We start from the raw sequence: 56,756 nt of genomic DNA on the forward strand, positions 1-56,756 counted from the left end.
TCGAATGGTAAAGTGTGGCAAAAGATCATCTTCTTTCTAATCACTATTAAAGCGTGCTTAAATCGATCTGATTATTTAATAACCACTTTTCTTTTAGAAATTAAAAAGTAAGTCAAGTTGGAATGCTGTTGTATGAGATAAGTTGTTGTGAACAGTCGTGGAGCAATTATTTTGACTCAATTCGGACCTTGGTTTTTTCTTCCTTTTGGTATTGGTTTTATTAGTATATTTTTGTGATATTAAAAGAAACAGCATATTGTGAAGGGAAAAAATATTTTCACTATACAAAGTTTTAAGTCGATAATTATGCTGATAACGGATTTTTATCATGCTTAAGAATTGAGCAAACGCATTTGTGTACGTTGAAAAAGCTAATGTTCTTCTTTGTCCCAACTTAGATTTTATTCTTCCATTAATGGCGGTGATTGTCCAATCATCCAGTAAATCTTTCTCTAGACGAAGCACATAATAGCGTTTGTCTTTCTCAAAGCGTGCCTCATGGTAGACTTCTTTGTAGGTAAAATCCAAATAGTGTAACCAGGGTAAAGTAATAAACCAGAGCGTCATTTAGAAAATAGCCAAATTAGCAATGCGTTTTAGGCGATCAGGATTGTCTTCAACATAAATTGCGGTAGTCACAATGTTAGCATGACCTGCAAGACGTGAGACTGCTTTAATATCCGCGCCTTGTTCAATTAATCGGGTAATGAAAGTACGTCGACCAGAATGGGAGCTTGCCCCAATGATTCCTGCTTTATCATAAAGTGACTTGAACCATTTTTGCAAACTATTGGGTGTAAAGCGACTTTTACGTTGGGTCTGAAATAAGGGTTTGTCTCGTGCAACATGTTTTAGGGTATCGAGATGTGCTTGGAGTGCTTTGCGGATTTTTTCATTGGCAAGATAAGCGTAACGTTGCTTTTCACCTTTGGTCATTGAGCGCTTCAAACAAATCTCTTCAAGTAATTGATAGTTGTAATCGGCTACATCTGCAATAGTGAGAGAGGCGATTTCTTTCACTCGCAATCCAAGACCAAAAGAACAATACACAAGGGCGCTATTTCTTATAGCGAATTGCCCATCTTTGGCAACAATAAGCAGTCGCTTAAACTCCGCTTCACTTAAGACTCTGGCCTTTCCTTCTTTTGGCATAAAAGACTCAATATTTTCCTGTTATAATGGTATTCTAAATAAATCAGGCTGTCTTGGCAAAAGCAAAAATAAAATTGTGGTTTATAGTAGAACTTTAGTATGAATACACTCATCGATGCAGCAATAAAATATCTTTCGAATCATTATTGCAGTGAAATAGAACTCATAAGGCAATTGGAGAGGGATTTTTCGCATGTGCCCGAGTTAGATGCTCAGATTCATGCAACCCTAGCTCGCCTTCGGGAATTACATTTAATTAATGATAATCGTTTGGCTGAATCATTAAGTGCCCGTTATATCCATAAAGGAAACCGTTTTATTCAAGAAATATTAAAACAGAAGGGCGTTAAAGAAGAAGTGATTGAGCAAGTCTTAGAACATATTGAACTGGAAGATGTTCGCGCCCTGGATGAAGCTCGGAAAAAAATGCGTGGATTTAAGAATGAGACAGATGAGGCAATAAATACAAAATTGGCTCGTTTCTTAAGTGGTCGAGGTTTTTCTCATGCCACGATAAAAACTGTACTTAAACAGTTAAGTGAAGAACAGACTACTTAACGTTTTAGATAGTGTAGCGGATGAATACAACAATCATTTGCATCTATAAGAAAAGAAAACTGTAAATTAAACTCTGAATGAAATGATAAAGTTACAACGTATCATGATTATTGGTAGACCAGGAAGTGGCAAGTCCACTTTTTCTGTTATGTTGCAAAAGAGTCTAAATATTCCATTGTTCCATTTAGATAAATATTTTTTTATTGCCGATTGGGTGCCACGAGAATATGAGAATTTTTTGTCACTCCAAAAAGAATTAGCTGCTAAGCCTTGCTGGATTATTGATGGTAATTCCAGCAAATCATTTGAGATACGTTATCGCGAAGCCGATATGTGCTTGTACTTTAATTTACCCAAGTGGCTATGTTATTGGCGGGTATTTAAGCGCTTGTTTTATAAGGCTTCAGAAATTGATGATAGAGCCGCTGGTTGCAATGAAACGGTCCGATGGTCGCTATTAAGTTATATGTGGAACTATGAACAACGGATTAACCCTTTATTAAATGTCTTAAAGAACCAATATCCAAAAGTGAAATTCATTGAACTCCGTAGCCCATATGATGTGGCGCACTTGATGCGTGTGCTTAAACATAAAGAAGAGTAAAGTATTGTGACAGGATTTTAATAAATGATGCCGACGAATATGATAATACTCTTGATGGGTATTGCAGGTACCGGTAAAAAAACCATAGGCGAGGCAATTACAACGCTGGCCCCTCAGTTTCGATTAGCGCATCACCATGCTTGGATCGATCCGGTTCTAAAACTTTTAGGTAACGATGCTCAAGTATTTTGGTCTCTTGATGATAAAGGATGGGCAGCGCTTAACAAAGCTCGTGATGTGATTTTTGATACGATGACTGCGGTTTGCTCTAAAGAAGCGAGCTTTGTTATTACCTATGAGCTCTTAGCGAATAATTCTTGGCATCAGGAATTTTTTAATCAAGTACAAACCGTTGCTCAAAAACGGGGAGCTGTGTTTGTTCCTATCCGACTGATTTGTAATGGTGCAGAGCTTGTTAAACGCTTAAAAGACTCAGATAGAAAAGGCTATTTTAAAACACAAGATGAGGCGCTTATTACAAAAAGATTGTTTGAAGAAGACGTTTATTTTAGCAAAGAGCCGTATGAAATGACTCTAGATGTGAGCCTCCTTTCAGCAGAGGAGTCAGCGCGTTGTATTTTGGATTGGACTTCCTTAGTTTATGGGAGTAAAAATCAGAATCTGGAATTTAAACCATTGAGTCAAAAAGATTTGAACTTAATGACCCAATGGTTTGCAGAGCCTACAGTGAAACAAGGGTATGCACGAAATCAACAGTTTTCTTTGGAAGATATTAGGGCAAAGTACTTACCCCGCATTGAAGGCATGGATCCAGTCCCGAGTTTTATTATTTATTTGGATCAAAAACCAATTGGTTTTATTCAATATTACTGTCTTGCCGACCATTTACCCGAAGGAATTTCAGGACATAATGCTTCCTTGTTTGACAAGGCTACACCTGAACAATTGGCTGGTATCGACCTTTTTATTGCAGAGCCATCGTGTCGTGGAGTAGGGTTGGGTAGACAAATTATAAGGCATTTTATTGCAAAACAACTCTACAGATTTAAAGCCGTTGTCGTTGATCCTCAAATTGGAAACGAACAAGCCATAGCGTGCTATCAAAAGGCTGGTTTTGTTCCCACGCAATACAGTGAAGATCCCAATTACCTACTCATGATAAACATGCTTACTTATAGAGGGTCCCATGAATATTCTTGAAACTCCCCGTCTGATTTTACGAACATGGCAGGAAGCTGATCTTGATCCTATGGCACTTATTGATCAAGACAAAAAAGTATGCCAATTTTTACCAGGAATAGGGAGTAAGAGTGCTACAAAAGCAGGCATTGAGCGGATTATTGCACATTATAAAGAGAAGGGATTTTCTTTGTATGCTGTTGAACTGAAAAGTACAGGGGAAATGATAGGATTTTTAGGGTTAATGACCCCTTCTTTTGAAGCGGACTTTACTCCCTCTGTTGAAATCGGCTGGAGACTTTCCTCAACACATTGGAATCAGGGTTATGCTACGGAAGGAGCAAAAGCAGTTTTGCATTATGCCTTTACCTCTTTAAATATTCCCGAAGTAGTTTCATTTACAACAGTGAATAATCTAGCTTCAAGACGTGTTATGGAAAAAATTGGTTTACATCACAATACCAAGGATGATTTTGACCATCCCAAATTGGAGCCTAATAGTCCCTTGAGACGACATGTGCTTTATCGATTATCCAGGGCTGATTATCTAAACAACAAAGGTATTCAAGCATGATTTGGGAGATCACGTTAAAAAAAATTACGGATACAACAGCGAACCATGCGGCGCAAAAATGGGTAAAAAACCCTACCCATCTTAAGCTTATCAATAATCAAATTAACTGTGTTTATCGATTTGAATCTAATGGACAAGGATTTTACCTACGCATGACGCATGAAAAAATACGAAAAGCTCGCGAACTTTTGAGTGCCATTGATTTTCAGAAGTATTTATTTTTGTGTGGTACGCCTATTTGTGAACCGGTGGTATCTCAAGAAGGAAATGATGTTGAAACTGTGCACCAAGAGGATTTGGAATTTTTTGTTCATGTTTGCCGGGAGGTACCAGGGCAAATCATGCATTTTGATTATTCAGATAAAAAAGCTTATCTAACATGGGGAAGGGCTCTAGGGCTATTGCATCAAGCCTCGCAAAGTTATGTTGCAGAGAAACATCACTTTTTAACTTGGGAAGATTTGTGGCGTGAGACTTTGGATTATGCGCGTCAAGAAGAGTCCTTGATTCAGGATTTATATGAAACGATTACGACACGCTTCAAAACTTTTTCAATCGACTCATCTAATTTTGGCCTAACCCATGGGGACCATCGTCCTGGAAATGTGCTTTATGATGGTGAGAGCGTTCATCTGATTGATTTTGATGAGCCAGTATATCATTGGTATCTTGCCGATATTGCCAAACCTTTTTTGGACTTATGCAATAAACCATGGCCTCTCTGGCAACCACTGTTTGAATGGTTTATAGAAGGATATAGGCAAATCCGGCCATTGAGCTCAGAAGAATTAAAAGAAGTGAATCATTTTTCGCAAATGAAAAGCTTAGATATCTACCTCTGGTGTAAATACAACTGGTTTGAAGAAACAGCTCCAGGAGGAAAGCCAGGGGATGAATGGCTTCATGACTTAAAAACTATGGCATTAACCCCTTTGTTTTATGTGCCATAACCGATTAAGGGAACTCCTATTGAGGTGGGTAATGAATAATATCATGGATGCGCGATAGCTCATTGGTTGGATTTCGGTAGCCATGCGGTTGATTGGCATTAAAACGCAGTCCTTCTCCTTTGGAAAGTGATTTCCAGAACCTACCTAACAAAATTTCAATGGTTCCATCCACAACAATGACATGCTCAATGACTCCATGTTTATGAGGAGGTGAAAGATGTTCGCATCCGGGCAATAACTCAATAACAAACAATTCAAAATGTAGCTGTTCATCAAAAGGAAACAGAGGAAGTACTCGTATTTTTTCATCATCTGGATGCAAAGTTTCAGCATGCCCTGTTCTATAAATAGGATTGGTTGAATCATCCAGACTGTCTTCAATAAACGATGAAAAGGAGGTTTGAAAGCCGCTCGCAATTTTCCATAGGGTAGAAATCGTTGGGCTTGACTCTTCGCGTTCAATTTGCCCAAGCATCGCTTTAGAAACGCCCGTTTCAAGCGCTGTTTTATCTAAGCTCCAACCTCGATCTTGTCTTAATGATTTTAGTATTTTTGCAATGCGGTTTGAAATTTCTTGCATTATGTCCCTTATTAAAAAAAGCTTGTGCGTTTTAGCGCACAAGTATATACTGGTTTATTATGCGTTATAACGCACGAATTGTGAAGTAGATTGTGGAGGATTGTATGGTTGAACACCCTTTTAAAAACAAACTGGTTGCAGTGCTTAACAAACGTATCGAGCCTGGCAAAGTAATGAATGCACTTGCTCATATGTGTATTGGTTTAGGCGCTGTGATTGGTACAGAAGAACTGCGTTTAACCGATTATCGAGATGCAGACGGAGGCTCTCACCCGTATATTTCAGAAATCCCTTTTATAATTCTTTGTGAGAATTCCAACAAAATTAGAACATTACGCCAGAATGCTTTAGCAAAAAATGTTCTCTTTAATGATTTTACCGATACGATGACTGTTGGGTCCTATCAAGAGCAAATTGAAAGAACGGCACAGGTTAAAGAGAACGATCTGATTTATTATGGCATTGTCTTGTTTGGGGATTGGGACGTAGTGACAGAGCTCACTAGAAAGTGTTCTTTGTGGCGATGATGGGATGGTGATAAGCGATGAATAAAGAGAAAAAGTTAAGTAAACGCGCGCAAATCATACAAGATTTTTTATCTCAAAAAGGGATATCGTGTGAGGTCAAAGAACTTGATTCGAGCACTCGCACGGCAAAAGATGCTGCTGATACTTTAAGATGTGGTGTTGCTCAAATTGTGAAGTCATTACTATTTTGCACAGAAAAAACCAACAAGCCAGTATTAGTATTAGCAAGTGGTGTTAATCGTGTGAATGAGAGCTTGATTGTTAGTCTCATCAATGAACCTATTGGGAAAGCTGATGCAGATTTTACACGAGAAATCACTGGTTTTGCGATTGGTGGAGTTCCTCCCGTTGGCCATAAAAACGTTATTGATACGGTTCTTATTGATGAAGATTTGTTATGCCATGAAGTTCTTTGGGCTGCAGCAGGAACGCCCAATGCAGTGTTTTCATTATCTCCTGAAACATTGAAACAGCTAACAAATGGGATGGTGGTAAAGATTAGAGAGTAAGTCATGCAAAAAATATTCTGGGATAATCCCTATCAACGCCAATTAATGACTAAAGTGGTGTCAGTCAATGAGAATCGACTACTTTTTGCAGAGACTATTGGTTTTTCGTTTTCCGGTGGTCAGGAAAGTGATACAGTCCGCGTGAACGGCCTGATAGTCACTCATTCTGAAATAGAAGATCACTTGATTTATTATACATTACCTGCGGAGCATGGACTTTCTAAAGGCGATGTTGTCCTTATGGAAATTGACTTTGTTCGTCGTTATAAATTGATGCGCCTTCATTTTGCTGCTGAATTAATCTTAGAGCTTGTCCAAAGAATGCTGCCCGTTGAAAAAATAGGTGCTCATATTGCTGAGCATAAGGCTAGAATTGATTTTAGCTATCAGCACAATATTTCGGATATCTTTGACTCTCTTTTGTTTGAATACAATCAAATTATTGCAAAAGATATGCTTATTCACACTGGATTTTCTGATGAGAAGAGTCAAATGCGTTATTGGGAAATCGAAGGATTTTCTAAGGTTTCTTGTGGTGGAACACATGTAAAATCAACCGCTGAAGTGGGTTATATTACGTTAAAAAGGTCGAATGTGGGTAAAGGTAAAGAACGAATTGAAATTTATCTGGTACAATAAATTCAGCTTAAACATAAAGTGTCTTAATCAAAAAAGTAGCTTAATACTACGGGAGTTATGAGTGAATGCAGAAGAAATTACAGTTTTAAATGATTTAAAAAACGATATAAATCAATTGCTGGGATTTCATGAAGAAACACCAAGGATTAATTATGGTCCTTGTGGCGCGTTTGCTAAATTATTTTTTGATGCTTGGAATGACCGCTTTCAGGATAAAGTGCATATTGTTTTTGTGATGATGAAATCCCATGAAGAGTGCTGGCACATTGCATTGCGCATGCCTTCAGGAGAACTTTATGATGGAGGAGTTGGCCTTCATTGTGAAGAAACTTATGGAGAAGATTACTTGTTTGAAGACATGATCGAATATGATCATGAACGTTTGGAAAAATGGTCTTATGGTCTTGAACGTGATTATCCACGTTTTTGTCCTGATTTTAATAAACAAGTGGTGAATTCATTGATTATTCATCATCTAGATCGATTGCGATCTCAAGAAAGTTGACTTAATGCGTTATTTACCTCAATAAGCAATTCAAAAATTAAGTAAAGAGCATTACTCAAAACCGCGTTTTGTTTTTTTGGACTGGCTCTGTTTCTCGATGGTGAATAACACAAGCCCAGATATTTGATGAGGATATCGCTATGAAACAAGAACACCAACTGATTTATGAGCTAGAGACTTCTCTTTTAAATCCGAAAACGAGAAAATCGATTACCCAACTGAAGCTACTGATTGCTGATAAATTTATCGAGTATGGGGCCTCTGGTTCAATTTACAATAAGAACGACCTACTTGATTCTCTTCCAGAAGAAGAGTCACGAAGTTATATGGTTAATGACTTTTCAGTATTAGAGGTGTCGCCCGAAGTCATGTTGGCAACTTATAAGGTTACTGTTGCCTCAAAAAGTTCCTTACGTTCTTCGCTCTGGCAATACAAACACAACCGTTGGCAAATGGTGTTTCATCAAGGCACGCCTTGCCAAGAGGAATAATTCATTTTTACAGGTATTAAGATGATAACGATAGCCTATCTAAAACATCACTCCGATTGCATTCCAGAGCTTGCTAAGATTTGGCATGAAGTATTAGGAAAAATTTGGGTTCCTGATGTGCCCACTTCGCGTGTAGAAGAAAATTTACGAAATCATTTAAACATCGAGCAGTTACCGCTCACTGTTGTTGCTTTTGATGAAGATAAACCTGTTGGGATGTGCTCTTTACGCGTGAATGATGGGATCCGTCCTGAACTAACTCCCTGGCTAGGCTCGTTAGTGGTAGCGCCAGGCCATCAAAAACAAGGTATTGCAAGACAGCTTATTCTTCGAGTAAAAGAAGAAGCCCAAACATTAGGGTTTAAAAATCTTTATCTTTTTGCTTTTGATCCTACCATTCCAGAATATTACAGTCGTCTTGGTTGGCGCACGATTGGCATGGATGAATTTAAAGGACATCCTGTCACCGTCATGGAGATAATATTGTGAAGATTAGACAATTGTTTGATGCGGATTGGAATATATGGAAAGAAATACGTTTAGAGGCTCTGGCCAACTCACCAGAAAGCTTTGGCTCTTCTTATGACGAGGAAGCGTTAATGTCCGATACTGATTTTCAAAATGGATTAAGTAAAGGATACGTATTAGGTGCCTTTGTTGATGATTTATTAGTGTCTTGTGCTGGATTCTATAAGCTTAATTCACTTAAAACCAAACACCGTGGTGTACTTTGGGGTATGTATACTCGTCTTGAATACAGAGGGAAAGGTATTGCAACAGCATTAATTCAGACCCTGATACAACATGCAAAAACCTGCGTTACTCAATTGCACTTAACCTGTGTTACGAGCAATTTTGTGGCCCGCGCTTTTTATCAAAAGCAAGGGTTTCGAATTTATGGTACTGAACCTAAAGCACTTAAAATTAATGATACCTTCTATGATGAATATTTAATGGTATTGGATTTTAAAGAGGAACCCATGAAAAAACTAGATACCTATCAGAGCCTGTGTACTGAAGTATATGATTTAAGTAAACCCAATGTGCCACAAGATGCGTACTCTTTTTACCGAAGCTATGCTGTAGAGGCTAAAGGCACCATTTTAGAGCCTATGTGTGGTACGGGTCGATTTTTATTGCCTTTGGCTGAAGAAGGATTTGATGTTCAGGGCTTTGATGCAAGTCAACCGATGCTTGAGCGACTGCATGCAAAAGCAAGGAGCAAAAATCTTAATCCAAAAGTCTGGTATGGTTTTATTGAAGATTTAAATCAATCTGAGAAGTACTCTTTGATTTTTATACCCAGTGGTTCATTTTGTCTCATTACTGAAAAGGCGGATATCCAAAAAGCCTTAAAAATCATTTATGAGCACCTAGAAGATAAAGGACTTTTTGTATTTGAAGTAGAAACACGCTATGCAGTTCCTAATGAATTAGGTATATGGAGAGGCTCAAGATGGCCCAAAGAAGATGGAACTCTCATCGTATTAAGTCAATTAGCCATGCTCAATGAAGAGGTTTGTTACTCTATCGGCAAATACGAGTTGATTGAAAACAACCGTGTGATTCAAACAGAGGTAGAGGAATATAAAATTCGCATTTATCAAAACTCTTCTTTCTTGCACAATTTGCTTACTGAGGTTGGTTTTAGCAATGTACGGATGGTTAAAGGATTTGACCGAAACGCGCCACCTGATGAAAAAGACGAAAGTATTGTTTTTGAATGCAGAAAATAATTGAGGTAATAAATGAAGATTCTATGTCCAGCACCACTGCAAAAAGGAGATATCGTAGGGCTTATTTCACCGTCGAGCCCTATTATGGAACAGGATATAGAAGCGGGAGTTCATTTATTAAAGTTGAATGGATTTAAGGTAAAGTATGCAAAGCATATGTTTGCATCAGAACGATTTTTAGCGGGAAAAGACAGTGAACGTGCCAATGATGTGATGGATTTCTTTAAAGATTCTGAAGTGAAAGCAATTATTGCAACCCGAGGCGGACAAGGTTCACAACGTATTTTACCTTTTTTAGACTATGAATTAATTAAGAGAAACCCAAAACAATTATTCGGGTTTAGTGATACCACCGCGTTGCAATTAGGCCTATTTAAAAACAGTGGCTTAGTAAGTTATACAGGATTTACTTTGACTATTCATTTGAGTACCCAGGTTAAAAAAACATTACTTTCTTCTTTATTAGGCCAAGAATACATAATTTCCAAAGGAATAAAGGTTCATGCAGGTGTTAGTCGAGGCCCTTTACTTGGTGGAAATTTAACTCTGATGACTAATTTAATGGGCACACCTTATCTGCCTAGTTTTAAAGAAAGTATTTTGTTGGTAGAAGACGTTGGTGTCGAGCCCTATAATATTGATGGCATGCTCTCCCAACTAGATTTAGCAGGAATTTTTGATGAAGTTTCTGGCGTTATTTTTGGTACATTTGAACACTGTAAAAGTAAGAACTCGCATCAGCATGATGGTACGGTAGAAGATGTAATCAATGAATGGGCTTCAAAATTAAAAGTACCTTGCATTAAAGAGTTTCCCTATGGGCACGGTAAGCAAAATTGCATTCTTCCAATTGGCAAAGTGGTTACTTTAGATGCAGATAATGCTTGCGTTACAATTCAAATTTAAAAAAAGAAATAACCACTACTGATGAGAACATTGTTTTAATAGAGGCATAAATGAATACACAAGAAATACCCAAAGAGTATCAACATATCTCTCCAGCAGGTGCTGAAGTTCGATTGCTGATGAATAATCATTTAGGTGGAATGGCTCACTGTACTTTGAAAGCAGGAACAATTTCCAAAGCAGTTCGTCATAAAACTGTATCTGAATTTTGGCATGTCCTTTCTGGTGACGGTGCAATTTGGCGTAAATTGAACGATGAAGAGAGTATTACGCCTTTAACACCTGGAGTCAGCATCGATATTCCCTTGGGAACACATTTTCAATATCGAAGTGATGCAGCAGATTTAGTGTTTATTTGCGTTACTATGCCACCTTGGTCAGGCAGTGATGAGGCAAGTTATGTGGAGCATGGTGCCTGGTCTCCTACAGTGGGATAAATTAAATGACTTTAAAGTTATCGTTTTTAGAAAATCCAAACCCTGATGATGTTCAAATATTAACAAATGGGATTAAGGCGTATGCCAAACAACAAAGAGGCTTCGAATCTTTAGATTTCTTTGCATGCTTTATTCGTGATGCAGACAATAGCATTGTGGGTGGTTGTAGTGGCGGAACACTCTATGGAGGTCTTCATGTCGATAATCTTTGGGTGAGTGAATCCATCAGACATCAAGGATGGGGAACAAAACTCATGCAAAAGGCATTGAAGTATGGTAGTGAGAAAGGCTGCGCTTTTGCAACAGTTAACACTATGGATTGGGAGGCAATAGAATTTTATAAAAAATTAGGGTTCAAACTTGAATTTGAGCGGCATGGATTTCAAAAAAATTCTATTTTTTATTTTTTGCGTAAAGAATTTCAAGAAACAACAGACATCGGGCTCTTAAATGGTGATTCAGTCTCCGGCTTAAGTCAAAGCCTAAAATCGCATGTATTAGAATCTGTAGTGAGAGAAGAGGCTGTCTCAATAAACAATGCACTCCATTTTAAATGGGGACAAGGTTGCGATGGATGGTGGTTAAAAAATGAGGGGCAGTTTAGTGTTATTTATGAAACGATGCCTGCTGGAAGTTGTGAGATAAAGCATTATCATCAGAAAACAGAACAATTTTTTTATTGTTTACAAGGACAATTGGTTATTGAGTTTGAAAATTATGAACAGGTGTTGCAGGAACAGGAAGGAATAACTATTAAAGCATGGGCAGCTCATAAAGTGAAAAACAGTTCCGGAAATTTGGTTTCTTTTTTGGTGATTTCATCTCCTAATCTATCCGGGGATAGAGTGAATCTGGAGTCCTAAAATGTCTGTTGAATTGATTATCCGCAAAGCAGTAATTGATGATGCTCAACATCTTCACCCTTTAATGGAGCAATTGGGCTATCCGCAATCGCCTGATGAGTTGCAAAGAAGACTTGAGCTATTTACTAATGAACTGCATTACGGTGTTCTTCTTGCGGAAATTGCTGGAAAAGTTGTTGGTTGGATTGCTTGGTCTAAGAGCTATCTTTTTGTTTCAGAAACAACAAGATTTCATATTGAAGGCCTTGTGGTCGACCAAGGATATCGTAATCAAGGAATAGGTAAAAAGCTTATGATTACTGTTGAGGAATTTGCCAGGCAGTTTAGTCCCTGTATCATTGATTTGACATCGGGACTTAGGCGAGCCAAAGAGGGCTCTCATGATTTTTACAAATCGCTTGGTTATCAGAATGAAGGTCATATGGCAAAACTGTATTTAAGGAAAGTGCTGTGAACATCAAAGAATTACAATCTGCTTTAAAAATTGAGACAGCAACATTAGATGATTATCCTATCATCCAAAATATGGCACGATTTTATGTATATGAACTCTCTCGTGACTGCGGTTTTATTTCAGAGGATTGGGCTTTGCCTCCCGATGGCCTTTATGAAAGCTTCGATTTTAAAAAATACTTTGAAGAGCCGACAAGAAAAGCCTTTCTGATTAAAGTAGGTAATGAATTAGCAGGTTTTGCCCTATTAAATCAAGAAGGAATTTACCCAGATACTATGTGGAATATGGGCGAGTTTTTCATTACTGCAAAGTTTCAAGGCAAAGGTTTAGGTTTTTTGGTTTCCTCTGAACTTTGGAACATGCATCCAGGCTTATGGGAAATTTCTGTGATTCCGGAAAATAAGCCAGCGCTTAACTTTTGGCGCAAAACTATTGCAAAAATTACAATGGGTAATTTCCAGGAAGAAATTAAAACAGTCAATTATGATCCACATCAGCCTCAGCGAGTTATTTTTCGTTTTGATAGTAATGTACAGAATGTAGGGGAACCTTTAGAAAGCAAGAAAGAATATCAAATCCAATTTGTTGATGAGCTTGATGAGACAACAGAAAACCGAATGACAAAGGGATTTGTTGCCTATGAGGCTCAGCATGGTATCGACGTCAATTATCGATGTTTTTCAGTGACTATTTCTTCTGCCCAAGGAGAAGTTTTTGGGGTGATTAATGCCTATACAGCATTTTCTGAAATTTATGTGGATGATATTTGGGTAGATAGCGCTTATCGTGGTAAAGGGTATGGTAAGCAGTTATTGCTTGCTCTAGAACATCATTTCAAAGGTCAGGGCTTTAATAATATCAATTTAGTGACTAGTGCATTTCAAGCGCCAGAATTTTATAAGAAATGCGGTTTTACAGCAGAATTTACGAGAATCAATAAAAAAAATCCCAAGTTAAGCAAAACATTTTTTGTTAAATTTTTTAATGAAGAGTTAGAAACACAAGGCATTCTTAAGGCGGTTCATAGTGAATAGAAGTCAGCTAGAAACAATCTGTAAAAAATTAAAGATAAACCAACCTTGTGACTTGCCTCAAAGAGTCTATGGCGGTCTTTTACATAAAATGTGGTATCTGGAGTGCAATGGCTCGCAGTTTGCTGTAAAACAACTCAATAGCAGGATCCAATTGACTGAAGAAGTTAAATCCCAATATGAATTGACAGAAGAGATAGCCTTCCTATTTTCCAAGCATACGATACCTGCAATCCATGCTCTAAAAATAGAAAATAATTATTTAATCCTTTCGGAAGATGAAGCTTTTCTTGTTTATCCTTGGATAGCAGCAAAAGCATTAAATAAAGACGCTATATCTGAGGTGCATGCACTTAAAATAGCTGCCTTTTTGGCAAAAATTCATTGTATTAATCTTAATGTCCCTGAACTAAGCACTCAAGAATTTGATATTCATACCAATGAAAAAATTAGTGTGTTAATAGACCAGTCAGCAAGCCAAAATTTGGTGTTTAAAGAGCAATTAAAAAGTAATCAACGAATTATAATTGAGCTTAATGAGCTCTATCAAAAAGTAATACCTATTTTACAAAGTAGTAGTGTAGTAACCCATGGCGATCTGGATCAAAAAAATGTTTTATGGGATAAAAATGATACTCCATTTCTCATCGATTGGGAGTCTGCGCGAAAACTTAATCCTACCTATGAAATAGTCAATTGTGCTCTTGATTGGAGTGGAATTACTACCCCATTTTTTCATAAATCTTTATTTATAAAAATGCTAAAAATATATGCATCATCTGGATTAACTATAAATCAGGATCATTTAGAGGCCGCCTTTTATGGTGTTCTTGGTAATTGGATCAATTGGCTGGTGTATAATATAGAGCGTTCTTTTAGCTCTGATAGCGAGCAGCAGAATATTGGTGTTGAACAGGTTCTTCAGGTTTTGCCTACTATTATTCAAGTCAAGGCGAGTATTACAGAATTAACTCAATTAGTAACACGTGAATTAAGAATAAACTGTTAACTTTATTCAACTTTGATTACCATATCGCACGAAATTAACTTAAGTTTCAAGGAATGCTTCATGATGAATACTAAAGCGCTATTTCCTCGTTTTGTTCCCATTCAATCGGATTTTACCCGCAATAGTGATATTGAACAGGTTGCAAAAATTATTAATGAATCTGATATACCGCTTCATCTTTTAGTTCATAATGCAGGAATGAAAAGCCCTCCACGTCCGTTAACTGAATATGATTGTGACAGTATTGACGCAGTGTTCCAGGTTAATTTATTAGCTCCCATGAAACTAACAGCACTTCTCGCGGTAGGGATGCCTGAGAAGTCTCGGATTTTATTTGTTACATCAAGGGCAGCCACTTTGAAACTTAAAGAAAGTTCAACATACTGTGCCAGTAAAGCAGGTTTGGATGAAGTAACGGCTATTGTGAGAAAAGAGTTAGCCGAGAAAAATATCGGTGTGTTTTGTGTTATTCCAGGGGAAGTGGATACAAGAATTCAAAAAATTTTAAGAGAAACAACTTCATTTCATTTGCATAAAATGTTTGATGAGGCTTATCAGTCCGGTCACTTAATAAGTCCAGAAACTTGCGGGGAATTCCTTAAATGGATTCTTTGCGGCTTATCTTTTGATGAATTTAAGCAAAGCAATATGCCAGTTTCTATCTATGAAGAATGGCATCATCCATTCTGGCTTAGAGATAAGAGTCAGCTACCTCCCTTTCCTTTCTAATTCATTTATGAATTTTTACGATCAGTTCCAATAAAAGATCAACTTCGGAAAATAGATGCTTCGTTTGTTCTGTTCTTTTTCAAGGTATATTTCTTTTATGGGGGATATGCCTTTACTCTTTCTTCAATTGTTTTCTCAAATAGATCCGATCATGTCCTTCTAGGTATTTGTTAATTGTTCCTAAATGCTGATAGCCTTGTTTTAAATAAAACCCTTCTGCCTGAAAAGAAAAAGTATCTAATGTTGATGCTGGAATCCCTCGTTTAATTGCTTCGACTTCAACGTTGCGTAATATCTCAGCACCAATACCAAGACCACGGTATTCTTCATTAACCCAGAGGACATCAACGTATATTGAGCTTTTATGAGCATATACAATAGCACCGCCAATAATAGTACCTTCGTTATCTTTCACATAGATTGAGTAACGCTCTGGTTTGGTTCCCGTAAAAGGAGCATTAAAATTTACTATCCCATCACGAATAATTTTATCTTGCTGTTCTAGTAGCTTGGGGTCTATAACAAGCTCTAGTTGGTAATTTGCGGCTTGATTCATGAGTTATATCTTCTAAAATTAGTTTGAATACAATAAATCATCGATAACTTCCATAGTAATTTCGGGTAGTTTTTGCGTTTGATCAATACTCTCTTGAATGGTTATAAGCGCTTTTTTAATGTCATCAGGTAACATCTCAGATGGTGCATTGTCGCCTGGCCAAGAAGCATCTCGAGTCGCTTTATCTGGCCAACGAGAATAGGCAAGCCACATACCATCGTTAGTTTTATGCAGGCAAGAACCTAACGCTCCGCGATATTGCACAAAATAGGAAGCGACCTGATGCCAGGCCTTTTGATACTCCATCTCAAGCCCAGGCTTAATAAAGGCTCGGTAAATAACAGCAAAACATTTTTTTGAAAGTCGTTTAAATTGTTCTAGTGCTTCTTCAGGTGTTAAATCTTGGTTCCCTAAAACCTCTTCTGCTTTGAATATGTTTATCCTTTTGGGAATTGAAAACTGGGAAGTAAAGTACATCTGATCAAGGCCTATTCCAAAAGCACAATGCTTATAACCGAGAACACGAAAGTAATTAATTGGTTGCTGGTTCTTATTAGCTAAGACGTAGTTTCTGAATTTGGGATTATAAAACCCATAAGTCATGTAATAATGAATACCTTGGCTTTCAAGATAGTGAACGATGTGAACCAAATTTTGGTGCAGTTTTTCAGGTGAATAAAGTTCAGTATACATCCCAGCTTTTTCAAACGTTGAGTGCTCATTCTCTGGATAAGGAGGATTCAGCGCCACAAAATCACCAGGTGTCGCGATCGAAATCACGTCCATAAAATCACCACTTCTGAATGAAACTTGATTTACATTAAGAAGGTTAGATACTCGGTCAATCTCACACAAGAACATTTCCAACGACAAATTTGCATGTTCAAGAAATCGATTGGCGTTTTTTCCTTCAAATAATTCACCTTCGCGATAGATAATATTCAGTTCTTTATCATAAAAAAGAATTCCTCCCCATGAATGATTGATGATAAAGGGGAGCAATAATGGTTTTTCCTCATCAGTTGTCTGGTTGTAATTCTCAATCACTTTAAGGAAAAAATCTTTCTTCGATAGGGAAACATCATATTTTTCTATTAACGCAGCATAAGAGGTTTTAACAAGCGTAGGATTGTCTCTAATTAATTGAAGTATATTAATCAGAACTTTATTGCTGTCATTGACAATATATTCTTCTGCAAGGCCAACCTCCATTGCAGCCAAGCTCCAAGAAGCAGAACCTGAAAAAGGCTCAATAGCTTTCTTGTATTTTTGGCCTTTATTATTCGCCAATAATACAGAGAAATGTTCATTCAACCAGCTGGTATCAGGGGACATATGTCCTGTTAAATCTGGAAGAGTGAGGTACCTATTTCCGAGGTAGTGGAGTGGTCCCCCATGATTTTGATTTAATTGAATAGTATTTGGGCTCATAATAACCACTATGCAGTAAATATAACTATGAAGCGGCACATCTTAACATGAAACAAACAATTTTTTTATTCTCTTGAATAAAATGACTATTGACCCTCACGTTGCGTGATAGCTTAGAATCATCAATTAAGGAGATGATGCTTATGAAATATTATCAAATTAAAGAAATCAGCCAAATGACCTCTCTTTCAATTCGGTCATTGCAATACTATGATGAAGTAGGTTTGTTAAAACCAACAAAGCGCTCTGATTCTGGCTATCGTTTGTATTCTGAAACTGATTTACTTATTTTACAACAAATTATCACCTTAAAATTCCTTGGATTCTCTTTATCTACTATTAAAGAAATCCTTGCGAATCCAAACTTTAATCTGGCCGCATCAATGAGCCTTCAAGCCCGCGAATTGAGTGAAAAGGCTAATAAAATAAATGAAGCAGCCTCTTTGTTAACGTATATTGCCAGTCAACTGGAAATAAACCAGCCAATCAATTGGCAAAGTAGTGCAAAAATTATTGAAATATTGGAGTTAAATACTATGAGCGATGCTGTATTAAAAAAATATCAATCCGTTAATGAATCAGAGTTAGGTAAAAAATCAGACTATGATTCCACCTATAATCCCAATCGACTCTATCCTATTCCCAGAGCAGGTAAGCGACAAGAAATTGGCATTGATCCTGCCCCCATCCTCCTTTTGTGGGTTTTGACTGCTGGAATCATTATGAAGTCTCTTGGCTCAACGAAAAAGGTAAACCGATGGTTGGGATTGGTGAAATTTTTTATGATTGTAACTCGCCCAAACTCATCGAATCCAAGTCATTAAAACTTTATTTTAATTCATTCAATAATACCAAAATAAAAAGTATTAGTGAGTTAGAAAATACAATAAAAAATGATTTAGAAGCACGTATAGAAGCTCCAGTTTCAGTTAAAATTTATCTTTTGGAACAAGCAAAACACTACGCTGTATCACAAATACCGAAAGGTGAGTGCATTGACCATCTCGATGTTGAATGCTCTGTCTATTTGGTTGAGCCATCATTTCTTAGTGTTCAAAACGAGTTAGTGGAAGAAAGATTGTATTCTAACCTATTAAAATCAAATTGCTTGGTGACTAATCAACCCGATTGGGGAAGCATACAAATTGCGTATAAAGGAAAAAAGATTAATCAAGAAGGCTTATTAAAATACCTTGTTTCCTTTAGAAATCATAACGAGTTTCATGAACAATGTATTGAACGGATTTTTGTGGATATTATGAACTGTTGCAAACCGGAAATATTATCAATCTATGGACGTTATACTCGGCGAGGAGGATTGGATATTAACCCCTATCGCTCCACAGAAAATAGTCCTTTTGGTAGAGAAAATATCCGGTTGGTCCGTCAATAATAGCGCTTTATTGTTCTATCCAAGCTCTTAATTTTCCAGCAAATCGGCCTTGTCGACACAGTGTTATTGATGCGATGGGGTCGATGCTTTTAATTAGGCGATACTCGCCCAACACCGCATGTATAGCCCAACATTGTTCAATAATTGCAATGATCTCAAGCAAATGCGCAGAGGACTCTATCGAGAGCCAGTTTTTAAAACAATCCTCCTGTAATTTCTTATATTGACTGCTTGGTAGTTTTAAATGTTCTGTTGCACGATACAAACAATTAACGAATGAGAAAAAAGGATGAGTAATAACAACTTCCCCTAAATCAATCAGCGTGGTTTGATGAGTATTGAGATTCACTAAGATATTTTTATCATGAAAATCGGCATGGCCAAAAGTATCAGGCACTTTGAAACTGGCTAATTGGTCACAAAGAATTTGTAATTTACTCTCTAAATTTTTTAATTGTTTTAATTCTTTTTGAGTTAATCCATCGCCAATTAATAACTCTTCTTCATTCATTAATTGGTTATAAAGTCTTGGCAATTGTTGCAGGCGCCAATCAGGGACGCCTAAATCAAGAAGGAGGTTTATTTTATCTGCTGAGTCTATCTGCAGCTTTGTGTAATGATGAATGGCATCAATTAAAAGGTTAGGTCTAAATTCCTGTTTAAAGACATCATGTAAAGGAATGCCAGCATCTTGCATTAAAAAACAGTTTAGTTCCTGATTATGAGCCAAGATTTGCGGAACAGGAGCATTGAATTGTTGCTGCAATAGCTGAATGACGTTGGTTTCTAATGACAATGCAGAAGGAACCTTCTTCAAATAAACCAATCCAAAGTTCGTTTGAAAGCGACACACTTCTGACCAAGCTGTATCGAGAATTATTTCGGGCTTGGTGGGTTCAATTTGAAATCCTAAATTGTTTAAGGCACTAAGTGCCCATTCTATGTGAGGATTCTTCATGATAGTTTCCTATGATCCTCGATCACTTCATGAATTGTGCGCAATGCTCTTTTTGCTTCAAAATTCATCTCTGTTTGTTGATTCACAAGGTACATCATTGATTTCCATAAAGCCCAGGCACGTCCTCGTTCCCAAGTCTTTGAGTCAAGTTCTAGTGTTTCTAAAAAAATGCTCCGACTTTTTCCTTCAAATAGTGTCCAGGCAATAGCAAGATCGCAAGCAGGATCGCCGATTGCGAGTTGGCCAAAATCGATAACCGCACTTAATTTTCCTTGAGAAAGCAATAAATTGCCAACACTCACATCACCATGGACCCATACTGGTGGATTTTGCCATGAGGTGGAGAGTGCTTTTTCCCAAACTTGTGTTGCAGAATGAAAATCTATATTGTCCTTCAAATTTTCGATGGCTTTGTGTGTCTCTGAATCATAAACTGCTAAATCACCACCACGATAAAAACTCTGGGGCCCAGCAAGAGGACCGCCTATTGAATTGATGCTCTGGAGCGCTTTAAGAAATAGAGCTAAATCATGTGCAAATTCAGGTAAATCATTAATGGGAGTAACCGCTGCTGTTTCTCCAGGAAGCCAATGATTAATGGACCACTTCCAAGGATACAGGGTACTGGGTTTTCCCATCGCAAGCGGTGCGGGTATCGGAAGAGGAAGATGTGGGGCCAATTGGGGTAACCATGCTTGCTCTTTTTCCACTTGTCCTGCGTATTCGGCGCTGCTTGGCATACGAATGAGCATTTCTGTACCTAGGTGAAAGGTTCTATTGTCCCAACCGCTATTGTTTACAGCTTGAATAGGCAGATGACTCCACTGTGGAAATTGCTGAGCAATGAGCTCGCGCACTAAGCTTTCAGTAATATTCATGGGTTGTGTATTTGTCATTGGTACACCATAAAATCGATATTCTACTTCATCAAGCAACTTGCCTGATTCACTTGTTTTGATGTATTCATCTTGAATGATGCCACCCATTTTTTCGGCAAGTTTGCGACTTGGGATATTATGTCTTACAACTGGATATTTTAGATAATCATAAACAAGATTAGTTTCAGCCCATGTTTTTAATAAATTAATTGTTTCAAAACCATAGTGAAATCCATGAGCACTTTTCTTTAACCAAATACCTAATTCGGGTGTTTTCGTATTCGCTTGGTGCAGGCAGGCATATCCTAAAAAAGCTTGGTTTTCTTCGTTTAAAATGACTAATGCGATTTCAGTGCCTTCCTGCATTTTGATTTGTTGTTCAGAAATATGCTGGTTAATTTCTTCTTGAGTTTTCGGAGCACTTGGCCACATATGTTCTGTAATTTCAGCGGTAAATTCTTTGCACAACTCTTCGGCATAGTTTAGTGAAATAGGGATTAACTGAAGTCGTTCGGATTTCAGGGCGAGATGCAGATAGTTGGGCATAGAATATTTACTCATAGAAATTGTTAGCAATGTTTTGCTTGTTATCTTATCAATCAGTGTACTCTCAAGTGAATGCTTGGAAGAAAAAAATACTGCTATTTTTCCCAAAATTAATTTTTCTGTTAGATTAGAATAATAATCCTATACTCAATACTCACGTAGTTCTACGTATTGATGCATCTTATGGTCTATTTGTATAATTATTACATCATTTAGTTTTAGGAGATAGTAAGAATGAATCAACCTCAACGAATTTTTATTGTTGGTCATCATGGTGCGGGTAAAGGATTATTAGCAAAGTCTGTGTCTCAATCATTAGGGTGGCGATTTGTCGATGCGGATTTGGGGTTAGAGTTCCATGTTGGACGACATGTGTGGGAAATACTTGGAGGCCCTGGGAGTGATGCTTTTTATGAATGTCAGTTTGATATATTAACTTCCCTTTGCACCCAAGAGCATATCATTGTGACAACGGATTCCAGCGTTGTTTTGTCATTAAAAAATCGTCAGTTATTGCACGATGAAATGACTGTATTTTTGGATGTGAGTACTCCGGTCCAAATCGATCGTACTGCACGCAATACTACAAGTTTATTGCCTATACCAAGTTTGAGCGATTTTTTTGAGCAACTACATGATGAGCGAGATAATTTATATAAAGAGGTTGCTACACTCACTATGCATGGTGATGATGGGAAATTAGAGGAGCATACACGTTGTATTGTGACGGCTGTGGTGGGGAATGAAGAAATGTTACCCCAAAAAAACCTAACATCAATTTTGGAGAAAAAAGATTTTACTTTATACCATAAGGAATTTCACACGAAAGTTGAGCTAACTGAACAACAAGCCATATACCTGAAGTTGTTGGCACAAGGAAAAACAGCTAAAGAAATTGCGCGTGAAACTCATGTTTCTTACAGAACAGTTGAAGGAATGATTGCTAAATTGATGGAGTCCTTAGGATGTTCTTCCAGTAAAGAACTAATTGCTTTATTTCATGAACAACCATGATTCTAAATGCATTCGATTGGCTTAGCTAATAAATAACTTTTTCGCGTTATTGGCATCAATCGTTCAATGGCGTAGCGCAGCATGGTTCTTGGCATTCGATAAGCATGGCTATCTAAAAATTCGATGAGGATAGCTTGGTTACGTTTTCCTACTTCTCGTAACATCCAGCCTACGGCCTTATGAATTAAATCATGATCGTCGCATAGCAGTTTTTCTGCAAGTTTAAGAGTGCAATCAAAATGATTATTTCGAATAAAATACCAAGTGGCGACAATGGCGATACGTTTTTCCCAAAGGTTAGTGCTTTCTGCAAGGGTGAAGAGGAGTGTTTTGTCCTTATCTAATAAATGCGCCCCAACAATCCAATGGGCTGAAGCGTCAACCAAATTCCAGTTATTAATCTGATTGATATGAGTTAAATAAAATTGAAAAATCGTTTGCTTGAGGTCTATATCTCCTTTTTGATAATGAGTTACTAACATTAATAGCGCTAATAAGCGTTCTTCATTAATAGATGAATACAACAACTCTTGTAACAAAGAAAAGGGTAATACGGTTTGATAACGTTTGGCGACTTTTCTTAATTCAGGGACGCTTACACCTATAAATTGGTCATGCTCTGCATAATCTCCCGGCCCCGTTTTATAATAGATTGTTTTTGGCTGCGAATAAGGCTTTTTAAGTAACTCGAGCTCGCTTCTAAGTGTTTTGAGTGACTCCATCATTTCGGTTTTATTTAGAGTTGTTGTCATAGTTAATATCTTATGTTAGTTATTTTATGCCTATGTATACTGCACTTTCATGAGGCGTTTTATAGAGCTCAAAATCAGTGAGGTAGATTCTTTCGTATTTTGGCTTTTCATTAAAATAGCTCCAAATAGTTTGCCAGGCATTAATGATTGCTGAGGGATTAGGCCCAATTGCTTTAAAAACCAGATAGTTGCCCGCGTTTATAGTGACTCTATCCAAGTGCGTAGCTTTGGATTCATTCACAATTCCTATCCCAGCAGTAACTGTATAGTACCCTGATGAGTCGGACTCATAATGGTGATACACGCCATAAACGGGGCTATCTTGTTGTGTTTTGATTTTTGAATCAAGAAATTGCTCCCAAAGATGAGGTATTCGTGCAGTTTTGGGATTAAAATCCTCTTCATTTTTTGTTCTTACACTCATTCCAGTTACTTTAAATTCTTGAATCTGGGTCAATTGGGGTATAATAACAGTCATATAAGGCTCCAAAGTAGAAGTTTTTAATTAATATAAGCCTGCATGGCATTGGCAATGATGCGTTTATCCGCTTCACTGATTTTTAATAGGCCAAAACGAAATGGGTATCCCCAATTCTTGGTATTTTTTGTCAATTCGAGCGATTCAATAAGCGTGTGTATCGAAACATCAATCTTTTTATTGGCCCAAAGTACATTTCGTCGAAATGGATGAAAACCATTACCCATATCCACTTGATAGGGCTCACCTGGTAGAACGATTCTAATTGCCGTAAATGCTTGCAGTTTTTCAATGCCTTTAAAGTGCAGCGTCGGCGAGTAATAAATGATGCAATCGTCCGCTTTTATTCTCTTTAGAGGTGCAAGTTTACCGTAGCAAACTTGCATAAACCCTCCTTCCACTCCAATTTGCACGTGGGACGCGCAGGCGACAGCCAGCCAGTTTTGGTTCATGATCCGTTCTTTGAAAAAAAGCGAATTCGATGACCATCTGGGTCGCAGGTTACAAACGTATAACCAAAATCCATCGGTGTTGGTTCTTGTATCATTTTAAAATTCTTAGTTTGATAATTTCTAAAAAGTTCATCAACGGCTTGCTCATCGGGAACCAAAATAGCGAGTTCGCTACCGCCACCTAATGCAGTTGGTGCAGGTAACGCAGAATTTTGAGACCATAATCCCAATCGCAAACCGGATTTTAATAAAAACATGGCGTAATCAGGCTCAGTGTGGATAGGCTGAGCATTGAGCAATTCTGAGTAAAAATGAGTACTGTTTTCTATATTGCTCACATAAAATAGAACTAAATTGGGGTCGAATGTCATGATTTTTCCTGTTTTTTATTTCGCTAAATTCATTGGAGAATATAAAACATACGGATGACAGTTTTTGTCAGCATCATTCAATAGGATTGGGGAATGTTATGTAGGGTGCGCCACTTCTTTAAAAGGGATTGTCGGCGTTCGGAATATTTTTGTTCTTTAATGGATAATTGAATAATTCTATCGGTTCTGAAGTGACGGAAGTCCTGCCTTAGTTCACACCAACCCACCATGAGATGCACTTCATCAAAAAAGCCGAGCGCGATAGGCCAGAGTATTCGTGTCGAATGATTGTTTTGGAGATCTTGATATTCTAATTCGATTTTTCGTTCTAAACGTATCGCTTTGCGAATGAGAATAAGATCACTATCTTTACTTTCGGCACATTTTCCTGGGGGAACTAAGAGTCCTGAAGTTTCTAGTTGGTGTTTTAATTCAGTAGGAAGGACTGCTGAAATTTTTGCAAGCACATTTTGAGCTGCGATTTTAAGTTGAGTATCCGCTCGTTGTGCAACCCAACTTGACCCTAGCACCATTGCCTCAATTTCATCATCTGAAAACATCAAAGGAGGCAACATAAAACCAGATTTAAGCACATAACCAACACCGGGCTCACCTTCAATGGGCGCGCCTAAGGATTGTAAGGTTATTATATCTCGGTACAGAGTGCGTAGGCTTACGCCTAATTCTTCTGAAAGTTTTTTGCCACTCACGGGTAATCGGTGACGTCGTAATAATTGAATTAAATCAAACAAACGTTCAGTTCGGGACAAGATACTGCTGCCAAATTATGCCAGTAGTATATCATGAATACTTATAGAACTAATAAGCTGCTTATTATGATTATTTCTAATAGTAACTTAATTTTTGGGACTAATGGATGCCTTCAAGAAGTGCTTTAAAACCACCTGCTATCGGACTAGGTTGATTGGGATAATAGGCCTTGTAGGCCTGGCGATCCACACTGAGCATAAACTGGTTAGATGCGAGTATATTCCAAAATAGCCGGATCTGTTTGGCAACAATGAATGCATTTAACAGTTGTTTTTCTGTCGCTAATCCTAGCCAATTTTCGAAGCAAGCATCTTGAAATTTCAGGTAGGTTGAATCACCTTCTGTTACTCCATGGTGAGTAATCGATTGTTCTAAACAGGTCTGTAACGAAAAAAATGGATGAAGGATAGCGGTCTCGCCCCAATCAACAAAAGTCATTCTTTTAGTAATTGGATCAAGAAGAACATTTTTATCATGAAAATCGTGATAACCAATGGTTTCAGGAATCTTAAAGCTTGCTAATAATTTGCACTGTGCTGAAAATTTCGGGCTTAGGGCGTGTAGTGTTTGTAATTCTTTATCGGTGAGTCCCTCTGCTTTTAAAAAAGTAGTTTGCTTTAAGATGTGATCATAAAGAAAGGGTAATTGATTTAATCGCCAATCGGGTACACCAAGTTTGAGAAACGTAGCGATACACTCTTCAGATCTGCGTTGAATTGTGGCATATTGTTTTATTGCTTGGCATAATAGCTCTGGCTTGAAGTTGGTTTTAAGCGTTTGACGCAAAGAAATACCCGCATCCCTCATTAGAAAACAATGTAAATCCTCATTAATTTCAATTATATCGGGCACATTGGCATGGAATTGGGATGACAATACTCGAATGATTTTGGGCTCATTAGATAGAAAAAAAGATGGTGGTGTTTGTTTTAAATAAAAATTCTCTGTTGATGTTGCAAATCGGATCACATGAGACCACGGTGTTGACAATACAATTTCTGGCGAGCGCTCTATTGAGTAGCCATTAGAAACCAGGTAATCGGTTCCCCATTTGAAAAGTGGTAGTAGATTATTCATTTTTGGAAGTTAAAATGCATAAAAAATGACGAGAAAAATATAAGTCTTACTTAACATAAAAAACTTCCCTTTAAATAGTTACCCAGAGAATATTATACATAAAAAAGCGAGTCTCAATAGAATAGTAAAAGCAGGATAAAATAATGGAACAGCAAGATGATTTACCTATATCCGGGGTATAAACAAAAGGATAATGGATTAATTCTTAGTTTGCTTATTCAACCCGGCGCCAAATGCAATCAAGTAGTAGGTGCTGTTGGAGGGGAACTCAAGATAAAAATCGCGGCACCTTCTATTGAAGATAAAGCCAACATGGAATTAGTGCGATACCTGTCTGTCTTATTCAAAGTCCCTAAAAGTCAAATTTAAATAAAGAGAGGCCTTCAGTCTCGACACAAGATCATTGAAGTCATTGGTTGTGGTGTTGATGCTCTCCAGTGGTGTAAAATTTAAAGAATGATTTTAAATAATGAGCCTAAATGCTGGATACAACAATAATTGAGAGCAATTGGCGCTCTCGTGGCTTTAGTTTTGAGCTTTGGGAAGATCCCCCAGGTCAAATTTGGAAGGATTTTAACCATGGGCAATAAAACGTTAAAACCTGCTATTGGAGAAGAAGTATTGATTCCAGCAGGAGTAGATCATACGGTTCAAACCAGTTCCACCACAGGGAGCCGTTGGTATTATGGTTACAAAGTAAGAAGGTAAGGAAATGACACAAAAGAAAATATCATTAGAAAATGATGCTGTTCTGCAATTCATTGTTGATGAATTAATATCTTTACATCATTGCCATACAATTATTTTATATGGCTCGCGCGCACGAGGAGACTTCACAGTAACCAGTGATTATGATGTTGCAGGGATTAGGGAAAAAGGAGATAAGCAACGAATTGCACGCTTTGATGAAGCACATCAAGTTTATCATGATATTTTTGTTTATCCAGAGAATGCTTTTGATTCAATTTCTGATGAACATTTATGTATGTCAGATGGCATCGTTGTTGTTGAAAAAGCTTATTTTGGCACAGAGTTATTAAAAAAACTCTCTGCTTTTTTAATATTGCCTGAGTCCCTCCCTCCTGATGAAATTACAGCACGTAGAGTGTGGTATCAAAAAATGCTGGCAAGGGCGTATACTAGAGATTTAGAAGGGAAATATCGCCATATTTGGTCAATCTTCACAATTCTAGAGGATTATTTTGTATTCAAAGAATTGCGTTATCAAGGTCCAAAAAAAGCATTCAAGTATTTAGAAACACACGATCCAGAGACTTTATCATTATTTGATGAGGCCATAACGAATATCGATAATTTGAATGCCTTAAATAGGCTAATTACAAGAGTTATAAAGAGTGACAAAACGTAGGATAATTATGCCAGAATTAGATATTGAAATTATCAAAGATAATCCAGAGTATTTCTTGTGAAAAGGCATCTATTATTCTTATTTAGAGTGCATAGTAATGAAATTTAATATTTATATTAAAATTTTGACTGCGTTCTTCGTGATTTTTTTAATTCTTGTTTTGGCATTTTTTAAATATTTAAAGTCAGTTGAGACAAAGATAATTGTTAATGCAGGACAAACGATGTCACAAGGACTTTTAATTAGTTTAGAAAAAGAGTTAATTAATAATCCGAAATCAAACTGGGATGCAATAATAAAGAAAAAAACAGATAATCTTATTCATCTTATAGTAATCGACAGTCTAAAACTCACCCTGAAGCAGAATAATCAATTAAATAATGGTGAAATCATTTTTTTATCAGGTACAACCTATCAATTTCTAAACGAGGTAATTGTAGAACATACTGCGTATAAAAAAATTGGTAATACCCCGTATGCATTAGCTTACAATTTTTCAGATCCTGGCGAAATTATTTTTAATTATATGAATCCTGTTTTAATACAAATCGTTCAACATTTATTATCAAAATCAAAAAATACATGGAGTAATGAACTATTACAGTTAGAAAAAATATATGGTTTTCCTCTTCATGTTTATAAAACTAAAAGTAAACACTTACCAGGTAATATAATTAATTCTTTATCAACAAAGCGTTTAGTATTTGAAACCAATAAAAACTCGTCACAAATTGTTATTCTCTATTATAGTTTTAGTGGTGGAATACTCAAAATTGGCCCACTAAGCTATCTGCCCGTTATGGCAAGAATCAGTGATGTTATGTATTATTTTATAGGGACTTTCTTTTTTTTATCCCTTTGTCTTATTGCCTTTTTTTCATTGCTTTTTGTTAGAAATATGAAAAAGGTGTATCAGATAACTAAAAATTTCAGTCAAGGGAACTTTGATTTTCATCGGAAAATAGGTACCACCTCTATTTTGTATGGGCTGTATGTAAATATCATCCACATGGGTGAGCAATTAAAAGAACTGATTGAATCACATAAACAATTGTGCCGGTTTGTCGCGCATGAAATTAGGACCCCTTTGTCAACCATACAAATGGCGACGGATAGTATCAAAAGGAAAAATGCTGAAGATGTATTACTCAATAAACAGCTAAACAGCATACAAGAAGATATTGCAGATATGAATCGCCTCGTCAGCACTTTTTTGATTTACTCAAAAATGCATTCAAACGAATTGAAATTAAAACAGTCTGAGACCGATATAATAGTATGGTTAAGAAAGCTATTAGAGTCTTATTCTTCATCGACATTTGAAATTACATTTCATACTAATGAGTTAAATTCTTTGAAAGCATACATAGATGAAAATAATTTAAAACATGCTGTTACCAATTTGATTACAAATGCTATGAAATTTGCAGAGCACACTATTTCTTTAACCATTTCGCTGGATAATAGTCATATTTTAATTCACGTAGACGATGATGGCTCAGGCTTGCCGGATGATGGTGCGGATGACATTTTTTCTGAATATACAATTGCCGAAAACTCCGGAATTGGAGATAAACATATTGGGTTAGGATTAGCTATTGTTAAAAAAGTTGTTAATCTCCACGGAGGAAAGGTCATGGCTACACAATCACCGATATTAAAAGGTGCTCGATTCACCATAGTACTTCCAAGATATTCTTAGCGATTAAGATTTTAGTTTTGGAAGTTGGCCCCAACTTTAGCATCTTTTGAAGTATCGATCTCTTGTTTCATCTCAACCAGTGCGTCCATAACCGCTGTTAACTGGAGTTTTGCATTTTCAAAACGTTTAGGGATGAATTCATCTTCCTCGCCATCAACCACTTCTCCAGTTCCAATACCTTTTTCAAGAGCACTGATAACCATACTAAGCTCTGATTCAAACGCCGATAATAGTTCATTATTCCCCTTTGCAGATTGCAAGATTCCATGCAATTTTTCCACTACATCTCCAGGAATATAAAGAGTGCCTTCACTACATTTGCTATATTCACGTTTCGCAATAGGTAATGAAAGTAGTTCATCAGCCTTGTGTTGACTCATCTGAAATATTTGTCTAACAGATTGTTTTAGTTCTAAGGGAGTTGGTGGCGAATTGCTAGATTTCAAAGATGCGAGAAGCTTATCACTAGCAGTCACTCGTCCATCTTTGCTATGTTCTTGCGCTGTCTCGATAGGAGTCTGTCCTTTTTCATTTCGCACTTCAAGACTAGCACCACACTCTATTAACTTTTTAATGAGATGTAAGGGCTCTTTTCTATAATTATAAAAATTCTGTACCGCATAGTGCAAAGCCGTCATGCTTTTTTTATCAGTACTATTAATATCAGCGCCATGTTTTAATAATAAAGCAATGACGCCATCATTACTTGGGCCACCAATAAGGACTTTTCCACAACTTACCATTGCCAGGTTTAACAAAGCTTTATTAGCTAGAATTGACTCGAGCAAGTCTTCATGACCTTTAAATACAGAAGGTTCTTTTAAACCTAAGAGAAGTTCTAGTACATCTCTATGTGTCAGTTGTTCTATAGGATCCGCCCGACCTAAGATATCACGGACACGGTTTAAATAATTTTCTTGTTCTTTACCTAATATTTGGTTTTCCTGTTCAACAAACTTTGCAACATCTTCTCCTTCAAATCGCAATTCTGGAAAACTATCAATTTTCTTTAAATCTTGAATGCTTAGAATATCTCGATTTAAAGCGATTTTTGCTATCAGTTCATCGGCTTCGTCTTTACCTAGAATTGCACGGGCATATTCTAGGGTGTTAACTTTTAATTCTTTAGCTGTTTGTGTTGAGGCAAATAAAGATTTTCGAACGGCAACTTGATATTCACCATGATGAAAAATAACACTGTTTCCAGCCTTCCAAATATTTCCTGCCATCGATGTGATAGGGGATGCCGGCGAAAGGGATCGGAAGCCGGTCTGTACATCTTGCGCATCCCATGGTCCAGTTCCACCAAACGTGATTTCTGGATGTTTCACTGACACTCTTTCTAAAAATGTTTTTTCCTGTGAGTTTGCTGCAGCATTAAGTTGATTGTCTGTATTACAACCTTCTAAAGTCACAAAAACTTCACCATGATGTGCGGGCAATGCTCGTTTAAAACCATGTAATAAATTATCAAAATTATCATCATATAACTGCTCACTTGGGCCATGGCAATTACCCATACCATATTCGCCACCACCAGCATGGCCCATAATAAATAATTTTGGGTTTTTCTCAAATATATTGTCTAGTTCTTCCGGTAAGTCTCGTTTGAGTTCATCCAAACTACTATAGATTTTTGGGGATTTATCACACTGATCGAAAAAATAATACTTCAAATCAGGGCCTTCTAAATAGACGCCAATTGGAACAAATTGCTTGAACCGTTGTTTTAAGTGAGGATTTATCACCACACCCCTCTGATTTTCAGGCAGTGGATGATCTGGATCTGGTTTATATATTAAGATTTCTATTGCAGCGTCTTTCATGGCTCATCTCGACTATTACTTAAAATAATAGGTTGATTTTATCAAAAACACTCGGCTCATATGTATATATATTGTACAAGCGTTCTAAAATGATACTTTTGTCGAGGGTAAATGATTATAGATTTGCGATATATTGGGTGAAGCTTTCATAACTGGACGAAAAATCCCAAGGTCGAGGCAAAAGAATTTTTCACTATTTTTGATAAGTCTTACATAAGATTGGTGGCTGAGATCTATATTTATTCCCAAGCCGCTGATACAAATATATATCCTTTTTTATGAATTGTTTTTATACGATAGGGCTTTTTATTATTATCATTCAATGCCTTTCTTAAACGTGATATTTTTAAATCGATACCTCTATCAACCCCATCATATTCATGCCCAGAAAGAGCATACATAATGCTATCTCGACTCAGCAACCTATCATGGTTCTTAACCAACAAAGCAAGCATTTCAAAATCACTGGTACTTATTGAAATTTCTTCATCAAAGAGCTGAACACTCTTAGTACTAAAATTGATAGAAAAATTGCCAAAGTGAAATTGATTTTGATTATTAACTAAATTGGGTCGACGTAACAATGCCTCTATTCTTGCTTTCAAAACCTCGTCTGCAACAGGTTTAGTTAAGTAGTCATCTGCTCCTAAATTTAAAGAGGATACTTCCTACATTCCGCAGCAAATTTTTAATAAAGTATAATTAATTTGTCGAATACCCAACCAATCTGCATCTCTTGAGAAATGGATCAATCGATAATAAGAAATAGCTCAAATCAATTTGTCAGCTCATACCTTATGCTTACGCGCATGTTTCCTTACCTTTTTAAGCTATGGCATTAAATCGAGATACAGTTAGTAGTGAGCAATTGGGCCATCTTGGATTAGTTGCTGCAACGATTCGAGAGCTGGGTATCATTGATAAAATTGACGCGCGTCTTGATTTGAATGAACGTAAAGGTGGGCTGGTTAGTTATGGCCGCCGCGTAGCGGCGATGGTTTTGAATGGTCTTGGTTTTATGAACAGTCGCTTATCAATGACCCCGCATTTTTTTCAAGATAAACCCGTTGCACAGTTATTAGGTGCTGAGCTTTTTGCCGAGAACTTAAATGATGACTGCCTAGGCCGTTGCCTGGATAAAATCGCGGATTACGGTGTTACTAAATTATATTCAGAGCTGGCCTTCGAGATAGCGCGAGAAAAAGGCTTGCTAGGCCAACGACTGCACCTGGATTCAACAAGCTTTGTTTTATATGGTCGTTATGATGTAGAGCCCGAAGGGGATACGCCATTTCCCACTTATGGTTATTCAAAAGCGAAGCGCCCTGACTTGAAACAGGTGATGCTGTCATTGACGCAAGGAGGTAAGGCAAATCTTCCATTGTGGATGGAGGCGCTTGATGGTAATAGTAGTGATAAAGCAAGCTTTCATGAGACAGTAAAAAAAGTGCAGCAGTTTACAAAGCACTTGCAATCAGCCCCTGATGGTCTGTGTTTTGTTGTTGATGCTGCGTTTTATGTTCCTGAGAAACTAGCCGAATTAAACGATGTGCATTGGATAACACGAGTACCGGCCCAACTTAAGGAGGCCCGAGCTTTACTAAAAACCTCCACAGACGTATTAACCTGGCAGGTCTTTGACCAAAACTATCGAGCAACTACCCAGTGTGTAACGATTCACGGTATTCAACAACGATGGTTACTTATAGAGTCAAAGCATGCACAGAAACGAGAACTAGAAAACCTTCAGCGCCGACTCAATAAAAAATCAGAAGAGCTGTGTAAAATACTTTGGCACATGGGGAATCAGGTATTTCAATGCAACAATGACGCTGAAAAAGCAATGAAACCGCTACTAAAATCGCTCAAATATCATCGTATTGACTATCAAATTGTATCTGTTGAACGCTATGCCAGTAAAGGCCGACCTAAGCCTGGAACTGAAAAGGAAGTCGTCGGATATCAAATACAGGCCACTCTTTCGTCATGCCTCGAAAAAATACAACAAGAACAGCAAACGCTAGGACGTTTTATTTTGGCAACGAATCAGTTAGACACCAAAATACTCAACAACATTGCTGTACTTCAACAATACAAAGAGCAATCCAGTGTTGAGTCTGGTTTTAAATTCATTAAAAATAATGCCTTTGAACTCGATTCTTTTTATTTAAAAACTCCCGCAAGAATCGGGGCCTTAATGATGATTATGACGCTTTGCTTGATGGTCTATAACTTCGCTCAATATAGTCTTCGAAAATGCTTAGATGAACAAGATGATGTATTACCAAATCAAGTTGGGAAGCCCATAAAAAATCCTACCATGAAATGGATAGCTGAACTTATGGGCATGATCGCTGTCGTCACTATTGTGACCGATGACAAGCGTCATCGTATCGTTACGAATGTAAAAAAAGTGCATCAACGCATCATTGCGTGCTTCGGTGTTCATGCGCTCGAAATTTATGGGTTGCCACAGGACTTGCCCAAAGTCGAGATTAATTATTCTAATTATAAAAATCTTCTACATTGGTGCGAAAGGTAGGATACTTCACTTTCAATATCATTAATTGCTGTTAGCATGAGTATTTTCCCCAAATACTCATCTCTAATGGTATGGCATATTTGATCTCCATTCATGCCAGGAAGCATTATATCTAATATTACTAGGCAAGGTTGCTCACGAATGATGCGATAGACCGATCTATCACCACGTTTTTCAATAGAAACATCATAACCTGCTTCTTGTAAGCTTTCTTTGAGGTAATTTGCTAACTTAACGTTATCTTCTACAAGCAATATTGATTTATCTTTCATTCGTTCTGTCTAAGCCTCTTTAAATAAGAAAACTCTCTAAACAAATTTAGTCTGAATTGATTTTTAAGTTCAGTGTTACATAGATATCAGTAGGTAAGCAAACACACGGCGCATCCGTACATTTTATATACAATTGATCTGTTTTAACTCGATATAATGATAGCTAATGGGCGAATCTGTGGAGATAAATTATGAGCGCTTATGTTAAAAATTTTGATGAACATAAAGAAATCAAATCTTCACGTGACATTTGCAAATCATTAAAACCTGTTCCCACAGCGTATATGGACAATAAACATTGTGAGCATTGCTATCCCGAAAAACGTTCTCATTTTCGAAGAAAATTTTTTAATTTATTCCATTATTTTATATTCAATCCATTTATCTATCTTTTATCTAAACTCTTTCTCCTATCAGAGCAGGATTTTTTACGATTCAATAACCTATTAAATCAGTTGGTCATTAATATTTTCCAAAAAATAAAACTATATACCAAGACTCAGACCATTGATAGGAAACAATTCAATAACAGTGTCCTTGCATTTTGGGATGAAGCACAAAAAAGAGGGCTAGAGCTGTATAATTTTAAGGAATCTAACTTGCATACTCTGTATTTTAAGTTGGTCTACAATAGGAAAAAATATTATTTCATACAGACTCCAATCTCTCTTATTTCTCAAAAAAATACACGCTTTGATGAGGATACTAAATATGATAATAAATGGAGCCTCAAGAAAAAATTATTAGATAGCCAAATTCCCTGCCCCTTAGGGAGGGTTTTTATTTCCAGCAAAAACGCCTACAACTATGGTATCTCATTGGGATTTCCTCTTGTGGTTAAGCCACTATCTGAATCTCTAAGTATTCATACTTCATGTACTATTCAAACTCCAAATGAATTAAAAGAAGCGATAAAAATAGTAAAGCAGGTTGATTTTCGCGTGCTGGTTGAAAAACACATTCCTGGTGATGTTTATCGGTCATTAATTATTAATGATTCATTAATCGCTTGTGTGAGACGACAACCTGAGAGCATTGTTGGCGATGGTGTAACTACACTTCAAGAGTTAATTGATAAAAAAAATAAAGTTACGTGGAAAGAAGGACATGGTGAATATCCCTACAAAATTACTCGAAATAGCAACTTAATGAAAATTTTGGCAGCCCAAGGAGTTGCTCTTAATACGGTAATAAACAAAGGACAACAAATCTTTATTGCCAAAAAAGTTACTATGAGTAGTGGTGCAAAAATCAGTACTGTTATCGACCTGATACATCCTGAGAATAAACTGTTATTGGAAAAAGTACATAAAATACTCAATATACCGCTTACAGGTCTTGATTTTATTTGTCAGGACATTTCTCTTCCATGGCATAAGCAACAATTTGGAATTATTGAAAATAATAGCTTCCCTTACATTGAATTACATCTCAATCCATCTGATGGGAAAGGAATTAATGTAGCAGGTAAAATTTGGGATTATGTACTCGATGTTTTAAGTCGAAGAAACGAGCAACCCAATTAATGTACATTATATATACAATTGGGTTTTTTTAACTCGGTATAATAACAGATAAGTAAATCTTTATTCGGATGAAACCATTATGAACTTGCACTGGAGTATTCTCATGAAAAAAGACAAAGAACAACATCAGCCTGTCCTTGAATCCATAACGGCAGATGAACCCAAAACCTCCTCTATAGCATTAGCTTTACAACAATTTAGAAAGGAAGCAGAAAAAAAAGAGGCTGCTGAGGAAGGTGCAAAAGTACGCTGCGGGACTTGTTTTAAAGAAATCGCACCTAAGCGCCTTTGTTCCGGACATGGCGCAGGTGGTAGCGGAGGTGATAGTGCCACCTCTGATAAGAAGACATCTGAGGAAAAAGCGAGTCCTGGTGAAGTTAAATTCCTAACTAAACCTGGCAAAGCAGTTGGGTCTGAAGATGAATTGGTAGGCGTGTTTGGTTCAGAAGAACTTGATTTAGAGTCTGGTTTTGACCCAGAAATAATTGCGGAATTGATCGCCAAAGGATTATTGCTGGTTGATAGTGATCGCGTATCAATGACTCTTTCAATTAAATTACAATGTGAACCTAGTAAATTAACTGAAGAACAAAGAGAAGAATTAAAAAAATTCATGGAAGCGATTATAAAAGAATTCAATGAATTTAAAGAAGAAAATCATCTTTCTGATGATTGCATACAAATCCTTCAAGATGAGGAGGGAAGCATATGTTCTCTTCGCATTACCATGCCCACATTAGCTTTATACGATGCATTTATTCAACAGCTAGCAAATAATTTAGTGCCCGTACCCAGTCCGAAAGCACAAGAAAGAGATGAGGTAACGAAAGAGCAAGGCCTTACTGCAAGTCCACTTTCAAGAGAACCAAGACCGTCTAATAAAAATCAACTCTCCAAACAAGAAGCTAATGAGGAGATACATAATACATCTGAGGATGGGGAACAAGAAATTTTTAACCCATCTCCTTTTAATATGAAGCCATGGTAATAGAAGTAGGTGTTTATTGATTTTTGAAAATAACTTTAATTTCAAGGCCCCATTTTATTTCCAATAAGACAATTACGTAATTGGGAAATACCATTTCATGCTTTCTCAAGACTGAGCCCTTAAGTTTCGATATCTACAAGATCATTGAGGTCATTGGTTGCGTGTTAAACTGATACAGTGGATAGTTGATTTATAACGGATATTTCTTTTTATGGTTTTCTTATTTATCTGATTGAATGGTGTAGCTTTTTAGGCTATGATTGAAGCTTAGTTGGCTTCAACATAAAAATCATGTTTGATACTTCAATATTGTTTTCTGAATATCGGCGGCGTGTGCTGGCACTTTTATTGCTGCATCCTGATGAGCGTTATCATGTCCGAGAGATTGCGCGGTTAACGAATACCACAGCGGGTACACTTCATCGAGAACTATCCAAACTTGCTAAATCCAAAGTACTTCTGCGCGAGCAGAGCGGTAATCAAGTTTATTACCAAGCAAATCGAAATTTTCCTATTTATACGGAGCTTTCAAGCATTTTAAAGAAAACGTCTGGTTTGGTGGATGTGTTGTTTGATTTTTTAACTCCATTAGCTGAAAAAATTGAAGTAGCTTTTGTTTTTGGCTCGGTGGCCAAAGGAACCGAAAACCTTGGAAGTGATATTGATGTGCTTATTATTGGTGAGGTTGATTTTACAGAAGCAGTTGCAGCTCTTTATGCTGCCCAAGCGAGTTTAGGGAGAGAAATTAACCCCAAAATATATTCCAGGGAACAATGGAAGTCATCTTTACAAAAACAAGATCTTTTCATTCAGGAGGTTTTAAATAATCCCAAGCTATTTATTATGGGAGCTGAACATGACCTTGGATAATTTAATTGGCATCAGCCTGGAAAAAATACCACCTCACCCAGATACCATAAATCGGCTTTTGCATGCTGCTGAACGTAATATTGTGGATTCAAAAATTGACTTGGTTAGCGCGGAGAATCGCTTTGATGCTGCCTATAAAGCAATTATGCAAATAGCAAATGCAGCACTTCAATCTCATGGATATCGAACCTTGACTTCTAAACCAGGACATCATCAAACGATGATTCAGTTATTGCCTCAGACTTTAGGTATTGATAAAAAAACAGTGATTATATTGGATGCTATGCGTAAACAACGCAATATTGCAGATTATTCTGGCGATATTATTCCTGAGAGTGCAGTAATAACTTGTATTGCTCAAGCAGAAGCATTGTTAAAGGATTTTAAAAAATGGCTGAGTGTTAATGATGGAAAACAACAGTGATGTAAAGCAACAACTCAATGAATGTCTTGAGGTACTAACAAAGATTTTAGGCGCAGAGCTTTTGGGAGTTATCTTTATGGTTCTTATCTTATAGGTGGTTTGCAAAAATACAGTGACATTGATTTATTTGTTGTAACAAATCGTACCACAACGTCAAAAGAAAAGATGGAGTTGACTAACCATCTACTCCAAATATCAGGCATTTACATGAAAAGTACGAAGCCACCTATAGAAATGACCCTTGTGGAAAGGGTCGCAATTAATCCTTGGATTTATCCACCCCTTTTTGATTTCCAATATGGCGAATGGCTTCGCTCATCATTTGAAATGGGAAATTTTGAACCATGGTCTGATCGTGCAATGCCGGATCTTGCGCTGATTATCACGCAGGTCTTATTGAAGAGTCATACATTGATGGGGGAAAGCCCTAAGCAACTATTAGACCCGGTCCCATATAGCGACTTTATAAACGCGATGCTTCATGATCTTGATAGACTTTCAGCGGAACTTGAACAGGACACTCGAAATGTATTACTAACCTATGCACGGATTTGGAGTACATTAGAAACTAATGAGATTCGATCGAAACCTATAGCAGCAGATTGGGTGATTGATCGTCTACCTAAAATGTATCAGCCCGTGATGAACAGAGCGAAACACATATGCATTGGTTTGGAAGATGAATATTGGGATGATATTAATGTGCTTGTAAAACCCTGTGCTGATTTTATATTAAGTAGAATTATCGATCAAAAGTTATCAATAAATCTAAAAGATCCTTGCGCCTTAATAAGGCTAACCTAGATAGCGGGGCAGGAGATTATATTTGCCATTAGTATTATTTCAGTAAGGTTCATTCAGTCATTTCCAGGTATTCTGCTACATTGCTACACGATCATCAAATCATTCAAACCATCCAGATGAAATTATCTATGAAATCATAGAGTAATGCATTTTTTCTGTTACAAATTCGATCAATTATTTGTAGCAAAAAATTGCTACTATATTGCTACGCCATGCTACATTTCAAATGCTGAAAAAACACATCCCGAAATATACAAAAGAGGATGTCATGAGGAGTGGTCTGAGTTATCTGGTGTTGCTTATTTTTGTACGCCGCCATTTTTTGTAAAGAGTTCCTAATTTAAAATATTCTTATATAAAAAAGGAAAATGATAAAAAATGAAATAGCACGTGCATTTTATTTTTGGTTGCAATATGTAGCAAATAGTAGTGTCTATGTAGCATGGTTATTGCTACATATTTGTGGGGTATCTTGATGCAGGGATAGTGATATAATCCTTTTACACAGGCAACTTACAAGGCAATATAGATCTTTCATCAATAAGATGTAGCAAATGTAGCGATATATGGAAACCTCTCAGAGGTGATGCGCGATCAGCTAAATATTGAGTATCCATCAAAAGGGACATTGATAAACTAAGAAAAATTATTGATATCAGGATTATGAGTGAGAAAAAACATAAATTATTTAGGTTACAATAAAAATATATTCATCTTAATAATTGTATTGAGAAAAGAAAATACTATTCATTAATAGAACATGAAAGTTATCTGATAACAGAATGTAACTTAAAATTTATATGGTCAATAGCATGTCAACTAAGATTGAAACAGCTCGAATGATTTTGCGTTTAATTAACGAAGATGATTTAAAAGAGGTTGCTGAACTTAATTCTGATCCAGAAGTAAGGAAATTTTTTCCTGATGGAGTCCAAGACACAGATCAAACTGCGAAAAGAATAAAAGAATTCGTTAGTTTTTATAAAGAAAAAGGACTTCCTTGTTTTGTTATTTTTGATAATTCTTTAAAAGAGTTCATAGGACGTTGTGGATTTGGTCCAATTGAAACCGGAGAAATAGAAGTAGGTTATCTGTTGCATAAAAAATTTTGGGGGAAAGGATATGCTTCAGAGGCCTTGGAAGCACTATTGAAATGGGCTAGTACAAATATCGACTCAGAATATATTATTGCTTTTGCACCAGAAGGTCATATTGCGTCACAACGTGTTATGGAAAAGTGTGGTATGGAATATTACAAAGATGGGTATGGCCATGGTGTTATGTGCAAATTCTATCGTATGAAAAATAAATAGCATTATGCAGTACAAGAAATTGAGATTTACCAATAAGAGTTGATAGTTTATAGAACCTTATGGAATGTAAAAATATTGGATTCCTTCCTGCTAAAAGGTGGGGAAATGAAGAATAAAAATCGCAATGTAATTAAGGTATAATTTAATGGAATTAACACAGCAAAAACGGCTTCTATCGCATGTAATTTCTCCAGAAAAAATGGAACATATAATTCAAAAAATTACTGAGAGAATCAAATGCGAAGGAGATAAACCCTCGTTTTTGTTACTGAATTAATGTTTCATAAAAGAAGTAACAAAATGTCATTACAATAATAAATATGTATTTTTAAAAAATGACAAAAATTGATGTAATTACTAGTAGTTATGGGGAGTTATTCAAAAATGGCGTTTAGAATTAGGAATTTTATTGTTGGAGATGAAGTAGAAATTTATAAACTATTTCATGATGCAGTTCATTCTATTAACTCTAAAGATTATGATGAAGTGCAGCTAAATACATGGGCTCCGAAGGAAGCTGATTTGGAAAAATGGAGAGAGTCTTTAGAAAGAAATTATACTCTTGTGGCTGTAGAAGAACAAACAAACGTGATTGTTGGCTTTGCTGATTTAGAGAAAAATGGACATATTGACCGTGGATATGTTAATAAAGATTATCAAGCAAGAGGTGTTGGTCTTGCTCTTCTCAAAGCATTAGAACAAAAAGCTATTGAGTTAGGGATGAAAGAGCTATATGCGGATGTGAGCATCACGGCAAAGAAATTCTTGGAATTCAAAGGATATGTCACTGAAAAAGAACAAACTGTCTCTATAAACGGCGTAAAGTTTATTAATTATTTAATGAGGAAAAAACTATAAGCAAGTGATGGAAAAATGCAGATTCTTACCACCGCCGATGAGAGAAAAAAATATTTTTATTAATATTAATACTGACATGGTTAATTAAACTGAGATTTGATAACTTTTTACCAGGATCGGGGCCGTACCCCAACTTTAACCGATCATGTACGTAGTAGGTGTGGCGAAGTCAGAACACTTGGTGTTTCACCTCATTATAGAGGACAGGGTATTGGAAAGATCTTACTTCCCTATAGCTTAAATTATTTTTCAGATAAAAACTACCAAAACTGTTATCGGACTGTTGCGACACAAAATAATAGCGCGCTTCGTATCTATCAAAACCTTGGTTTTTCAATTGCAAAGCATTTTCAAGTTTACTGTTGGAAATTTCTTAACAATAGTTAAACCTCAGGTTTGGGGCTAGTCTAGCGAATTGTAAAAAGACCTAAAGAGAAATAGAAGTTTTTTAGTAAGTAATCGTTCATCATTGTTTATATCATCTCAACCCGAAACGCTTGATAAGAGGGTGATTCATAGGGATGAGCTTTCTTTAAGGCTGCAACAGCAGCTTTGATTTGCTCTTCAGTACAGATAATTTCTACTTTATATTCAGGCACTCTCTCAAGTTGATTGATTGTTCCAATAAAAGCATGGCTGCCAGGTAATGGCATAAACTGCCCCTCGCCTAATGTTTGCCACGCACAATGCTGATAATGATCCACACTTCCTGCCCCTGTATCAAAAATAGCATTTTTAACAATTTCTAAATGTGTTTCTGGAACACAAAAACAAAGCATGTACATGATATCACCTATGGGGAAATTAATTCTGTTTTCCAAGAGTTGCTTATCTTCGTATAACGAATTACCTCAGAAAAAGAAATGGAGCCGACTGTGTAAAAAATCCATGTTTTTGGGATGAAGCGGAAGCCAAAATAATCCTCACTCATAGGGATAGAAAGGCTTGCAAATTGATCACTCAATTCTTTTTTCCTTGTTTCCAATTGGCCTAAATCTTTAATGACAAGACCTGAAGTAGGGGCATAAGCAGAAAATCTTAATTGGCGTTCACGAGGAAGAGTTCTCCAAAAAGCTTCATTTTCTTCTTGGGAAATGGGTATTGCTGTTCCTTCTAAAATAACTTGTCGGCTCTGCATTGCAAATAAAAAATTTAAACAGGATTTAGGGTTATTTAATAATTCAGCAACCTTGCGTGTTTTTTGTTGAGTAAAAAATAATAGACTCTCGGTTTCAATTTCGCGAATGGCCACCACTCGACTATGAGGATCACCTAAGCTGCTACAAGTGCTTAAAACAGCACAGAAAGGATCCTCAATCCCTCGTTCTTTTTCCTTGTTCAACCATTCTTTTAGCATGTCAAAGGGCACAAATTTCTCCTGTTAATTGGTGTACTATGGTTAATGTATCAAGTTGAACTTATACTTTGAATGCACGAGGGTTCACTTCCACCATCGTTTTTGAACCTGATTTTACAATGCGTATTTGATTGTGTTCCACTAATAATTCAACTGCATGGTCGCGTTTTATTTTATCTCGCAACGGACTTAATTGTTGAATGGTTCGTAACGTTGTTGAACTAATATTCTTTTCAATAAACCAGCCCATAAGTTTTAGGGCATCGGAAAACTGCAAAGAAACGGTTTCGGTAGGCATAATTCGCCGTGCTTCTTGCAAATGCCAATTAATTATTTCAATAGCATTTTCGGTATGCTCTACACTAATATCCCCATCGCGTCCTTCAAAGAGATGAAAAAGTGCTGCAAGCCGCGCTGTATTTTCAGCCGCTTTTGATGCGAAATCAACGATATCGACCCACTGGCCTTGAGGTTTTAACCCTGCTTCTACCGCATTAAAAAATAAAATCCATTGTTGTTTTGCGGCCATACTCATTTTCAACAATGGAAGTTGAATACAACCTTGATGGCTTAATTGTTCTGACTGATTTAAGCAGGCAGTGACGCGTTGGTCATAATAGGTTAGAGAATGCAAAGAAGCAGGCGGTTCTTGGTAAAATCGATTTCCCATACTATTGGCAGGATAAGCCATGAGACAACGAGCTAAAAAACCGCTTTGTCGACTGATACCCGAAGCTTGCTTGGTAAGTTGTTGTAAGATAAGCGGTTGCATCATCAAGTTAAGTGTTAAGCGCCGATTTTCAATGGTAAATCCTTGCGTTGTTTTACGATGCGCGGTGAATGTCTTACCGTCCCACAAACGATTAAGCAAAGCTACAAAACGAGTCGGATTACCTTGCATGCTATGGCTACCTAAGATGATGCCTGCCTCATCAGACCAAAGGGAAGCGGAAGGCCAACCTTGAGCCAAATGAATGGCCAGTGCCTCTTGGGTCGCATCTTCAAAATAAAGAGTGGGTTGCAAAGGAATTTCCGGCTCTTGATGAATTAATTCATCAAGCATTTCTTTGGCATAATCAGAATCTTCCCCCGTATAAGTTGCACGTTTGATTTGAGAGAATAAACTATCTTTTTCCATTTGCCATACTTGATGTTGCGTTAGTGCTGATAACACTTCAGGCTCGCGCCTTTTACGAATCAATGTCTCCCAGTGACGCGCTGCTTTCGAAAAAACATTATCTGCAGCAGTTTTTCGGGTGCCAGAGCCGCTGGCAATTAAAAAATAAAGTGATACTGGACTAATTAAATAGTTGTCTCGCGCCACATTAGCAAGTGATTGGCATGATAGTGACATATTAGCCAAGGCGCTGCATGCAATCAAAGGCAGGGGTTGCTGTCCATATTGTTGATAGTCGATTACGGCTTTTCTTACAATTGGGGGAAGTGCCTCAACTGGATAAGGACAGTCAGGGGCTAAGATTGGAGAAAGTGGAATAGGTTGTCCCCATCCGACATTTTGGTGGACATTATTTTTGATCTCTAATTCATTCTGTTCAATAGTCATTGTGTTAGAAGATGAAGTTTTGGTTTCTGATTTTACCAGTAGCGTCTGTATGATGTAAAATTAGTGGCCTGGAATACAATATAGATGTCCTTTTATTATTGAGCATGAGATTTGAAGACGCTTTGATAAGTTTCTTTCCATTTTATCCTGGACAAAGTCGATTTTTTTGAGCAACCCAAACCGTTGCTTCTCCACACTCTGGGCCCCTAACGTTATGTACAAGGATTTTAAAATGGCACTCTAGAAGGATTTGAGTATATTCTTCGGAAGAAAGGGAGGCATGATATAAATCATATCCTCCATTATCACCCCAAACTTCTCCATACTCCGGTCCGGAAGTAAATATTAATAAACCATTTTGCTCCACTAAAGAGGCAAGGGATTTTAATGTTTTTCGTTGATCGTCATGAGGTAAGTGAAAGAAACTATGCCAGGCAATGACTGCATCGAATTTCTCTTGCAAATCTAAAGCCCTCATATCAGCAAGTAGCCATTTTGCATTTGGGAATCTTTTTTTGCATTGCTCAATCATTTTTTTACTTGCATCAATGCCTGTTACTTTATACCCTTGTTTCATTAAAAATTGGGCTATGGGTTCGCCCGTGCCACAGCCAACATCTAAAATAGTTCCTTTGGATGGAATCTGATTTTGTAGTAGTTCCAAATAAAATTGCTCCATTTTGAGCTCTTTATTGCGGTGACTATCAAACCACTCAGAAATTTCATCATAAATAAGGTAGACGTTGTTTTTATTTCTTTTCTTGATTGAGGGATTAGTTCGATATTTCAATTGAACAAAGCCACCGCCAATACATTTAGTTTCAATATGCTCCAGTTCGATGTCTTGTGCCAAAGGTCCAAATAACGAACGCCCAGAGCCGAGCAACACTGGTGCAATGGTTATTGTTAATTCATGTATTAAATGCGCGGCTATAAAATTCTGGACAGTTATACCGCCATCAATATAAAGATGTTTAAACCCTTCATCAGTTAAGCGCTTCACGAGCTCAATAGGTGTTTCGGAGGAGGTTGAAACATGTTTTAAATGAACAGGAATTTTTATGGGTTTGCTGCTCATCACTACAACTGGAAGCTCACCATAAGGCCAAGGATTAAATGATAATACTTTCTCAAAAGAATGCCTACCCATAATGAGTCCATCGACCGTAGATATGAACTCTTTATAACCACCATCCTCACCAGATGGCACAAGCTCATTTGCTTTGGTTAGCCAATCAATAGAACCATCATCTCTTGCAATAAAACCATTAAGACTTGTAGCAATAAAAACAGAACACTTAGCAAGCATAATCGTTTATCCTTTGTATACAGACTTATTGATTGAGTTCAGAGTCGATTCTTTTTGAAGTCAGATGAAGACTCTAGAAGTCCTAAACTTAAAGCTCCTGGAAAAACAGTATCATGATCCATATTATTTAGAACATTAAAAGCAGTGCTTAAATTCCTGTGAGGCTTGCTCATGATGGTTTCATTCAATAACTTTAAATCATCTATCATTTGGTAATCGCCTTTATTTTCTTGGTCGCCGATAATAAAGCAAACACGAGTATTTTCTTCAAGATTAAAATTTTGCTTTTTTTGAGCTGCTTTTAGCACCAAATGATTATCATACCAGAGAGAGGGGCTAACGATAATGTAACGATTAAATATTCCAGGATGGTGGACTAATAAATATACCCCAAATAATCCACCGTAAGAATGACCGACAAAAGTAGCGGTTTTATTAACTCTATATGTCTGGTGAAGATATGGAATAAGTTCTGAATGAATAAATCGATAAAATGATTCGGCACCACCCGAGTATTTTTGATATTCAGCTCCATATCCTCCTGATCCAACATAACTTGGTGTGTAATCTCTGGTTCTATTTTTCTTATACTCATTAGGATTTGCATAAGCTATCCCAACAATAATGGAGTCGTTGATTCTATTTCGGTCAGATAAATGCTCACTAATTTGTTTGGCTAATGCAAAGCTGTAATCAGCATCTAATAAGTAAATAGTTGGATAGTCTTTTTTGTTAGAATCATATTCTTTGGGGAGACTAATATATAAGTTATATTTGATTCCATTGATCTTTGAAGGAAACTCTTTGGTTAACGTATGATGTAAGCTAAATGTATTCGTGTATTTTTCCTCTAGCGGATTACTTTGTATCTTCGTCGATATGCTGGCTGCTGCCATAAGGCTTAAGGAAGATATTAAAATGAACAAGGTGAACATTTTTTTCATAAACTAGCCTCGCAAAGACTTTAAAATAAGAGCATTCATTTGTTTCTGAATTACCTCAGGCCCACGGTCACATAAATCAATATGTTTGGCTTCAGGTAGTGGAATAATTGTTATGGCTAATTGTTTTAACGACTCTTGAGAAGGCAGTACGCCTTCATCTGCCTTAGTATCATTTCCACGCAGCGATAAAATAGGTGTTAGCCCGGTACGTGGAAAAGGCATGCGCAAGCTATCCAATGATATAATTTTTTTCACAAATTGAGGATGGTTTCTTGCAAACAACATGGCAATATCACCACCATTCGAATGACCAATTAATGTCACTTTAGACAAGTTTAAACTGGGGTTGATCCGGCTAAGCTCTTTGATTACGTAAAGTATATTGGTACTTCCTCGTTCCCATAAGGGTTTGCGTCGCTCAAATAAATTGCCAGTTTGAGCTAATGGGGGATCTGATTTTAGATCATGCTGGATGCTTACAACAAAATAACCGTTTGCAGCAAGTGCATTGGCTAAGAATGAATATTCAGTATCGCGTACAGTGTATCCATGATTAATGATGGCAACGGGTAGTTTAATAATACCAGCATTTGCTTTCCCCTGTGATTCATTACTCACATAAATTTTAACTGGAATAAGTCGTTTGCGATCTTTATCATAAAATTTAATGGTCTTAGTTGAGATAAATGGATTGTTATCAGGCTCTGGATCCTGAGACCAATCAACCACTTTCCCGCGGGTAAAATCCCATCTATAAAGCCAAGAAACCCCAAAATGGGCATAGTAAGAATCAGCGGATAGATAGGCTTTATCCTGTAGTGCATCATCTAGGCTGATAAAATGATAACCGTATTCTTGGGCTATAGTTAAGAGTGATTCAATGGCTAATGAATTAACAAGATTGGCATGAAGTAGCCAAATCTGATTAATATTTCTACCAAACATTTGTTTAGATGCGCTTTCATAAAAGGCAAATTTAGCACGTGTATGTTTCAAGTAACTTTGAATGATTTTGTCTTTATTTTGAGGAAACTCATGTAATTGTTGGTTAAATTTCCAATCGTCAGTGTCTATAGTAACTGGAGCAACTAGGTATCCTTCATGTTTTAAAAACGACTCAAATTGAGAGCGAATCTTGAATGTTTCACCTGTATCAAGGTAGGGGTGCCTAAAGTAACGGTACTCTCTACCTGCACTTTGCATTAATTGTTTGGATATTTTAGAGCCATTAGTCACTTCGGCTTTAAATTGCTTGGTTGTGATGCTACTTAAGGACAGATGCGAATAAGTATGATTTCCCAAATCAAATCCGTTATCCACCCATAATTTTAGGAGATTTATTTTTTCTTGAGTTTCATTAGTGCGGTAGAGTTTCCCTTCATTCACAAATCCAATTGCAGGTACTCTATATTTGATAAGCGCATTTACTATTTGCTGATTTATTTGAGCTTGTTCCTCTATAGATTCTTCGATTGAAGCAGGTAAATCATCAAAAGTAATTGCTATTTCACTGGCGTAACCAAAAGCTTGATAGCAAAATAGGAATAGAGCTTGTGCTATTAATAAAGAAATGTTGGATTTCATGTATTATTTTTCCAATTCATTAATTAAGTAAAATAATTGATTCAGGGTCTCATTTTTCGCTCTGAAACTGGCGAAGGTTACATGTTTTTTACTATCTGCAATGTGTTTCGTAAAGGTAATCACACGACCATCTTTCTCAATCCAGCCGATGAACCATCCGTGTTGTAGTGATAGTTTTTGGCTTTTGTCTTTTGTTAACTGTCGACCATTCCCTGTTTTTCCATACAGTTTCCAACCACCCGCTAATTCTTGAATATATAGAATGTCTTTAGTCATAGTGAAAGCTTTGGGATTCACGGATAGTTTTTTATTGACTATTTTTTGCAGAAACTGAATTTGCTCACTTGGTGAGATGGCAAGCGAGCTTGATAGCCAGGAATGGGTTAATCCATTATTCTGACCTTTGTCGCCGGAAATATCCTGATTGCCATAGTGAAATGCATCAACATAATTCTTAAATCGAGTCATACCTAATTGTTGTGTTAGAACTTGTGAATACCAAACACAGGAATCTCTTATCCAGGTACGTGGATTATGAGGATATTTCCAAACATTAAGATAAAGTTCATATTCTTTTTTGTACGGCCATTCCGGATTGAGTGTGTCTTTTAATATTCCTGAATCAAAACCCATAAGACTCAAAGCAATTTTAAAGGTTGATTCTGGCGCAAAACGCTTATTGCAATCTTTACCCTCGTGCTTTAGCACAGTTTGATTTTCCTGTACCAAAAAGCAAGTACTTTGGGCCCAAATAGTTCCGCAATAAAATAGTGTCAACCATAGAAGTACGCTTAGTTTCTTCATAACAACTCCAACATCATGTGAATTTATATCGATATGGGTACGAGCTACACTGCTGTACCCACAGGTGATTTATAGCGTGGTATTACTTAGGCTATTTAGAGCAACCTTACGAAATACTGGAGCAGCCAATTCTCCACCGGAGGTTAAAGTCTTACCATTTTTTCTTGAATGACCGTCTTCTATTACAACCACCATGGCATAACGTGGCGCATCAACCGGTACAAAACCTGCAAACAAGGCAATATGCTCGCCTTCTGCAACATTAATATTTTCTGTAACAGTTCCTGTTTTACCCGCGACATGAACACCAGGAATCGCAGCAAGTTTTCCTGTGCCATTTATAACAACGTTCTCGAGGATATGATTTATTGAATTGGTTGTTGCTGCTGAAATGATAGGAGCCTCTTCTCCTTTGAATGGACGTCCAAAGTTTGCAAGAATGGCGTAGGATTTTGTTAATGAATCAATTGTGACCGGTATATTCTCCCCAAGAGAAACCATTGCAAGTTGCAAGTCATCACTTTGATTTGCTTGCCACCAAGTATTAATATCAAAACCAAATTCAGTGAGTTTTTTACGAATTACAGGTAGTCCAGTTTCTTGGGCGACTTTAATCATGCATACATTACTTGATCTTGCAACCGCTTGGGTCAATGAAGTAGGGCCTTGACTTACATAGTAATCTGTAAATGTTTTACCTTCTACGGAGTAAGGTGAGCGACAATCATATTTTTTGGTTTCAGAACTATTCCCAGCATCAATTGCTGCCGCCGCAATAAACGGTTTTATCGTAGAGCCAGGTGAAAAAACACGTGATTTCCAGCTATTCTGATTTTCATCATTACCGGACTCAGCAAAGGCAATGAGATTACCAGTTTGTGCATTGACGATTGCAATAACCCCCGATTTTGCATGATAGTTTTTTACCGCCATTTTAATTTCTTGCGCGGCAATTTGTTGCATTTTAGGATCTAAATGAGAGGTATCGATTTCTTGTGCCTTAGAACCGGTCAATGAACCGACTGCTGAATAGGCGACACAGATTGGTGCCAAAATAGAAACCCCCATAAATCCAACTGCTAACCATAATGATTTAGATGGTTTAAGTGGATAAGCTGATAACATTGAAATTCTCCTGATGATAAAAGTACAGTCTTCATTGTCTTTGCCCAAGGCCATACCTACCGTGCATGCAATTTCTAGGTCTGATGACAGAGAACATTGAGACACTGTCTGCACTACATGAAACAGACAGCTGCCATAGTCATGTGCCGAAATTTTTGGCTGGCCAACCAATACTTCATCACATGAACATTCTTGTAATTCGCTTAAAATACGACCCCATCGAATAACACCTGGATTACCCCAGAAAAGAATGCGCAGGGCTTCAATAAAATAGGCCCATAGACAATCACCATTACGATGATGTTGGCCCTCATGAGCAATGGCAATCTTCACATTTTTGGAGGAAGAAAATAGGGATACGGGTAATACGATATAAGCTTTGTTAAATAAAACGACGGAGAAAGGAATATGACAACGTCGAGAAACTTTAATGACCAATTTACCGGAAGTTCGATATGGAATTGCTTCAGCTAATAGTGCTCTTAAACTGCCCAAACTCAACAATACTTTATAACTGCGAAATAAGACGAGCAAACAAAATACGATATAAAAAATATGAAAATAACTCGTATTGCTTATTGAAAAAGAGGTTGCTGATTCAGGAGTCTCTTGGGAGTGTTTAGACTTTAAAATAGGTTGATTCACATACTCTTGCAAAGCATCAATGGATGCATAGTGATGCCGCTCCAATTTTTGATTGGTTTTAATACAATGAACCATTAATGGAGAAATCACACAGCTAATTAATAAAAAGCGAGCCAATTTGAGTTTAAATGATGGCTGATTTGAGAGCCAACGACCGCCAATAAACCATGAACTGACTAAAAGCAAGCAATGAATGCTCAATAAAATTTCCAGGAATAACATAATCATGCCTCTATTTTTTGTTCAGAGGTTACTAATTGTTTTAGTGCTTCCTCAATTGCTTGAATGTCATCATGTTGTAGCTTTTTGGCCATCAAGAGTCTTTGCACCAGTGCTACAGGTTCACCATCAAAAACATTAGTGACCATATGCTCAATGCACGTGCTTTCGTACTCAGCCTTGGTAACAATTGGGAGAAAAACATGGGCATAAGTATTTTTTTGGCATCCCAAAAATCCTTTTTGTTCAAGTACTTTTACTACAGTTGCCACAGTGGTATAAGCTAAAGGTCTTTCTTTGGGCAAATGTGAAACAATATCTTTAATGGTTACTTTATTAAGGCTCCAAATAATATTCATTAATTCAAGCTCTACCTCTGTAAGGAGGCGATCATGAGCAAAAGTGTTTTCCCCTCTTTTTATTGACATTTTTTCTCCAGAAACTAAGTAAAACATAATCTACTATATTTTTAGTAGATACTACTATAAAAATAGTAGCCTTGAAATAGTTTTGAAAGAAAATAAATTTGTTGAAGTTTTATTTAGTTAAGACATCTTATAGGGGCTCTGGGTGCAAACCCCAGAGCTCCTACTTAATGATCGACAAATTAAACGTATGCTGAACTATTGAATTGTGGTGGTTTGTACAAAACGCTGCGGTGCTTAGAACAGCCCTAAGTCAAAATGCTTTTGCTCTACCTCTTGTTGCCCTTTAGTAGCAACGCCTGTCGTTTTAATTTGTGTCTGCTCTTGTAAACGTGGGTTCATTTCTTGGGTGGGATTTTCTTTTAAACGCATATCAAGAGGCAATTCTTCTCGTATTGATAACCATTGCCCAATAGCACTTAGATCACCAACGATAGGCTCTGCAATTTCTCGAAAAACAGCGGGTCCATTCTCGCTATTAGTGAGACAAACAACTGCTTCATCAGTAGTAAGGTTGATCGCTGCTAAATTGCGTCCAGTTCCATTATCACCCCAATGAAAAGCGATACGGGTTCCATCGGTATTTTTCTGAATCCCAATTCCTAGACCCCAAGAGATTTGATCTAAAGTATCAGTAGAGACTCCTTGCTTCATTGCTTTAGTATCTTTATCTTTCAACGATGAAACAACCGGTTTAAACATTTCCCATCTAATATAGGGATCGTTAATACAGGCTTTTAGAAATTTTGCATAGTCAGAAGTCGTTGTATACAAGGATCCTGCCGGGTGAACCATATAAAATTTTTGCTTACGATTTACTGAGCCATCTTGATCATGGCCAATTGCTATTGTTGCAGCATGTTCTGGAGGATGACCAATAATTGTAGTCACAAGGGGTAACTCCCTTGCTTCAACAGGTATTGGCTTTGACCAAAAAAATGGTGGTATTTGAGCAAAGCGAGCTTTGATTTCTTGTAGGCTTTTTTCTTCAAGTTGGTTGGAATTTTTTTCAGTCATTTGTACGCTGCCGTCTACTGCCCTTTCAGCAACAAATAATTTATCCTTTTGTAGGATAATACTTAATTGACCATGTACATCTAAAGTATCTTTTAATAATTTTTTAATGCGTTCAGGAGTTGGTTCTTCCTCTTCATCTGGCAGTTTAATAAGACTGCAACCCGTTGGTGGCATGAAACTACTATCAGTCATACCTATCTTAGCAAACTCTTCTTGAGCTAAAGCTTCCAGTGATTTTGCAGTAATGTGTTCCACAATTTCACCTAGAAATTGATAAGCTACTCCTGAATAATCAAATTGTTTTCCTACTTCAGAGACATACTTTAGAGATTCTGGTGATGAAAATTCGTTAGGTAAGCCTGCTTGATGGGATAGGATCATACGGGCAGTTAATTTTTTATAATTTTTATCAGTTCGCATCTGTGGAGGACCAAAATCGCCGTATTCATGGAGTGGTTTGTCTAAATCAATGAGATCTTTTTGCGCTAGTTTCAATACAATATAAGCAAATACAGGTTTACTCAATGAAGCGGCTTCAAAAACAGTCGAACTAGTAACTTCTTCAGGTTTGCTGACATTAGTCACACCTACCTCTTCTGTAGTAACAACTCCGCGGTCAGAAATAATTGCTGTGGCAATACTTGGGATACTAGTTCTTTTTTGCAATTCACTTAAAGAACTTGTCCGTTCTTTAGATGGATTGGGTCTTGGAAGTGGATTGATGCCCCAATTATTAGTTTTACCCCCTAGCTCATCAATAGTTCTAGCAAAACCCCATTTTGGAAAAAAATAGTTCGAAGCCAGTTCTATTTGAATTGTCGAAGGGACAATTTGTTCCGCAAGAATATGTCCATTATGTGAATTAGCGAAAAATACCATGGCACTCTTATCCTTTAAATTGATTGCAACCCACGCTCTGCAATCATTCATGTCACCCGAATGATAGGCGGTAACAACCTCTTCTTTTTCATTGGTTTGTAACCCCCAACCTAAACCCCATGCAACATGGCTTAAAATGGAATCGCGTATCTTGTCTCTAGCAATTCCAATTGCTCCCGCCAAACCTCTATCGTGCGTCATGAAGGCATGCGGAATAAAAGGATTTTCAATCGAGCTGTCATGGCTTAGATGTTTGACAAACTGTGCATAATCTGATGCCGTAGTTCTTAGTGTATTGGCGGCACATGGTTTGGGTTCTTTACATCCATATTGTGAGACTACAGCTCCAATCAGCTCCGGATTGTTTGAAAGTTTACCTTTATCAGGTAACTGTTCAAGAATGCTTGAAACTACTCTTTCCGGAAAGGAGCGATTGACTATTTTTCCATTATCTAACCAATATGCTGTTAGTTGCTCATCTTCTTTTAGTATGACAATCTGACCAGGTTTCATTTCATCAAACAAGGGTTCTTTTTCAGCATGCAAAAGCGAGTGATAGGCCTTTAATGGCTCATAAGTGCTATGAGTCATGTCACAACGATCAAATACATGGTTTTTGGCCAATGTTTCTAGATTTGCTTCAGTCAATTTTTCAATCACTTGTTGTAAGTACACGATACCAACATTTGAGTATCCATGCATTTTTTCTTTAGAATCTTTTTCTTTAGGGTTAGGAATGAACTGAAACTTCATTTCACCATGAGCAAGGCCTGTTGTATGTGATAACACCATCCTTGCAGTGAGTGCTTTAGCACAGACAACAGCAGATTTGTCAGACATATCAAATTTCATTCCATCTATCTCAAATTCTTCTAATGGTAGAATATGAAAAAGAGGAGTATCTAAATCAAATTGACTCAGGTTGAATTTATCCAAATTAAATTTACCTGTCCCGCGCTTTGCTTGATTCGCCGCATTGGACTGCATCAATTTTTGTACTAAATAGGCAAATACGGGTTTGCTTAGCGAGGCTGCTCCAAAAACGGTTTCTGGTTGCACTTTTGTAGGTGGTGCAAGGCCTGTTAGAGTAGTTATTAATTCAGATTCTTGAGAATTGGCCAATTTATAAGTATCAGTACAACTTTCTCGTAACTTTTGATATGAGGATTGATTACTTTCATTTAACTGTATTTGATGAACGCTTTGTGTTGTTTGATTCACATAATAAAGTGTGTCGTCAAATAGAACTACAGCATCTTTAGTTCCTAATCCCAACTTATGAAAGGGATATTTGAGTGGATCAACAGGTATTGCAAAAAGGCCGCAACCATCTGTAAGCCCTTTTTCTTGAGTAGATATGATTCCATCACTGCTTATAAAGGCAATAGAAATTCCTGGAATTTGTGCTTTAGACATGACATCCAGCAAAAGTAATTCCGCCATTTTTGCATAAGACATACAATTGATCATAATAAAAACAAGTAAGTTAATTATACCCTATGCCGTAAAATTTATTCTCAATCAGTATTTTTTTACAAATTTTTAACATTGTCGGATGTTTAGATTAGCCGTTTTCTAGACGGAAAGAAGAACCTAAAATGGATTCCGTTGAGATTGGATCGGTAAAAACAAGACCGATCCAAAATTTATAGCTATTTTTTTACATGTTGTAAGCATCTACGATACTTTTGAGCCAAGTCTTTGCTTCTGGACTGACCTTTTCATCCTTCAAAGCAATATCACAAACAGCATATTTTCGTGAAGTTTCTTCGCCATACATATCATCTAATGCCTTATTCCAAAGCGTTAATATGTTGGAGTCTGGCGTTTTGCCTACTTGTTCAAGAATACCATAAAGCCTATGCTTCCAATAAGCGTCTAAAGCCTTCTCTAACCATGTCATAATCTCTGGTGTTAAACCAATTTCATCAAGACCTTTTCCTTCTCCAAATCCTTTTTCCCATTTTTTGGTTCTCAGATGGGCATATTTTTTACCGTATACGCTATTAACCCATTCCATGTAGTTTTTCCCTGTTTGGATACCTATAGTGGAATCAGGATCGTGTTTCATACTTTGTTTCAATTCATCTAAAAGTTGATGCCATTGTTTTTCAAACTCAGCCTTGTTATTTGTTTTCATTTCCTTTTCAAATGCTACGTATTGTTTGAGCTCATCAGGAGTAAATATTTCCTTAACCCAATCATGTTCAAGATGCTCTGCCATTTTATATACCTCAATCAGTTGTATAATGGTTTCCCATGGAATGGATTGATTGACATCAACAGAGTCTATAATGCTTCTTAAGGTTTTAGCTCCGGAAGTACATGCCAATGCTTTTTGTTCTAACACTTGAGCTTGGGCTTCAAAATGGTTTAGCGCGTGACGTTCTTCAGAGAGCAAGGTTTTGATTTGTGATAGCTCAAAACCAAAAAACTTTAAAGCAATAATCTGTTGTAATTTCAATAAATCCTTCTCGGAGTAAATACGATACCCATTGGACTGTCGTAATGAAGGTTTAAGTAAACCAATGCGATCATAATGATGCAATGTTTGCACCGAAACACCAGTTAATTTGCTTAAGTCTTTTACGAACCATTGAGTCATAGTATTACCTCCTTAAGAACAAAGGTAAGATATATAGTAACAATAGGGTCAAGCGGTTTTTTCATAAAATTGATATTTATTTTTTTATGCCTAACGTTTCAAGAACAAATTCACAGCGCTCTGTAATCGTTTTTTTAGGCATGAGCATGATTTCAAAACCAAACTCTTTATATACATCTATGTGAATTTGCTCAAAAATAAGGGCGTCTTCATAACTGATTTTGCGAGCTGAAGTTGGTTCAATAAACCCCAAGTTCTCAAAAAAGAATACTTTGCGTTGATAAATACTAGCTTTTAGGCAGTGGTCAACTTCAGCTAATAAGATAGGTGAGGGTGTAAAATCATTTTTATGCCAATGAGCGGAATAACGCCCCAATGCATAAGCACAAAATGGCGATCGGTCATAAAATTGCAACGCACCTTGAGCATTCAATTGCCTTAATTTTTGTGTTAAAACAATCTTATCTACAAAATCAGTCTCTTCCCATGGACGCATAATTCCCTTTGCCTGTTCCTCTGCAATGACATCTGTTGCAGACTCAGGAATCACTACATACCCTAATCTTTTCAATGCCAAAATAACAGAAGTTTTTCCACTGCCTGGGGTGCCAGTAAAGATAAAACGATTTGCTTGTTCTAATTTATTCATGTAATTCAAATCTTTTTTGGAGCTCACCATTTATCTCAATGTTTTCAAGGAACATTTTGAGAGGTCGAACCCATAGTTCAAAATCGCCGTAAAGCGCTCTGTAAACCACCATATCTTCTAAGCTTTCCGAATGCCTGGCAATATCAATCACTTCATACAGATTGCCTTTATAATGACGGTATATTCCTTTTTTAATAAAACTCATAGCACCTTCTTCATATAATAACGCTGATGACCTTTTGGACAGTCATCCAGAACCCCAAACTCTTCATAACCATGTTTGAGATAAAAATCTTTTGCTTGAAAATCAAAGGTATCGAGGTGAATTAAACTGACTCCTAATTCTTTTGCTTTCTCCTCAACTTTATTGAGTAAAAGGGTACCCAAACCTTGGTTCCGATATTTTTCCTCAACAAAAAAGACACTGATGTACAGGATATTCCATGTATAAACCTCCGAACAAATACCCGCTATTACCTCATCACCGTTTTTAATCGTAACGTTTATATCAATTAATTCCGGTTGTTGTGTTGCAGAGACACACAATTTATTAAACTCAAACAACTTTTGATCGATAATTTTAAATGAATCTTTGGCATTGAACTCCAATTTATATTTTGTGTTTGGTACATATACATCGCAGCTATCAGTTGTTTTTTTAGTTACAGTATCTCTTTCTACATGCAAATGTTTGGTTACTTTTTTGGTAAACCACAAAATTAAATCATCATCCAAGGGATATGTTTCCCCAGGAATGGTTGGTTTATAATGATAAGTTACCCCTAAACCATCAGGAATATAACCTCGGTTAGCATAAAGTCGTTGAGCTTGTCCATATCCGCCATCAGGACCACCATATAATCCAACACCAATTCCTACAACATCACACTGACTGGCTGCATTTTCTTCAGCAATAGTGAGCAAAGCACTGCCTATTCCACGCTTGCGGAAAGCAGGCAATACATTTAAGTCCATAATTTCTGGGATTCCTTTATGAGAAAAAGGTTTATAGTGTGAGGTCCATTTTAGAGTAACATAGCCCGCGATTTGGTCTTGAACATAGGC

63 protein-coding genes and 3 pseudogenes (1 of these 66 only partly in view) are annotated in these 56,756 nt (G+C 37.0%); 36 read left to right on the forward strand and 30 right to left on the reverse strand.

What is annotated here, in order from left to right; genetic code table 11:
- Nucleotides 1–93: 93 nt before the first annotated feature.
- Together Lpar_RS00370 and Lpar_RS00375 are read right to left on the reverse strand one after the other, a co-directional pair.
- Nucleotides 94–567 carry a hypothetical protein gene (locus tag Lpar_RS00370; protein ID WP_014845022.1) on the reverse strand — a complete coding sequence of 158 codons (474 nt, stop codon included), beginning with the start codon at nt 565–567 and terminating at the stop codon, nt 94–96.
- A complete protein-coding gene (locus tag Lpar_RS00375; RefSeq protein ID WP_014845023.1) occupies nt 568–1,152 on the reverse strand; it encodes a tyrosine-type recombinase/integrase in 585 nt (194 codons plus the stop codon).
- A gap of 99 nt (nt 1,153–1,251) precedes the next feature.
- On the opposite strand from Lpar_RS00375, the gene Lpar_RS00380 reads away from it, so the two are divergent.
- From Lpar_RS00380 to Lpar_RS00400, 5 genes are all read left to right on the forward strand, one after another.
- Nucleotides 1,252–1,710: a regulatory protein RecX gene (locus Lpar_RS00380; protein ID WP_014845024.1), complete on the forward strand. Its 459-nt coding sequence runs from the start codon at nt 1,252–1,254 to the stop codon at nt 1,708–1,710.
- Between the two features lie 82 nt (nt 1,711–1,792).
- Complete coding sequence (locus tag Lpar_RS00385) at nt 1,793–2,314, forward strand: P-loop NTPase family protein (RefSeq protein WP_014845025.1); 522 nt, start codon at nt 1,793–1,795, stop codon at nt 2,312–2,314.
- A 24-nt stretch (nt 2,315–2,338) separates the two neighbouring features.
- Complete coding sequence (locus tag Lpar_RS18335; RefSeq protein WP_014845026.1) at nt 2,339–3,475, forward strand: GNAT family N-acetyltransferase; 1,137 nt, start codon at nt 2,339–2,341, stop codon at nt 3,473–3,475.
- Complete coding sequence (locus tag Lpar_RS00395; protein WP_014845027.1) at nt 3,462–4,028, forward strand: GNAT family N-acetyltransferase; 567 nt, start codon at nt 3,462–3,464, stop codon at nt 4,026–4,028. The genes Lpar_RS18335 and Lpar_RS00395 overlap by 14 nt, the downstream gene beginning before the upstream one ends.
- The gene (locus Lpar_RS00400) at nt 4,025–4,978 is read left to right on the forward strand and encodes a phosphotransferase enzyme family protein (RefSeq protein ID WP_014845028.1); all 954 of its coding nucleotides are present in this window, start codon (nt 4,025–4,027) and stop codon (nt 4,976–4,978) included. Before Lpar_RS00395 ends, Lpar_RS00400 begins: the two co-directional genes overlap by 4 nt.
- Nucleotides 4,979–4,994: 16 nt before the next feature.
- On the opposite strand, the gene Lpar_RS00405 is transcribed toward Lpar_RS00400, so the two are convergent.
- Nucleotides 4,995–5,558: a helix-turn-helix domain-containing protein gene (locus Lpar_RS00405; protein WP_014845029.1), complete on the reverse strand. Its 564-nt coding sequence runs from the start codon at nt 5,556–5,558 to the stop codon at nt 4,995–4,997.
- A 104-nt stretch (nt 5,559–5,662) separates the two neighbouring features.
- Between Lpar_RS00405 and Lpar_RS00410 the strand changes: the two genes are divergently transcribed.
- The 15 genes and pseudogenes from Lpar_RS00410 (at nt 5,663) to Lpar_RS00475 (ending at nt 15,394) form a co-directional block, all read left to right on the forward strand.
- Complete coding sequence (locus Lpar_RS00410; protein ID WP_014845030.1) at nt 5,663–6,085, forward strand: DUF2000 domain-containing protein; 423 nt, start codon at nt 5,663–5,665, stop codon at nt 6,083–6,085.
- A gap of 17 nt (nt 6,086–6,102) precedes the next feature.
- Nucleotides 6,103–6,594 (forward strand): YbaK/EbsC family protein, encoded by a 492-nt coding sequence (locus tag Lpar_RS00415; protein WP_014845031.1) that lies wholly within the window; start codon nt 6,103–6,105, stop codon nt 6,592–6,594.
- A 3-nt stretch (nt 6,595–6,597) separates the two neighbouring features.
- Nucleotides 6,598–7,233, forward strand: coding sequence for an alanyl-tRNA editing protein (locus tag Lpar_RS00420; protein WP_014845032.1), 636 nt, complete (start codon nt 6,598–6,600; stop codon nt 7,231–7,233).
- A gap of 61 nt (nt 7,234–7,294) precedes the next feature.
- The gene (locus Lpar_RS00425) at nt 7,295–7,738 is read left to right on the forward strand and encodes a hypothetical protein (protein WP_014845033.1); all 444 of its coding nucleotides are present in this window, start codon (nt 7,295–7,297) and stop codon (nt 7,736–7,738) included.
- 140 nt (nt 7,739–7,878) lie between these two features.
- Nucleotides 7,879–8,229 carry a nuclear transport factor 2 family protein gene (locus Lpar_RS00430; protein ID WP_014845034.1) on the forward strand — a complete coding sequence of 117 codons (351 nt, stop codon included), beginning with the start codon at nt 7,879–7,881 and terminating at the stop codon, nt 8,227–8,229.
- Nucleotides 8,230–8,250: 21 nt separating this feature from the next.
- Nucleotides 8,251–8,718: a GNAT family N-acetyltransferase gene (locus Lpar_RS00435; protein WP_014845035.1), complete on the forward strand. Its 468-nt coding sequence runs from the start codon at nt 8,251–8,253 to the stop codon at nt 8,716–8,718.
- Nucleotides 8,715–9,167, forward strand: a pseudogene (locus tag Lpar_RS19270) (N-acetyltransferase family protein); the annotation flags it as partial. The gene Lpar_RS00435 and the pseudogene Lpar_RS19270, both read left to right, overlap by 4 nt.
- Before the next feature lie 42 nt (nt 9,168–9,209).
- Complete coding sequence (locus Lpar_RS19275; protein WP_029489094.1) at nt 9,210–9,965, forward strand: class I SAM-dependent DNA methyltransferase; 756 nt, start codon at nt 9,210–9,212, stop codon at nt 9,963–9,965.
- A gap of 12 nt (nt 9,966–9,977) precedes the next feature.
- Nucleotides 9,978–10,871, forward strand: coding sequence for a S66 peptidase family protein (locus Lpar_RS00445; protein WP_014845037.1), 894 nt, complete (start codon nt 9,978–9,980; stop codon nt 10,869–10,871).
- Nucleotides 10,872–10,921: 50 nt separating this feature from the next.
- Nucleotides 10,922–11,308 (forward strand): cupin domain-containing protein, encoded by a 387-nt coding sequence (locus Lpar_RS00450; RefSeq protein ID WP_014845038.1) that lies wholly within the window; start codon nt 10,922–10,924, stop codon nt 11,306–11,308.
- Between the two features lie 5 nt (nt 11,309–11,313).
- A complete protein-coding gene (locus tag Lpar_RS00455; protein ID WP_014845039.1) occupies nt 11,314–12,171 on the forward strand; it encodes a GNAT family N-acetyltransferase in 858 nt (285 codons plus the stop codon).
- A gap of 1 nt (nt 12,172) precedes the next feature.
- Complete coding sequence (locus Lpar_RS00460) at nt 12,173–12,625, forward strand: GNAT family N-acetyltransferase (RefSeq protein WP_014845040.1); 453 nt, start codon at nt 12,173–12,175, stop codon at nt 12,623–12,625.
- On the forward strand, nt 12,622–13,659 hold the full coding sequence (locus tag Lpar_RS00465; RefSeq protein WP_014845041.1) for a GNAT family N-acetyltransferase: 1,038 nt from the start codon (nt 12,622–12,624) through the stop codon (nt 13,657–13,659). Before Lpar_RS00460 ends, Lpar_RS00465 begins: the two co-directional genes overlap by 4 nt.
- Nucleotides 13,652–14,665 carry an aminoglycoside phosphotransferase family protein gene (locus Lpar_RS00470; RefSeq protein WP_014845042.1) on the forward strand — a complete coding sequence of 338 codons (1,014 nt, stop codon included), beginning with the start codon at nt 13,652–13,654 and terminating at the stop codon, nt 14,663–14,665. Before Lpar_RS00465 ends, Lpar_RS00470 begins: the two co-directional genes overlap by 8 nt.
- A 60-nt stretch (nt 14,666–14,725) precedes the next feature.
- Nucleotides 14,726–15,394, forward strand: coding sequence for an SDR family oxidoreductase (locus Lpar_RS00475; protein ID WP_014845043.1), 669 nt, complete (start codon nt 14,726–14,728; stop codon nt 15,392–15,394).
- A gap of 112 nt (nt 15,395–15,506) precedes the next feature.
- On the opposite strand, the gene Lpar_RS00480 is transcribed toward Lpar_RS00475, so the two are convergent.
- A complete protein-coding gene (locus tag Lpar_RS00480; RefSeq protein WP_014845044.1) occupies nt 15,507–15,950 on the reverse strand; it encodes a GNAT family N-acetyltransferase in 444 nt (147 codons plus the stop codon).
- An 18-nt stretch (nt 15,951–15,968) separates the two neighbouring features.
- The gene (locus tag Lpar_RS18340) at nt 15,969–17,381 is read right to left on the reverse strand and encodes a DNA adenine methylase (protein WP_019350465.1); all 1,413 of its coding nucleotides are present in this window, start codon (nt 17,379–17,381) and stop codon (nt 15,969–15,971) included.
- Between the two features lie 176 nt (nt 17,382–17,557).
- Here Lpar_RS18340 and Lpar_RS19280 point away from each other — a divergent pair.
- A pseudogene (locus tag Lpar_RS19280) lies at nt 17,558–17,677 on the forward strand (MerR family DNA-binding transcriptional regulator); the annotation flags it as partial.
- A gap of 240 nt (nt 17,678–17,917) precedes the next feature.
- Nucleotides 17,918–18,774: pseudogene (gene queF / locus Lpar_RS00490) on the forward strand (NADPH-dependent 7-cyano-7-deazaguanine reductase QueF).
- Nucleotides 18,775–18,781: 7 nt separating this feature from the next.
- Here queF and Lpar_RS00495 read toward each other — a convergent pair.
- Nucleotides 18,782–19,732: an aminoglycoside phosphotransferase family protein gene (locus Lpar_RS00495; RefSeq protein WP_014845048.1), complete on the reverse strand. Its 951-nt coding sequence runs from the start codon at nt 19,730–19,732 to the stop codon at nt 18,782–18,784.
- On the reverse strand, nt 19,729–21,156 hold the full coding sequence (locus Lpar_RS00500) for a GNAT family N-acetyltransferase (RefSeq protein ID WP_019350464.1): 1,428 nt from the start codon (nt 21,154–21,156) through the stop codon (nt 19,729–19,731). Before Lpar_RS00500 ends, Lpar_RS00495 begins: the two co-directional genes overlap by 4 nt.
- Before the next feature lie 234 nt (nt 21,157–21,390).
- On the opposite strand from Lpar_RS00500, the gene Lpar_RS00505 reads away from it, so the two are divergent.
- Nucleotides 21,391–22,170: a shikimate kinase gene (locus Lpar_RS00505; protein ID WP_014845050.1), complete on the forward strand. Its 780-nt coding sequence runs from the start codon at nt 21,391–21,393 to the stop codon at nt 22,168–22,170.
- 2 nt (nt 22,171–22,172) lie between these two features.
- On the opposite strand, the gene Lpar_RS00510 is transcribed toward Lpar_RS00505, so the two are convergent.
- The 6 genes from Lpar_RS00510 to Lpar_RS00535 form a co-directional block, all read right to left on the reverse strand.
- Entirely contained in the window at nt 22,173–22,922 is a 750-nt protein-coding gene (locus Lpar_RS00510; RefSeq protein WP_014845051.1) for a DNA alkylation repair protein, read from the reverse strand.
- Nucleotides 22,923–22,941: 19 nt separating this feature from the next.
- A complete protein-coding gene (locus Lpar_RS00515) occupies nt 22,942–23,400 on the reverse strand; it encodes a GyrI-like domain-containing protein (protein WP_014845052.1) in 459 nt (152 codons plus the stop codon).
- A 23-nt stretch (nt 23,401–23,423) separates the two neighbouring features.
- The gene (locus Lpar_RS00520; RefSeq protein WP_014845053.1) at nt 23,424–23,852 is read right to left on the reverse strand and encodes an EVE domain-containing protein; all 429 of its coding nucleotides are present in this window, start codon (nt 23,850–23,852) and stop codon (nt 23,424–23,426) included.
- Nucleotides 23,849–24,223 (reverse strand): VOC family protein, encoded by a 375-nt coding sequence (locus Lpar_RS00525; protein WP_014845054.1) that lies wholly within the window; start codon nt 24,221–24,223, stop codon nt 23,849–23,851. The genes Lpar_RS00520 and Lpar_RS00525 overlap by 4 nt, the downstream gene beginning before the upstream one ends.
- A 77-nt stretch (nt 24,224–24,300) precedes the next feature.
- Nucleotides 24,301–24,993 (reverse strand): helix-turn-helix transcriptional regulator, encoded by a 693-nt coding sequence (locus Lpar_RS00530; protein WP_014845055.1) that lies wholly within the window; start codon nt 24,991–24,993, stop codon nt 24,301–24,303.
- 100 nt (nt 24,994–25,093) lie between these two features.
- Nucleotides 25,094–26,071, reverse strand: a complete 978-nt coding sequence (locus tag Lpar_RS00535) for an aminoglycoside phosphotransferase family protein (protein WP_014845056.1) — start codon at nt 26,069–26,071, stop codon at nt 25,094–25,096.
- Between the two features lie 156 nt (nt 26,072–26,227).
- Between Lpar_RS00535 and Lpar_RS00540 the strand changes: the two genes are divergently transcribed.
- The 4 genes from Lpar_RS00540 to Lpar_RS00550 all read left to right on the forward strand — a co-directional run bounded on the left by Lpar_RS00540 (nt 26,228) and on the right by Lpar_RS00550 (nt 29,142).
- On the forward strand, nt 26,228–26,440 hold the full coding sequence (locus tag Lpar_RS00540; RefSeq protein WP_014845057.1) for a DUF167 domain-containing protein: 213 nt from the start codon (nt 26,228–26,230) through the stop codon (nt 26,438–26,440).
- Between the two features lie 210 nt (nt 26,441–26,650).
- Nucleotides 26,651–26,779 (forward strand): hypothetical protein, encoded by a 129-nt coding sequence (locus tag Lpar_RS19510; RefSeq protein ID WP_255464427.1) that lies wholly within the window; start codon nt 26,651–26,653, stop codon nt 26,777–26,779.
- 4 nt (nt 26,780–26,783) lie between these two features.
- On the forward strand, nt 26,784–27,440 hold the full coding sequence (locus Lpar_RS00545) for a nucleotidyltransferase domain-containing protein (protein ID WP_014845058.1): 657 nt from the start codon (nt 26,784–26,786) through the stop codon (nt 27,438–27,440).
- Nucleotides 27,441–27,537: 97 nt separating this feature from the next.
- The gene (locus tag Lpar_RS00550) at nt 27,538–29,142 is read left to right on the forward strand and encodes a sensor histidine kinase (protein ID WP_014845059.1); all 1,605 of its coding nucleotides are present in this window, start codon (nt 27,538–27,540) and stop codon (nt 29,140–29,142) included.
- An 11-nt stretch (nt 29,143–29,153) separates the two neighbouring features.
- Here Lpar_RS00550 and Lpar_RS00555 read toward each other — a convergent pair whose 3' ends face one another.
- Entirely contained in the window at nt 29,154–30,968 is a 1,815-nt protein-coding gene (locus tag Lpar_RS00555) for an ankyrin repeat domain-containing protein (RefSeq protein ID WP_014845060.1), read from the reverse strand.
- Between the two features lie 239 nt (nt 30,969–31,207).
- Nucleotides 31,208–31,573: a winged helix-turn-helix domain-containing protein gene (locus tag Lpar_RS00560; protein ID WP_237759319.1), complete on the reverse strand. Its 366-nt coding sequence runs from the start codon at nt 31,571–31,573 to the stop codon at nt 31,208–31,210.
- 227 nt (nt 31,574–31,800) lie between these two features.
- Between Lpar_RS00560 and Lpar_RS00565 the strand changes: the two genes are divergently transcribed.
- Nucleotides 31,801–33,510, forward strand: coding sequence for an IS1634 family transposase (locus Lpar_RS00565; RefSeq protein WP_058516119.1), 1,710 nt, complete (start codon nt 31,801–31,803; stop codon nt 33,508–33,510).
- On the opposite strand, the gene Lpar_RS00570 is transcribed toward Lpar_RS00565, so the two are convergent.
- On the reverse strand, nt 33,477–33,782 hold the full coding sequence (locus Lpar_RS00570) for a response regulator (protein ID WP_272947084.1): 306 nt from the start codon (nt 33,780–33,782) through the stop codon (nt 33,477–33,479). The two genes, Lpar_RS00565 and Lpar_RS00570, sit on opposite strands and share 34 nt — an antisense overlap.
- 191 nt (nt 33,783–33,973) lie before the next feature.
- Here Lpar_RS00570 and Lpar_RS00575 point away from each other — a divergent pair, with 191 nt between their 5' ends.
- The 8 genes from Lpar_RS00575 to Lpar_RS19630 all read left to right on the forward strand — a co-directional run bounded on the left by Lpar_RS00575 (nt 33,974) and on the right by Lpar_RS19630 (nt 40,952).
- Nucleotides 33,974–35,308 carry a hypothetical protein gene (locus tag Lpar_RS00575; RefSeq protein ID WP_014845062.1) on the forward strand — a complete coding sequence of 445 codons (1,335 nt, stop codon included), beginning with the start codon at nt 33,974–33,976 and terminating at the stop codon, nt 35,306–35,308.
- Between the two features lie 103 nt (nt 35,309–35,411).
- Nucleotides 35,412–36,296, forward strand: coding sequence for a hypothetical protein (locus Lpar_RS00580; protein WP_014845063.1), 885 nt, complete (start codon nt 35,412–35,414; stop codon nt 36,294–36,296).
- A gap of 291 nt (nt 36,297–36,587) precedes the next feature.
- The gene (locus tag Lpar_RS00585) at nt 36,588–37,166 is read left to right on the forward strand and encodes a nucleotidyltransferase domain-containing protein (protein WP_014845064.1); all 579 of its coding nucleotides are present in this window, start codon (nt 36,588–36,590) and stop codon (nt 37,164–37,166) included.
- Nucleotides 37,153–37,590: a DNA-binding protein gene (locus Lpar_RS00590; RefSeq protein ID WP_019350461.1), complete on the forward strand. Its 438-nt coding sequence runs from the start codon at nt 37,153–37,155 to the stop codon at nt 37,588–37,590. Before Lpar_RS00585 ends, Lpar_RS00590 begins: the two co-directional genes overlap by 14 nt.
- Before the next feature lie 207 nt (nt 37,591–37,797).
- On the forward strand, nt 37,798–38,394 hold the full coding sequence (locus tag Lpar_RS00595) for an aminoglycoside adenylyltransferase domain-containing protein (protein WP_019350459.1): 597 nt from the start codon (nt 37,798–37,800) through the stop codon (nt 38,392–38,394).
- Nucleotides 38,395–39,206: 812 nt separating this feature from the next.
- Nucleotides 39,207–39,707: a GNAT family N-acetyltransferase gene (locus tag Lpar_RS00600; protein WP_014845068.1), complete on the forward strand. Its 501-nt coding sequence runs from the start codon at nt 39,207–39,209 to the stop codon at nt 39,705–39,707.
- Nucleotides 39,708–40,091: 384 nt separating this feature from the next.
- Nucleotides 40,092–40,565 carry a GNAT family N-acetyltransferase gene (locus Lpar_RS00605; protein ID WP_014845069.1) on the forward strand — a complete coding sequence of 158 codons (474 nt, stop codon included), beginning with the start codon at nt 40,092–40,094 and terminating at the stop codon, nt 40,563–40,565.
- 96 nt (nt 40,566–40,661) lie between these two features.
- Nucleotides 40,662–40,952, forward strand: coding sequence for a GNAT family N-acetyltransferase (locus Lpar_RS19630; protein ID WP_076547508.1), 291 nt, complete (start codon nt 40,662–40,664; stop codon nt 40,950–40,952).
- Between the two features lie 86 nt (nt 40,953–41,038).
- On the opposite strand, the gene Lpar_RS00610 is transcribed toward Lpar_RS19630, so the two are convergent.
- The 14 genes from Lpar_RS00610 to Lpar_RS00680 all read right to left on the reverse strand — a co-directional run.
- Nucleotides 41,039–41,350 carry a YqfO family protein gene (locus Lpar_RS00610; RefSeq protein ID WP_019350456.1) on the reverse strand — a complete coding sequence of 104 codons (312 nt, stop codon included), beginning with the start codon at nt 41,348–41,350 and terminating at the stop codon, nt 41,039–41,041.
- An 8-nt stretch (nt 41,351–41,358) separates the two neighbouring features.
- Nucleotides 41,359–41,934 carry a pyridoxamine 5'-phosphate oxidase family protein gene (locus tag Lpar_RS00615; protein WP_014845071.1) on the reverse strand — a complete coding sequence of 192 codons (576 nt, stop codon included), beginning with the start codon at nt 41,932–41,934 and terminating at the stop codon, nt 41,359–41,361.
- Between the two features lie 49 nt (nt 41,935–41,983).
- Entirely contained in the window at nt 41,984–43,486 is a 1,503-nt protein-coding gene (locus Lpar_RS00620) for a YfjI family protein (RefSeq protein WP_014845072.1), read from the reverse strand.
- A 142-nt stretch (nt 43,487–43,628) separates the two neighbouring features.
- Entirely contained in the window at nt 43,629–44,795 is a 1,167-nt protein-coding gene (locus tag Lpar_RS18360; protein WP_014845073.1) for a methyltransferase domain-containing protein, read from the reverse strand.
- 38 nt (nt 44,796–44,833) lie between these two features.
- Nucleotides 44,834–45,739: an alpha/beta hydrolase gene (locus tag Lpar_RS00635; RefSeq protein ID WP_014845074.1), complete on the reverse strand. Its 906-nt coding sequence runs from the start codon at nt 45,737–45,739 to the stop codon at nt 44,834–44,836.
- 3 nt (nt 45,740–45,742) lie between these two features.
- Nucleotides 45,743–47,323: an alpha/beta fold hydrolase gene (locus Lpar_RS00640; RefSeq protein ID WP_014845075.1), complete on the reverse strand. Its 1,581-nt coding sequence runs from the start codon at nt 47,321–47,323 to the stop codon at nt 45,743–45,745.
- 3 nt (nt 47,324–47,326) lie between these two features.
- Nucleotides 47,327–48,127: an oxacillin-hydrolyzing class D beta-lactamase OXA-29 gene (locus tag Lpar_RS00645; protein WP_014845076.1), complete on the reverse strand. Its 801-nt coding sequence runs from the start codon at nt 48,125–48,127 to the stop codon at nt 47,327–47,329.
- Nucleotides 48,128–48,196: 69 nt separating this feature from the next.
- Entirely contained in the window at nt 48,197–50,119 is a 1,923-nt protein-coding gene (locus Lpar_RS00650; protein ID WP_019350454.1) for a M56 family metallopeptidase, read from the reverse strand.
- Between the two features lie 2 nt (nt 50,120–50,121).
- Entirely contained in the window at nt 50,122–50,544 is a 423-nt protein-coding gene (locus Lpar_RS00655; protein WP_014845078.1) for a BlaI/MecI/CopY family transcriptional regulator, read from the reverse strand.
- Between the two features lie 234 nt (nt 50,545–50,778).
- Nucleotides 50,779–53,895 carry a serine hydrolase domain-containing protein gene (locus Lpar_RS00660; protein ID WP_014845079.1) on the reverse strand — a complete coding sequence of 1,039 codons (3,117 nt, stop codon included), beginning with the start codon at nt 53,893–53,895 and terminating at the stop codon, nt 50,779–50,781.
- A gap of 202 nt (nt 53,896–54,097) precedes the next feature.
- Entirely contained in the window at nt 54,098–55,042 is a 945-nt protein-coding gene (locus tag Lpar_RS00665; protein WP_014845080.1) for a MerR family transcriptional regulator, read from the reverse strand.
- A 76-nt stretch (nt 55,043–55,118) separates the two neighbouring features.
- Nucleotides 55,119–55,691 (reverse strand): AAA family ATPase, encoded by a 573-nt coding sequence (locus Lpar_RS00670; RefSeq protein ID WP_014845081.1) that lies wholly within the window; start codon nt 55,689–55,691, stop codon nt 55,119–55,121.
- Nucleotides 55,684–55,896, reverse strand: a complete 213-nt coding sequence (locus Lpar_RS00675; protein WP_014845082.1) for a DUF1653 domain-containing protein — start codon at nt 55,894–55,896, stop codon at nt 55,684–55,686. Before Lpar_RS00675 ends, Lpar_RS00670 begins: the two co-directional genes overlap by 8 nt.
- Nucleotides 55,893–56,756, reverse strand: the 3' portion of a protein-coding gene (locus Lpar_RS00680) for a GNAT family N-acetyltransferase (protein WP_014845083.1). 621 nt of this gene lie beyond the right edge of the window; only the last 864 of its 1,485 coding nucleotides appear in the window; its start codon lies off the right edge, out of view — the gene reads right to left on this strand; the stop codon is at nt 55,893–55,895. The genes Lpar_RS00675 and Lpar_RS00680 overlap by 4 nt, the downstream gene beginning before the upstream one ends.

It is taken from the genome of Legionella parisiensis (assembly GCF_001467945.1).
Taxonomy (GTDB): domain Bacteria; phylum Pseudomonadota; class Gammaproteobacteria; order Legionellales; family Legionellaceae; genus Legionella; species Legionella parisiensis.

What these genes read in the sequence shown, in the direction of transcription:
- Lpar_RS00370 (WP_014845022.1), bottom strand. Translation starts at nt 567, where the DNA reads ATGACGCTCTGGTTTATTACTTTACCCTGGTTACACTATTTGGATTTT.
- Lpar_RS00375 (WP_014845023.1), bottom strand. Translation starts at nt 1,152, where the DNA reads ATGCCAAAAGAAGGAAAGGCCAGAGTCTTAAGTGAAGCGGAGTTTAAG.
- Lpar_RS00380 (WP_014845024.1), top strand. Translation starts at nt 1,252, where the DNA reads ATGAATACACTCATCGATGCAGCAATAAAATATCTTTCGAATCATTAT.
- Lpar_RS00385 (WP_014845025.1), top strand. Translation starts at nt 1,793, where the DNA reads ATGATAAAGTTACAACGTATCATGATTATTGGTAGACCAGGAAGTGGC.
- Lpar_RS18335 (WP_014845026.1), top strand. Translation starts at nt 2,339, where the DNA reads ATGATGCCGACGAATATGATAATACTCTTGATGGGTATTGCAGGTACC.
- Lpar_RS00395 (WP_014845027.1), top strand. Translation starts at nt 3,462, where the DNA reads ATGAATATTCTTGAAACTCCCCGTCTGATTTTACGAACATGGCAGGAA.
- Lpar_RS00400 (WP_014845028.1), top strand. Translation starts at nt 4,025, where the DNA reads ATGATTTGGGAGATCACGTTAAAAAAAATTACGGATACAACAGCGAAC.
- Lpar_RS00405 (WP_014845029.1), bottom strand. Translation starts at nt 5,558, where the DNA reads ATGCAAGAAATTTCAAACCGCATTGCAAAAATACTAAAATCATTAAGA.
- Lpar_RS00410 (WP_014845030.1), top strand. Translation starts at nt 5,663, where the DNA reads ATGGTTGAACACCCTTTTAAAAACAAACTGGTTGCAGTGCTTAACAAA.
- Lpar_RS00415 (WP_014845031.1), top strand. Translation starts at nt 6,103, where the DNA reads ATGAATAAAGAGAAAAAGTTAAGTAAACGCGCGCAAATCATACAAGAT.
- Lpar_RS00420 (WP_014845032.1), top strand. Translation starts at nt 6,598, where the DNA reads ATGCAAAAAATATTCTGGGATAATCCCTATCAACGCCAATTAATGACT.
- Lpar_RS00430 (WP_014845034.1), top strand. Translation starts at nt 7,879, where the DNA reads ATGAAACAAGAACACCAACTGATTTATGAGCTAGAGACTTCTCTTTTA.
- Lpar_RS00435 (WP_014845035.1), top strand. Translation starts at nt 8,251, where the DNA reads ATGATAACGATAGCCTATCTAAAACATCACTCCGATTGCATTCCAGAG.
- Lpar_RS19275 (WP_029489094.1), top strand. Translation starts at nt 9,210, where the DNA reads ATGAAAAAACTAGATACCTATCAGAGCCTGTGTACTGAAGTATATGAT.
- Lpar_RS00445 (WP_014845037.1), top strand. Translation starts at nt 9,978, where the DNA reads ATGAAGATTCTATGTCCAGCACCACTGCAAAAAGGAGATATCGTAGGG.
- Lpar_RS00450 (WP_014845038.1), top strand. Translation starts at nt 10,922, where the DNA reads ATGAATACACAAGAAATACCCAAAGAGTATCAACATATCTCTCCAGCA.
- Lpar_RS00455 (WP_014845039.1), top strand. Translation starts at nt 11,314, where the DNA reads ATGACTTTAAAGTTATCGTTTTTAGAAAATCCAAACCCTGATGATGTT.
- Lpar_RS00460 (WP_014845040.1), top strand. Translation starts at nt 12,173, where the DNA reads ATGTCTGTTGAATTGATTATCCGCAAAGCAGTAATTGATGATGCTCAA.
- Lpar_RS00475 (WP_014845043.1), top strand. Translation starts at nt 14,726, where the DNA reads ATGATGAATACTAAAGCGCTATTTCCTCGTTTTGTTCCCATTCAATCG.
- Lpar_RS00480 (WP_014845044.1), bottom strand. Translation starts at nt 15,950, where the DNA reads ATGAATCAAGCCGCAAATTACCAACTAGAGCTTGTTATAGACCCCAAG.
- Lpar_RS18340 (WP_019350465.1), bottom strand. Translation starts at nt 17,381, where the DNA reads ATGAGCCCAAATACTATTCAATTAAATCAAAATCATGGGGGACCACTC.
- Lpar_RS00495 (WP_014845048.1), bottom strand. Translation starts at nt 19,732, where the DNA reads ATGAAGAATCCTCACATAGAATGGGCACTTAGTGCCTTAAACAATTTA.
- Lpar_RS00500 (WP_019350464.1), bottom strand. Translation starts at nt 21,156, where the DNA reads ATGCCCAACTATCTGCATCTCGCCCTGAAATCCGAACGACTTCAGTTA.
- Lpar_RS00505 (WP_014845050.1), top strand. Translation starts at nt 21,391, where the DNA reads ATGAATCAACCTCAACGAATTTTTATTGTTGGTCATCATGGTGCGGGT.
- Lpar_RS00510 (WP_014845051.1), bottom strand. Translation starts at nt 22,922, where the DNA reads ATGACAACAACTCTAAATAAAACCGAAATGATGGAGTCACTCAAAACA.
- Lpar_RS00515 (WP_014845052.1), bottom strand. Translation starts at nt 23,400, where the DNA reads ATGACTGTTATTATACCCCAATTGACCCAGATTCAAGAATTTAAAGTA.
- Lpar_RS00520 (WP_014845053.1), bottom strand. Translation starts at nt 23,852, where the DNA reads ATGAACCAAAACTGGCTGGCTGTCGCCTGCGCGTCCCACGTGCAAATT.
- Lpar_RS00525 (WP_014845054.1), bottom strand. Translation starts at nt 24,223, where the DNA reads ATGACATTCGACCCCAATTTAGTTCTATTTTATGTGAGCAATATAGAA.
- Lpar_RS00535 (WP_014845056.1), bottom strand. Translation starts at nt 26,071, where the DNA reads ATGAATAATCTACTACCACTTTTCAAATGGGGAACCGATTACCTGGTT.
- Lpar_RS00540 (WP_014845057.1), top strand. Translation starts at nt 26,228, where the DNA reads ATGATTTACCTATATCCGGGGTATAAACAAAAGGATAATGGATTAATT.
- Lpar_RS19510 (WP_255464427.1), top strand. Translation starts at nt 26,651, where the DNA reads ATGGGCAATAAAACGTTAAAACCTGCTATTGGAGAAGAAGTATTGATT.
- Lpar_RS00545 (WP_014845058.1), top strand. Translation starts at nt 26,784, where the DNA reads ATGACACAAAAGAAAATATCATTAGAAAATGATGCTGTTCTGCAATTC.
- Lpar_RS00550 (WP_014845059.1), top strand. Translation starts at nt 27,538, where the DNA reads ATGAAATTTAATATTTATATTAAAATTTTGACTGCGTTCTTCGTGATT.
- Lpar_RS00555 (WP_014845060.1), bottom strand. Translation starts at nt 30,968, where the DNA reads ATGAAAGACGCTGCAATAGAAATCTTAATATATAAACCAGATCCAGAT.
- Lpar_RS00565 (WP_058516119.1), top strand. Translation starts at nt 31,801, where the DNA reads ATGGCATTAAATCGAGATACAGTTAGTAGTGAGCAATTGGGCCATCTT.
- Lpar_RS00570 (WP_272947084.1), bottom strand. Translation starts at nt 33,782, where the DNA reads ATGAAAGATAAATCAATATTGCTTGTAGAAGATAACGTTAAGTTAGCA.
- Lpar_RS00575 (WP_014845062.1), top strand. Translation starts at nt 33,974, where the DNA reads ATGAGCGCTTATGTTAAAAATTTTGATGAACATAAAGAAATCAAATCT.
- Lpar_RS00580 (WP_014845063.1), top strand. Translation starts at nt 35,412, where the DNA reads ATGAAAAAAGACAAAGAACAACATCAGCCTGTCCTTGAATCCATAACG.
- Lpar_RS00585 (WP_014845064.1), top strand. Translation starts at nt 36,588, where the DNA reads ATGTTTGATACTTCAATATTGTTTTCTGAATATCGGCGGCGTGTGCTG.
- Lpar_RS00590 (WP_019350461.1), top strand. Translation starts at nt 37,153, where the DNA reads ATGACCTTGGATAATTTAATTGGCATCAGCCTGGAAAAAATACCACCT.
- Lpar_RS00595 (WP_019350459.1), top strand. Translation starts at nt 37,798, where the DNA reads ATGAAAAGTACGAAGCCACCTATAGAAATGACCCTTGTGGAAAGGGTC.
- Lpar_RS00600 (WP_014845068.1), top strand. Translation starts at nt 39,207, where the DNA reads ATGTCAACTAAGATTGAAACAGCTCGAATGATTTTGCGTTTAATTAAC.
- Lpar_RS00605 (WP_014845069.1), top strand. Translation starts at nt 40,092, where the DNA reads ATGGCGTTTAGAATTAGGAATTTTATTGTTGGAGATGAAGTAGAAATT.
- Lpar_RS00610 (WP_019350456.1), bottom strand. Translation starts at nt 41,350, where the DNA reads ATGTACATGCTTTGTTTTTGTGTTCCAGAAACACATTTAGAAATTGTT.
- Lpar_RS00620 (WP_014845072.1), bottom strand. Translation starts at nt 43,486, where the DNA reads ATGACTATTGAACAGAATGAATTAGAGATCAAAAATAATGTCCACCAA.
- Lpar_RS18360 (WP_014845073.1), bottom strand. Translation starts at nt 44,795, where the DNA reads ATGCTTGCTAAGTGTTCTGTTTTTATTGCTACAAGTCTTAATGGTTTT.
- Lpar_RS00635 (WP_014845074.1), bottom strand. Translation starts at nt 45,739, where the DNA reads ATGAAAAAAATGTTCACCTTGTTCATTTTAATATCTTCCTTAAGCCTT.
- Lpar_RS00640 (WP_014845075.1), bottom strand. Translation starts at nt 47,323, where the DNA reads ATGAAATCCAACATTTCTTTATTAATAGCACAAGCTCTATTCCTATTT.
- Lpar_RS00645 (WP_014845076.1), bottom strand. Translation starts at nt 48,127, where the DNA reads ATGAAGAAACTAAGCGTACTTCTATGGTTGACACTATTTTATTGCGGA.
- Lpar_RS00650 (WP_019350454.1), bottom strand. Translation starts at nt 50,119, where the DNA reads ATGTTATTCCTGGAAATTTTATTGAGCATTCATTGCTTGCTTTTAGTC.
- Lpar_RS00655 (WP_014845078.1), bottom strand. Translation starts at nt 50,544, where the DNA reads ATGTCAATAAAAAGAGGGGAAAACACTTTTGCTCATGATCGCCTCCTT.
- Lpar_RS00660 (WP_014845079.1), bottom strand. Translation starts at nt 53,895, where the DNA reads ATGTCTTATGCAAAAATGGCGGAATTACTTTTGCTGGATGTCATGTCT.
- Lpar_RS00665 (WP_014845080.1), bottom strand. Translation starts at nt 55,042, where the DNA reads ATGACTCAATGGTTCGTAAAAGACTTAAGCAAATTAACTGGTGTTTCG.
- Lpar_RS00670 (WP_014845081.1), bottom strand. Translation starts at nt 55,691, where the DNA reads ATGAATAAATTAGAACAAGCAAATCGTTTTATCTTTACTGGCACCCCA.
- Lpar_RS00675 (WP_014845082.1), bottom strand. Translation starts at nt 55,896, where the DNA reads ATGAGTTTTATTAAAAAAGGAATATACCGTCATTATAAAGGCAATCTG.